We start from the raw sequence: 55231 nt of genomic DNA on the forward strand, positions 1-55231 counted from the left end.
CATCGCCCCACCCCACCCCCCCAGACACCCGAACCCTCCCACCCTCCTCCCCCCCCCCCTCCCCCCACCCCCCCCCCCCCCCCCCCCCCCCCCCCCCCCCCCCCCCCCCCCCCCCCCCCGGGCCGGTCGGCGCCGGGTTCTCGACCCGCCGGGGTGGGTCAGGCGTCCTTGAGGGCAGCGAGAACCTGCTTGGCGGTGGTGATGCTGGACTGCGGGTTCTGGCCGGTGATCAGGTTGCCGTCGACGATCACGGTGTCGGACCAGGGGGCGCCGGTCTTCAGATCCGCGCCGCGCCCGGCGAGGCGGTTCTCGACCAGCCACGGCGCCGCGTCGCCGAGCCCGCCCTGGCGCTCCTCGTCATCCGTGAAGCTGGTGAGGCTGCGGCCGGAAAAGACGAAGGTGCCGTCTGCGCGCTCGGCGCTGAGCAGGGCTGCGACGCCGTGGCACAGGGCGGCGATGGTCTTGCCGCGGTCTTCGGCGTCGGCGAGCAGGGCGCCGAGCTCAGGGTTGGCGGCCAGGTCGGTCATCGGGGCGTGGCCGCCGGGCAGGTAGAGGGCGTCGTAGTCGGCGGCGCGGACGGCGGCCAGGTTGAGCGGGGCGGCAAGGTCCGCCTCGATGGACTCCAGGTACGCCTTGAAGGTGGCGCCGTCGGCGGGCTCGACGCCGCCGCGCTCGTCCAGCGAGATCGCGTCGACGGTCGGGCGGACGCCGCCGGGGGTGGCGATGTCCACCTGGTGGCCGGCTTCGACCAGCACCTTGTGCGAGGCGGTGACCTCCTCGGCCCAGTAGCCGGTGCGGTGTGCGGTGCCGTCGGCCAGGGTCAGGGTGTCGGCGGCCGAGATGATCATCAGGATCTTCGCCATGGGAAAACGGTCCTCTTCTGGTGCGGGGGACGTGGCTCGGGGTGACGTCCCTCGGGTGGTGACACCATCCAGTTTTCATCAGATCCCCACTGCTGTCGTGTCCGATCCATAAGGATTCTTATGTAAGGTGGGTTGCGTGATGGACCTCGATCTGCTGGCGACCTTCCTGGAGATCTACCGCCGGGGCTCGCTGACCGCCGCCGCCACCGCACTGGGCATCTCCCAGCCCGCCGTCAGCGGACAACTCGCCCGACTGGAAGAGCAGCTCGACGACGTCCTGTTCACCCGATCACGCAACGGCGCCCACCCCACCACCCGAGCGCACGAGCTCGCCCGCCGGATCGGCCCGCACCTGGACCACCTGCGCCACGCGCTGGCCGAGGACGCCGACGAACAGGGTTGCCAGGGCACCGTGAGACTCGGCGCAGCAGGCGAGTTCACCGCGGCCCGCCTGTTGCCCGTCCTCGCCCCCCTCACCCGCCGCGGCCTGCACCTGCGCATCTCCCTCGACCTCGCCGAGCCGCTGCTCGCATCCCTCGCCGACGGGGAGCTGGACCTGGTGGTGTCCTCCATCCGGCCACCGGCGAAGCTGCGCGGCTTGGCCACGACGCCCTACGTGGACGAGGAGTTCGTGCTCGTGGGGACCCCGACCGCCGCCCGCTCGATCGACCCGCAGCACCTCGCCGAGGACCCAGTCGCGGCCCTCGCTCACCTGCCGCTGGTGGCGTATGCCGAGGAACTGCCCATCATCCGCCGGTACTGGCGAAGCGAGTTCGACCGCCGCCCGCCCAACCCCGTCTCCGTTTTGGTACCCGACCTGCGGGCCGTGCTCGCGGCCGTGATCGCCGACGCGGGCATCTCGGTCCTCCCCCGCTACCTGGCCGAACCCGCCCTGAACGCCGGCTCCCTGGAACAGCTGCACCGCAACCAGGTACCGCCGCTCAACACCCTCTACCTGGTCACCCGCTCCGGCCCCGCCCAGCCCGCCATCCAACTCGTCCACCGCCGGCTCCTCGACCACGCCACCACCTGGGGCCCCCTGTAAGCCCCAACCTCACAGGCCACGGCTGACACACGGACCGGAATCCCATCACAGCATCCACGCAGGTCGGCGACGGCGGGGCCGTTTGGCCAGACGGGCCGGCTACGGCGCTCAGTCACACGGACGCTGTGACCGAGCGCGCCCTGGCTTGACCAGGCCGAGCCTTTCGTGACCTGCGAGAATTGCGCTGCCGCCGCGCTCCTGGGCGACTGGACCGGTCCGTGGGCCATCCACGTCGCCAACCTCGCTGTGCGCTTCGACCATTGGCCGCCGCTCAGCGACGCCTTCATTCTCGAGCGGGCACGGCTGGAGGAGATCCGGGACAAACTGCGGGACCGCATGGCGGAGGCAGAACGGGAAGGCTGGCTCGGCGAGATCGAAGGCCTCCAGGTCAGCCTCGCCGGCGCCGAGCCGAAACTCGCACAGCTCGACGCCACGGTATCCCCCACGCCGTGCTGCGACCGGGGTGGCCGGGTCGGGGGATGCAGGGATCTCGCGGTGGGCGGCAGTGAGTCGGGTGCGGAGAGTCTCGGCGAAGTCCTCGGCACGTTCCAGCTGCCGCTATGAGGTAGCGTCCCGGCCCATGGCGGCCGAAGACGAGAAGCGAGAGAAGCACGGGGCGGCCGGGACGGGCGAGGCGGACGAGAAGGCTGCGGCCGGTGTACGGCTCGTGGAGGACCTGGTTGCTCAGGTGCCCGGGTTCGAGGACGCGTACGAGTGCCACGTCTTCAACGAGCACGGGGTGCTCTCGCACCTGTTCTTCTGGGACGTCGTGCAGGACACTGTCCGCTCCTACCTGGGAGAGGGTGACCCGGACGGTCCCGACTGGCGCCGGGTCCTCGCCTTCCTGGAGCAGGAGACGCGGCATCGCGTGCCCGGGGCGATCGATGTCATCGTGACGTCGTTCCTTCACGACCTCCCCTACAAGGGGGAACCCGGGTACGGGATCGAGGCGCATCTCGGACCGGCCATGAAGGAGAAGTACCTGCAGCTCCGGCCCTGGTACGGGGCAGAGGCCCCGCGCGGTGCGGGGACGCCGGAGGCGTAACAGGGGCGCTGGAGAGGGCTGGGGCGGGCCGGAAGGCATTGGCTTCTGGTGTGGCCGTTCTTACGTGCTGCGCAAAGGGGCGGACGGCGCACGGCTTCTGTCAGCCGAAGCGGCCGGAGATGTAGTCCTCGGTGCGCTGGTCGGACGGATTGCTGAAGAGGTTGCCCGTCTCGTCGTACTCGACCAGCCGGCCGTGCCGTACACCGCTCCGGTCGACATCTGCGGTGAAAAAGGCGGTTCGCTCTGACACCCGTGCTGCCTGCTGCATGTTGTGGGTGACCACGATGATCGTGAACTCCTGCGCCAGATGCTCCATGAGGTCCTCGATCTTGGCGGTGGCGATCGGGTCGAGGGATGAGCAGGGCTCGTCCATGAGGATCACCTCGGGCTCGACCGCGATGGTGCGGGCGATACAGAGACGCTGCTGCTGGCCGCCGGAGAGGGCGAGAGCGGAGGTCTTGAGCTTGTCCTTGACCTCGTCCCACAGTGCGGCGTGCGTCAGGGTCTTTTGGACCAGGTCGTCGAGGTTGCCCTTGAAGCCGCCCACGCGAGGGCCGTAGGCGATGTTGTCGTAGATCGACTTCGGGAAGGGGTTGGGCTTCTGGAAGACCATGCCGATGCGCCGGCGGACCTCGATGGGGTCGACCTCACGGCCGTAGAGATCTTCGTTGTGGTAGCGGACCTTCCCGACCACACGAGCACCCGGCAGGAGGTCGTTCATGCGGTTGAAGCAGCGCAGCACGGTGGACTTGCCGCAGCCCGAGGGACCGATCATCGCCGTGATCTGGCGGGGCCAGATGGTCATGTTGACATCGCGTACGGCCTCGTGGTCGCCATAGAAGACGGACAGGCTGCCGACTTCGAAGACCGGGCTGGCCAAAGGCGGCGGGGCGTCGCGGCGGACGACGTCCGGGGGCCTGGTGCCGCCTGAAGCGTCGGAGGGAGGGGGCATGGCGGTCTCCAGTGAGGAGTCAGCGGTCGGTTCGGCACGGTCGGGTATCGGGTGACACGGCACTCACCAATGGCGGGAGAAGTGGTTGCGCAGCCAGATCGCGAGGGAGTTCATGATGAGCAGGATCACCAGCAGGATGACGATCGCTGCTGAGGCGAGCGCGGTGAACTCGGCGCGGGACTGGCTGATCCAGTTGAAGATCTGGATCGGCAGGACGGTGAACGGGCTCTGCACTCCGGTCGGGTTGAACGTGATGAAGGTCAACCCGCCGAGCAGGAGCAGCGGCGCGGCCTCGCCGATGGCGCGGGACAGTGCGAGGATCGAGCCGGTGGCCATGCCGGGTACGGCGGCGGGCAGGACCTGGCGCCAGATGGTCTGCCACTGAGTGGCGCCCAGGGCGAGGGAGGCTTGGCGGATGGACTGCGGTACGGCGCGGATCGCCTCCCGGCAGGAGATGATCACAATGGGCAGGACCAGCAGCGACAGTGTCAGGGATGCGGTCAGTACGGTCTGGCCGAAGCCCAGTCCTCGGGAGATCACACCGAGGCCGAGGATGCCGTAGACGATCGAGGGGACAGCCGCCAGGTTCTGGATGTTCATCTCGACGGCTCGGTTCCACCAACGGTTGGGGTCGGCGTATTCCTCGAGGTAGATCGCGGTGAGGATGCCTGTGGGCAGGCAGTAGATCGCTGTGAAGGCGATGACCCAGATCGTGCCCATGATCGCCGACTGGGCGCCGGCGTTCGCGGGGTCGATGATGTCGGGGAAGTTGGTCAGGAGCTTCAGATTCAGCCGGGGCCAGCCCTCGATTAGGACGTAGATGAGCAGGGTGGCGAGGAAGACCACGCCGATGGTCAGGGACGCCCACAGGCTGAGTTGAAAGAACTTCTCCCGCAGGGGGGTGCCCCGCCCCTTGAGCCGCGGGACGTCAGGGTGATCCGCGATCGTGGTGCTGGAGTTCATTCGTACACCTCGCGGTACTTGCGCACCAGGCGGATGCTGACCAGGTTCATCACGAGCGTGATGACGAACAGCAGCAGGCCCACCGCGAAGATCGTCTGGTAGCCGGTGGAGCCGGTGGGCAGGTCGCCGATGCCGGCCGCTGCGATGAATGCGGTCATGGTCTGCATGCCTTCGAGTGGATTGAAGGACAGGTTCGGGCGTCCGCCGGCGGCGATGGCCACGATCAAAGTCTCGCCGATCGCCCGGGAGACCCCGAGCACGATCGCCGCGACGATGCCGGACAGCGCGGCGGGGAACACTACCCTGGTGGAGACCTGCATGCGGGAGGAGCCGAGCGCGTACGCACCTTCGCGCAGGGCGCGGGGCACGGCCTTCATGGAGTCCTCGGCGAGCGAGGCGATCGTCGGGATGATCATGATGCCCATCACGAAGCCCGCTGACAGGGCGTTGAACACCTGCGGGCCCTTGCCGCCGGGCCAGATGTCCTGGAGCAGCGGCGTGATGGCCTTGAGCGCGAAGAAGCCGTAGACCACCGTCGGGATACCGGCGAGGACTTCGAGCACCGGCTTGAAGATGCCCCGTACGCGCCGGCTGGCGTACTCGCTCAGGTACACCGCCGAGCCCAGGCCGAGCGGGACCGCCACGAACAGGGCGATGAACGTGACCAGCAGCGTGGCCGTCACCAGCGGGATGACACCGAAGTGCGGCGGCTGAAACAGCGGCGCCCAATCGGTACCGGTGATGAAGTCGCCGAAGTTCACCTTGCTGAAGAACTCGACGACCGGCGGGATCAGGGCGATGACGATACCGATGGTGGTCAGCAGCGAGATCAGGGAAGCGGCCACCAGAAGGACTCTGATGGCGCCTTCGCCGTAGCGCGGATGGGACTTCTTCAGGAAGCCGGGGCTTCCTGAAGCGGCCCGCCGCCTGACTCCCGGGGATGTCATGGCTGGTTTTGCTCCCGCAGTCTCTGGAGGTCCTTCTTCAGCTCGGCCTCCTGCTGGGAGTTGAGCGGCACGAACTGGGCTGCTTTGGCGATGTCGACGTTGTTCTCGACGTAGTACTCGACGAATGCCTCGACTTCCTTCTTGTCGAGCGCGGCGGCATTGGGGTAGATGAACAGCGGGCGCGACAGCGGCCGGTAGGTGCCGTCCTGGACCGTGGCGTGGGTGGGCTCGACGCAGCCGTCACCGCCGTCGATCTTGAGGGCCTTCAGCTTGTCCTTGTTCTCCTCGTAGTACGACAGGCCGAAGTAGCCCAGGCCACCCTTGGAGCCGGAAACGCCCTGGACGGTGACGTTGTCGTCCTCGCTGGGCGAGTAGTCGGTACGGGACTTGCCCTCTTCGCCGTTGATGGCTTGCGTGAAGTAGTCGAAGGTGCCGGAGTCGGTGCCGGCGCCGAACAGTTCCAGTTCGACGTCCGGGAACTTCGGATCGACCTGGTTCCAGTTGTCGACCTTGGAACCCGGCTCCCAGATCTTCCTCAGCTGCTCGACGGTCAGACACTCGGCGAAGTCGTTGTCCTTGCTCACCACCACGGACAGGCCGTCGTTGGCGACCTGGAACTCCTCGTACTTGATGCCGTTCCTGTCGCAGAGGGCCTTCTCCTCGGGCTTGATAGGCCGTGAAGCATCGGAGATGTCGGTCTCGCCGGCGCAGAACTTCTCAAAGCCGCCACCGGTACCGGATGTGCCGACCGTGACCCTGACGGCTGGATTCTGCTGCTGGAAGAGCTGGGCCGCCACTGTGGAGAGCGGGGCCACCGTGCTGGAGCCGTCCACCCTGATCGTGCCGCTGAGCTTGTCACCACCCTGGGAGCCCGCGTCGGCTCCACCGCACGCGCTCGCAGCAGCCAGCATGACAGCCGCCGTCAGAGCCACGGGAGCCCTGGCCGGGCGCAGCGGAAAGGGGATGGTCACGTCGACTCTCGATCCTCGTGTGAGCGTGGGACCGCCCGTATTGATGAAGCGCCCTGGACGCGCCGATTCGAATACGTGGGTCGAGGGCTGCCTATATGAATGCGAGGCGCGCGGTCGGGTGCGTCCGCGGTCCGTGCTTTGTTCGGTTGCGTTTCATACTTGAACCGCCTATTGATGGATAAATTACCCGGTGGCATTACGCAACGATACTTGCCTGCATCTACCTGGACGAAACCTTGTCCGGGAATGCGCGATTCAAGCGTCCCTCGCTACCTCAGCTGCGGGAAACACGTCTCCCGCCTTCTCACCCGCACCCTGAACGAGCTGCGCACCAGCATGCTCACCGAGCACTGATACCTGGCGGCTCCTCCGGCCGGCGAATGCGAGCCACGGGGGGTGTGAAGCGACGCAGAAGTTCCGGGGTGGTGGCGGATGTGGGTCATCAGCCGGGGTGAGATCCTTGCGGTTGAGTCACCCGGCATGGAGCCACCAATGATCAGCAGCCCTCGGTGGCTCCTGGGGAGCGGGCAGCAGCGGCCTGCACCGTGCCTCTGCTGCCCGCAGCTGACTGACGAGCCAATCACAGTGCTCACCGTGCCGCCGGTACCCGGCCTCCCGATGGCGGAGGCGGTACATGAGGCGGGGCTGACCGGCAGGCTCCGGCGCCTCGCCGCGGAACGGCCGGGGGCGCAGCTGCTCCCGATCGCCGTGGACGCGGCGACCGTCCGCCTCGCTGGGGAACTCGGCGTGGCCGTGGCACCGTATGGGGCGGGCGTTTCACAGGGCACGGTGGATGTGGTCTACCGGCTCAACGCGAAGGCGGGCTTCCGGGCCGTCGCCGCGGAGCTGGGCATATGCGCCGCTTGGGCAGATCTGTGCGGGCGCACAGCTCGGGCCGACGATCCACGCAACGGAGTGCAACATGCGCCGGACCGCCACGACCACTCCGCACGCGATGATCAGCCGCCTCACCCTCGCCGCGGGCGTCCGGGACCCAGCCTGGCTGCTTGCCACGGGCCGCTCGCGCGATGCGCTCACGTTCGATGACGCGGTGCGACTGCTGCTGGCGGAACGACTCGCCTGGGAACCTGGCCGGACGGAGGGAGCGGTGCTCTACGGCGACGTCCCCGCCGACGGCCGTTCATGGCGGCATGCCGTCATCGGGCCAGGGACAGCAAGGGTGTCGGCGCTGGAGGCAGCCCTGATCGAGGCGATGGCGCTCGACCGGTCCGATACGGGCCAGTGAGCGCCGAAGCCCCATCTCGACGAGGGAACGGACACGCACATGGAGCGCAGGTGGTTTCCACGTGGGACATTGCGTGTGCGCCTCGTGACCCGGCGTCCGCATGCGCGTCCTTCCTCCCCCAGTGCGCCGAGGCGCGAACTCGCGCAGCCGCTCCCCCACACGATCTGCGTACTCACCTCTCCGTGCATCCTCTGCCCTGGCCGACCCCCTGGTGTCGTAACGGCCGCGTTCGGGGAAGCCGCACCACACGAGGAATGGGCAGCCCGAAGAAGTCCCTGCGGGCCGGCGGGGCGGGGCAGGCTCGCGGAGAACGGGAGCAAGTAGCGGTGAATAGGTACGAGGACGGGATCGCCAAGCCGTGGGGCACACGTACCCCCTACCGCCGGGTGAGCCCTGGCCCGTACGCGTCGACTCGTGCCCCTCGGGCGTTCAGGCGGAGGACGTGGAGCGTTGGGTGCCGTCGGCTTCGGTCCTGCATTCGAACGGCGATGCCCTGGACATCGCAGTACACGCTGGGCGCATCGTTGCTCATGCTGCTCCGTGACCTGAGGCAGATCTGCGTGGATGCAACCGGCGTCAGACTCGACTGGGAGATGGTGGCGCAGGCTGCACAGGCGGCAGGGGACACGCAGTTGCGGGATCTCGCGCAACGCTGCCGAAGGACACCGAGCGTCTCATCCAGTGGGCCGACGGGAAGCTGAAGGAAGCGAGCCCGCAGATCCTGTCCACCTGACGCGGGCTCCCCCGACTCGGGGTCGCGCCGCGGGTCGCACAAACGCCTCGACCTGCGGCACCAGGGCCACGGCTTCGAATTCCCCAACGTCTGCGAGCGGCTTCGCTGCTCCACGTCGACGGCCTGACGCGACAGCGCGCAGAGCGCCCTGGAGGGCTCCGCCCGGCACGCGTGCCAAGGACCGTCGCCACCGTCCGGTGCACAAATCCCGCCGGTCGACACCCGTGAATGCAGGGATCATCGATGGGTCAGGGTCCGGGGGCCGGGTAGCCGCCCAGAGACAGCGGTGCACACGGCATTCAGGACAGGCCTTGGCGGACTGGGGGGCCACCACTTCGAGCACCTGGCCGTCACCCACCGCTGGGCCACCCAGGACACGTTCTCCACCGACCACGTGCCCTACGTTGGCCGACTCAGCCGCGAGCCGACCACGCCTACGTGGCGACGGGTTTCAGCGGTTGGCGTTTGAGCGGAGGCATGATGGCAGCGCGACTCCTCACCTCCCTCATCACACACAACCCGTCCCCCTGGGCGAACTTGTACGACCCGGCGCTCTGATGCTCAATGGGCTCGACGACCGGCGCCTCGCCCAGGGTGTGCTCGCCCGGGCCGAGGAACTGATGGCCGACGCAGTCCACGCGGAACATGCGTTCCTCTCCACCTGCGGCAGTTCACTGTCGATCAAGACAGCGATGATCACGGCTGCAAGGTCCCGCTGAGAGCCGCTGGTCTCCCGCAACACCCACAACTGTCGTCGCCGCTCTGATCACCAGCGGCATCCCCCGTCCGGGTCCATTCGCGTCGGGGACCCGGCCCTGCCAGATGCCGAAGACGGCCCGCCTCGGTCGGCGGCCGGCGCCGCCCGTCCGGTACCGGAACCGAGAGAGCCGACCGCGACGGTAGCCCTGCGCTCGCGGTCCCGGATGCGGTCGCATTCGCGTCATCGACGGCAAAAGTACGCCCGGATGCGATCTGTGCGAAGACGGGGTGCGATGGGAGCAGGTCGGGAGGTGAAGGCGATGACTCGCGCAGTGTGGTCCGGGGTGCTGACGTTCGGACTGGTCACCGTTCCGGTGCAGCTGTTCACGGCGACAGACAGCCACACGATCCACTTCCATCAGCTGCAGCGCGGCACCGCGGACCGAGTGCGTAACAAGCGGGTGAATGAGCGCACCGGGAAAGAAGTGCCGCTGGAGGAGATCGTCAAGGGCTACGAGACAGAGGAGGGCGAGTACCTCGTCGTCGAACCGGAAGAACTGGACGACATCGCGCCGGGACGCTCACGAGCGATCGACGGCTCCGGGTTCGTCGACCTGGAGGATGTCGAGCCGGTGTTCTTCGACAAGACCTACTACCTGGGACCCAAGGGCGAGGAGTACGGCAAGGTCTACGCGCTGCTGCACGATGCCCTGCACCGGTCGAACAAAGCCGCATCGCGACGTTCGTCATGCGCAACCACCAGTACCTCGTCGCCCTCAAAGCCGAGGCCGACATCCTCACCCTGCACACGCTGCACTGGGCCGACGAAGTCCGCGACCCACGCAAGGAAATCGACGCCCTCCCCGGCAAGCGCAAGGCCAACGACCGGGAACTGAGCATGGCGGAGCAGCGGATCGACACGCTCAGCATGGACTGGAAACCCGAAGAATGGCACGACACGTTCCAGGAGAAGGTCGCCGAGCTCTCAAGGCCAAACAGGCCGGTCAGGAGGTGGAGAAGGCCGCGACGCCGCCGAAGTCGACCAACGTTGTCGATCTGATGGAAGCCCTGCAGGCCAGCGTCCAGCGCGCCCAGAGCCCCAAGGCGCGCGGAGAGAAGGCAACCACCTCCGGCACGGCCCGCCGCAGACCCGCCGGGCCGAAGGCCGGTGGAGCGGGAAAGAAGCGCGCCCCGGCCGAGCAGCCTCCCAAGAAGTCGGACCTGAAGGACCTGACCAAGGCCGAGCTCTACCGGCGCGCGGCCGACGCCGACATCCCAGGCCGGTCGTCCATGAGCCGCGAGGAACTCATCAAGTCCCTCACCCGTGGCCGGGCACCCCGGAAGGCCCGCGCCGCTTGACCCACGTCGTATGCCCCGCCGCGGCTGGGGGTAGCCGATCGGTGCCGGGAGAAGATCTCTGGCGGAAGGCGGTTGACATGACCGGCAACACATCAAAGAACGTGGGGGAATCTGGCGGGCTCCGAGTCGTTGTCACCGGCGCGACCGGCAATGTCGGGACGAGCGTCGTCCAAGCTCTGGTCGACGATCCCCGTGTGACGTCGGTCCTCGGCGTCGCGCGCCGACTGCCCGGCTGGCGGCCCGACGGAACGGAGTGGGTGGCCGCGGACATCGACCCGGACGGCCCCGACCTCGTGCCCCACTTCACCGGAGCACACGCCGTCGTTCACCTGGCGTGGAAGTTCCAGCCCACGCACAACCCGATGACCACGTGGCGGACGAACGTGCTGGGCAGCATCCGCGTGTTCGATGCGGCCGCTGAGGCAGGCGTCCACGCACTCGTCCACGCGTCATCGGTCGGCGCCTACTCCCCGGGCCCGAAGAACCGTCTGGTGGACGAGAGCTGGCCCACCCATGGCTGGCCGCAGGCCGCCTACTGCCGTGAGAAGGCCTATCTCGAACGTTTCCTGGACGCTTACGAGCAGCGGCACGCCGCCGTGCGGGTGGTCCGCATGCGACCGGGCTTCCTCTTCAAGCGTGAGTCTGCGTCCCAGCAGCGCCGGATCTTCGCGGGACGGCTGCTGCCCGTCCATCTGGTCCGGCCGTCTCTGGTCCCTGCCGTCCCCGACCTGCCGGGCCTGACCTTCCAGGCCCTGCACACCGACGACGCCGCGACGGCCTACTGCGAGGCGGTCGCCCGCCCGGTTCGCGGTGCCTTCAACCTTGCGGCCGATCCGCCGCTGGACGCCGCCGCACTTGCACGGATCCTCGAAGCACGCCCCCTGCGGATGCCGCTGCCCCCGGTACGAGCCGCTCTCTCCGCGGCTTGGCGGCTACGGCTGGTGCCCGCTTCGCCGGACCTCTTCGACGCCGTGCTGCGCCTGCCACTGCTGGACAGCTCCCGCGCCCGCGCCGAACTGGACTGGGAACCGCGCCGGACAGCCGAGCAAGCGGTCCAGGAGTTTCTGGACGGACTCCACGCTCAGGCAGGCATGGACACCGCCCCGCTCGCGTCCCGCGCCGCCCGGGAAGCGGCCTGAGTTCCCCTGGCCCCACCGAGGAAAGCTCTCCGCATTGACAAATGCGGCATGTGTCAATTCGCCGTACCGGGGCAGGCGCTCGTGGCAGGGCAGAGCTGCAGCCCCAGGAGCCCACAAGGCCAGCGAAGGACATGAACATGCTCATCATCAGCCAGCCTCTTCTCCTGAACGCAGCGAGCAATCCGGTCCTGGGCGGTATCGGGCCACTGATCGTGGGCATCGTGATCGTGGCAGCACTCATCGGTGTGATTCCGTGGGCCATCAGACGCCGTAGGACGCAGCCACCGCGACCGCGGCCCGACGAGCAGCCGACCCCACCGGCACACCGTACGCACATCGAGCACAACCGCGAGCCGGACGGAGTGTCCTTTCCTGACGACGGCTCACGCCTCACCCCGCACGAGCTGAAGCCCCACAGCAGCCGAGCGGGGTCCGAGCATCGGCGCAAGCAAGATGAAGACGGCGGAGCCTTCGGCAGCGGATCACTTGGCGGCTGACGGCTCGCCGCTTGCGCTCGTTCGCCTGCCTCATCCGCTCTGCCGCATGCGGACCGACTGCCCCGCCACCACAGGACCGTTCAGGCCTCGACAACGACGCCACCCGGGGTCGACCTCGGAGCGACCAAGTTCACTGTTGATGGGGACTCCTTCCGGAGGGACCATGCGTGCACTGACATGGCACGGCAAGCGTGACGTCCGGGTCGAAACCGTGCCCGACCCGATCCTCAAGGAACCGTCGGATGTGATCGTCAGGATCACATCCACCGGCATCTGCGGCTCTGACCTGCACCTCTACGAGGTGATGGGCCCGTATCTCGATCCGGGTGACATCCTCGGCCACGAGCCGATGGGCGTAGTCGAAGAGGTGGGCGCAGATGTGTCCGCACTCGCCGCAGGCGACCGTGTCGTTGTTCCGTTCAACATCTCGTGCGGCCGTTGCTTCATGTGTAACCGGGGACTGCAGTCGCAGTGTGAGACGACGCAGGTCGAGGAGCGGGGTACGGGTGCCTCGTTGTTCGGCTACACCAAGCTGTACGGCCAGGTGCCCGGCGGTCAGGCCGAACTCCTGCGGGTTCCGTTCGGCGACACCCTGCCCATCAAAGTCCCCCACGGCCCGCCCGACGAGCGTTACGTCTTCCTCTCGGACGTGCTCCCCACAGCATGGCAAGCGGTCGAATACGCGGCTCTTCCCCCGAGTGGCACCCTCACCGTCCTCGGTCTCGGCCCGATCGGCGAGATGGCTGCACGCATCGCCCTACACCGCGGTGCTCGCCTGGTCATCGGTGTAGACCTCGTACCGGAACGGCTCGAACGGGCGAACGCCCGCGGAGTGACAACCCTCGACCTGCGCAGCCACGGCAAAGACCTGGCAGAGAGGGTCCGGGGACTGACAGAGGGGCGCGGCACGGACGCGGTGATCGACGCCGTGGGAATGGAAGCTCACGGAGCCCCGGTCGCCAAGGCTGCCCACTGGGCGATAGGGCTGCTGCCCGACCCGGTTGCGCAACGCCTGATGGAACACGCCGGCGTCGACCGGCTCAGCGCCCTCTACACCGCGATTGAACTCGTGCGCCGGGGCGGGACGGTCTCGGTGGTCGGCGTCTACGGCGGCACAGCCGACCCTCTGCCGCTGATGACCTTGTTCGACAAACAGATCCAACTGCGGATGGGCCAGGCCAATGTCAGGCACTGGGTGGACGAGATCCTTCCCCTCCTCAACGACCAGGACCCCCTCGGAGTCGAGAACTTCGACACCCACAAGCTTCCTCTGGAAGAGGGCCCGCAGGCCTACAAGGCCTTTCAGGCCAAGGAGAACGGGATGATCAAAACGCTGCTGAAGCCGTGATGACGCACAGCGCGGCACGGCTGAGGTGGCTGTCCACGTCCGCAATCGGAGGCCCGGCCGGTGCAGCCCGTGGGCTCTGGGACGGACGCGAGCTGGTGGCGAACGGGCACGACCGCAGTCTCTGAAACCGCACGAGTCATGGAGCTGTTCCAGCGGGTGGCCGTCTGTACCGACGCGCCCGCAGGACGGTGGTCGGCGGGCACTGTGCGGTGCTCGCGGCGATCATCTACGTGGCGACAAAGTCGCTATGGCAGTGCCGGCCAGACCAGCGCCTGGGCAACGATGACGTTCTCACCGTTGAAGGTGACGGCGGGGCCTTCGTGCAGTTCGTACCCAAGACCGATCGCTTCGCTCACACGTTGGCAGAAGGCGGCGTCGTCCGGGCCGGTCAGGACTCGGTAGACAGGCAATCCGTCTGGTGGGGTGCTCATGAGGGGAAGGATCTCAAACTCCCCCGCCAACCGAGCCGCCGGGCCGGCATGTCCGGAACTCAATGGCTCCCAAGGTCGTCAGGACAGCCGGTCAGTCGCGGGCTGCGACGGAGGGCCAAAGGTCCTGGAGCGTGCGTACAGTCTCGGTGATCGCCGGCCGCCGGGCCGCACCCGTACGCCACAGGGCGCACAGCCGCCGCTTGGGCACCGGAGTCAGCCGCACGGTCGCCACCTGCGACGGCAGCGGTCCGCGGCCGAGCCGGGGAACCAGGGCGATCCCGAGACCGGCGGCGACGAGGGCGACCTGGGTGTGGTTCTCCTCGGCCTGGTGGACGATGTCCGGCTCGCGGCCCGTCGCCCGCAGCGTGCGCACCAGCCAGTCGTGACATACCGTGCCGGGCGGCTGCGAGATCCAGCGTTCGTCCTTCAGGTCTTCACGCCGTACGGACTCCTCGGCCGCCAGCGGGTGATCGGCCGGTACCAGCACGTCGCAGAGGTCGTCCCCGATGACGGCCTGTTCGACACCGGGCGGGGCGGGCATCGGTGCGATGTCCCAGTCGTGCGCGACCGCCAGGTCGAACACGCCGCGGGCGACCAGATCGATGGAAATGTGCGGGTCGACCTCGGACAGCCGGGCGTCGAGGGAGGCGTGGCGGCGAGCGAGCTCGGCGAGGGCGCGGGGCATCAGCCCACGAGCGGCGCTGGCGAAGCAGCCGATGGCGAGGCGGCCGGACGGCAGCCCGCGCTGCTCCTCGAGACGTACCTCTGCCTTCTCGACAATCGAGAGCAACTGCTGGGCGGTATCGGCAAGTTGGTGCGCCTCGTCGGTGAGGCGTACGCCGCGTCCCTGTCGTTCGAGGAGCGTGGTGCGGGTCTCCCGCTCCAGCTTGGCGATCTGCTGGGAGACGGCGGACGGGGTGTAGCCGAGAGCGGCCGCGGCGGCGCCGACCGTGCCGTACACGGAGACGGCGTGCAGGGCGCGCAGCCGGGCGAGATCGAGCACGACAGCCTCCTCATTCGTTACGTCTGCTTCATCCAACCATGAAGATATCTGCGCTGGTGCTACATGGTTGGGTCCGGTGATGCTCAACCCATGCGCCCTGCACATGTAGCTCTCGCCGCCCTCGCCGCTGTCTGGGGAGTCAACTTCGTCGTCATCGAGATCGGCCTCGACCACTTCCCGCCGCTGCTCTTCTCCGCCCTGCGCTTTCTGGCGGCAGCGCTGCCCGCGGTCTTCCTCGTCGGCCGCCCCAAGGTCGCCTGGAAGTGGATCCTGGGCGTCGGACTGATCCTCGGCGTTGCCAAGTTCGGCCTGCTCTTCACGGGCATGGACCGGGGAGCGCCGGCCGGACTTGCCTCCCTGATTCTCCAGGTCCAAGCGGTTTTCACGGCCCTGTTCGCCTTCCTCTTCCTGGGTGAGCGCCCAGGCCGGATACGGGTCCTGGGCATGACCGTCGCCCTCGCGGGTATCGCGGTCGCGGCGATCGACGAAGGCACGTCAGGCCCGTTGCTCGGCTTCGCCCTGTGTGTGGCCGCGGCGGCCTGCTGGGGCATCTCGAACGTCCTGACCCGCAGGGCGTCCCCGCCGGACGCACTGAATTTCATGGTGTGGGTGAGCACCGTCCCGGTACTCCCGTTGATCGGCCTCTCCCTGCTCGTAGAGGGTCCGGAGCGCGACCTGGCTGCGCTGCGGTCATTGGACTGGACAGGCACCGGAGTCATCGTTTACGTCGCCTGGGTCACCACGATCTTCGGCTTCGGGGCATGGGGCTGGTTGCTGCGCCGCTACCCCGCATCGTTCGTGGCCCCCTTCTCGCTGCTGGTCCCGGTCTTCGGCATGTCCTCGGCGGCGCTGTTCCTCAACGAGTCGGTGACTCCGCTGAGGTGGTGCGCGGCGGCCCTGCTGGTGGGCGGGGTGGCGCTGACGTCCCTGGCGGGCGCCGGCGGCCGGACCGGATCGCCCGAGGCGGACAGGGCCGGGACGTCTGACTGCGAGCGTTCGGAGCCAGGGGTACTGGTACCGCAGGAGCCGGACGTACGAGTTCCGGAGCGGCCCTGACATCGCGCCGGAGCACGCCGAGGGCCATCCCCGCGTTTGAGGGGAACGGTCCAACCTTGGGCACGCCCCGGCACTCGCGATGATGGTCACGACGGTCTGGCTCATGACAGCCGGGGCGGGCGCATCCGGGACGCACCAGGACACTGGGGCACCCGTTCGGAGCGCCGGTGAACTGGTGAAATTCGGGGCGTCATCGCCAGTCGTACGGGCCGTCGGTGGTGGAAGGCGCCACCATCGAGTCACCTGGGCGGGATGGAGAACCGATGGCGCAGGACCTGCAGGAAGCCGCGTCGGCCGAGCCGGGGGCCAACAGGCGCATCAGTGCCGGTGTCAGGCTCATGGGTTGGCTGACGACCACGGATCACAAAGTCATCGGCAATCTCTACATGGTTACTGCGTTCGGGTTCTTTCTGTTGGCCGGGATGATGGCCATGATCATGCGGGCGGAGCTGGCCCGGCCCGGCATGCGGATCGTCAGCGCCGAACAGTACAACCAACTGTTCACCATCCACGGCACCGTCATGATGCTGCTGTTCGCCACCCCGATGTTCGCCGGCTTCGCGAACGCCGTCATGCCGCTCCAGATCGGCGCGCCCGATGTCGCCTTCCCCCGCCTCAACGCGCTCACCTACTGGCTCTTCCTGTTCGGCGGAATCATCGTGGTGTCCGGATTCGTCGTCCCGGGCGGCGCGGCCCACTTCGGCTGGTTCGCTTACGCCCCGCTGAACAACGCCGTCTTCTCACCCGGCGCCGGCGGAGACCTGTGGACCATGGGGCTCGTGCTGTCCGGGATCAGCACCACCCTCGGATCCGTCAACTTCATCGCCACGATCGTGTGTCTGCGCGCCCCAGGAATGACCATGTTCCGGATGCCGATCTTCACCTGGAACATTCTCTTCACTTCGATCCTCGCGCTGCTCGCGTTCCCCGTACTCGCCGCCACGCTGCTCGCCCTCGAAGCCGACCGGAAGTTCGGGGCCCATATCTACGACTCCGCCAACGGCGGCGCGCTGCTGTGGCAGCACTTGTTCTGGTTCTTCGGCCACCCCGAGGTCTATATCGTCGCGTTGCCGTTCTTCGGGGTGGTGAGCGAGATCATTCCCGCGTTCAGCCGAAAGCCGATGTTCGGGTACTTCGGCATGGTCATGGCCACGATCACCATCACCATGCTCTCGGCAGTCGTCTGGGCCCATCACATGTTCGCGACGGGAGCCGTGCTGCTGCCGTTCTTCGCGGCCATGTCGTTCATCATCGCCGTGCCCACCGGGGTCAAATTCTTCAACTGGATCGGCACCATGCGATACGGCAGCCTCTCCTTCGAAACACCCATGCTCTGGGCCGTGGGCTTCCTGGTCACATTTCTCCTCGGCGGCCTCAGCGGAGTGCTGATCGCCTCGCCCCCCATGGACTTCCACCTCACAGACTCGTACTTCATCGTCGCCCACCTCCACTACGTACTCTTCGGCACAGTGGTCTTCGCGATGTTCGGCGGATTCTACTTCTGGTGGCCCAAATGGACAGGGCGCATGCTCGACGAACGCATCGGGCGAATCCACTTCTGGACCTTGTTCATCGGCTTCCAGATCACCTTCCTGGTCCAACACTGGCTGGGTGAGTCCGGGATGCCCCGGCGCTACGCCGACTATCTCGCCGCAGACGGCTTCACCCTCCTCAACACGATCTCTTCCATCGGCTCATTTCTGCTGGGCCTGTCGACACTGCCGTTCCTGTACAACGTGTGGCGCACCAGCCGTCGCGCACCGAAGGTCGAGGTGGACGACCCTTGGGGGTTTGGCCGCTCCTTGGAATGGGCGACCTCCTGTCCACCCCCACGGCACAACTTCCTGGCTCTGCCCCGCGTACGTTCTGACTCGCCGGCCTTCGACCTGAACCACCCCGAGACCCTGGAGAGGGAGAAGCTACGCCTCGGCCGAGGTGCGTCCCCATCCACTCCGAGCACTACAGAGGAGATGGGCGAGTGAAGACCGAGGCCATTCTCTTCGCCGGAGTCGCGGGATTCTTTCTCGTGACCGACGTTCTCTACGCCGTGTGGTCACGCGATCCTGCCGGCACGGCGGCGCTCACCGTCTCGTTCCTGATGGCGTCGCTGGTCACCTTCTTCTTCGCCACCAACTACCGGAGGAAAGGACTGCGCCCTGAGGACCGCAGGGACGCGGACATCGTCGAGAGGTCCGGTCCGCTGGACTTCTTCTCTCCGGACAGCGTCTGGCCGCTGCTGACCGCCGCCGGCGTGGCTTTGGCCGCCCTCGGGGTGGTGTTCGGTCTGTGGCTCTTCCTGATCGGGCTTGGCGTGACGCTGGCGGGGGTGTTCGGATTGGTCTTCCAGTACGTGTTTCCAGAAGGCTGAGGAAAGGTCTCAGTCCTGGGGCTCGCGGAACCGCTCCGGCGGCGCCGCACGTTCCGCGATCTGGGACCGCTGCTCGTCCGTGGCGGGCAGCTCCACGAGGTCCCTGTAGTACCAGCCGCTCAGAACGGTTCTCAGCCGCCGTCGACGTGAGACCGTTCCTTCGGCGGGGAGCTCCAGAGGCGTCGGGACGTCACGCATCAGGATGCGGTACCGGGCGGTCGGCGCCAGCTCTCGGTGACTCTCGGAGAGTGCGCCATATGCCGACTGGGTCACCTGACCGGTCTCCTCACCTTCCGTCAGCCGACGGCGGTCGCGCATCTGAAGGGCGAGGCAGAGGCGCTTGGTCACCGCGAAGGCCACGAGCGGGCCGACGATCAGGGCGATCCTCAGGATCCAGGTCGTCGCCTCGATCGAAATCCGGAAGGAGAACGCGACGACGTCATTGCCGCCGGCGACCAGGAGAACGGCGTAGAAGACGATGGCCGCCACGCCGAGCCCCGTACGGGTCGGGCGGTTGCGCGGCCGGTCGCACAGATGGTGTTCCCTGCGGTCGCCCGTCACCCACTTCTCGAAGAAGGGATAGAGGAACAGCACCGTGAAGACGACGCCGGGCAGCACGATCGTCGGAATGAACACGTTCCACATGATGGTGTGGCCCGCGATATTGGTCTCCCACGGCGGCATCAGCCGGAGCGCGCCCTCCAGGAACCCGACGTACCAGTCCGGCTGTGCGTTTCCGGAGACCTGGTCGGCGCGGTAGGGGCCGTACTGCCATACCGGGTTGACCTGGGCCAGCGCGCCCATCAAGGTCAGTACGCCGAACACCATGAGGAAGAAGCCGGTGGTCTTCGCGGTGAACTGAGGGAACATCGGCGAGCCGACGGCGTTCTGGTTGGTCTTCCCCTGGGCCGCCCAGTGGGTGTGCTTCAGATAGACCACCAGGATGAGGTGAACGGTGATCAGCGCCACGATCAGGCCCGGGACGAGCAGGACATGAATGATGTAGAGACGGGGGAGGATGACGTTTCCGGGGAACTGCCCTCCGAAGACGAACAGCTCGAGATAGGTACCGACGACCGGGATCGATCCCACGATGGTGGCCGCTGTCCTCAGGCCCGTGCCGGACAACAGGTCGTCGGGCAGCGAGTAGCCTGCGAACCCTTCGAGGAGCGCGAGCACGAACAATGTCACACCCACGATCCAGTTTGCCTCCCGGGGCTTACGGAACGCGCCGGTGAAGAAGATCCGCAGCATGTGGACAGCAATCCCGGCGACGAAAACCAACGCCGCCCAGTGGTGGATCTGACGAACCAGCAGCCCTCCGCGCACCGCGAAGCTGATGTTGAGCGTGGTGGTGTAAGCCTGCGTCATCAGCTTGCCCTGAAGGGGCACATAGGGGCCGGTGTAAACACTCTCGATCATGCTCGGATCGAAGAACAGAGTGAGATACACGCCGGTGAGCAGCAGCACCAGAAAGGAGTAAAGCGCGATCTCGCCGAGGAGAAACGACCAGTGGTCGGGAAAGGCCTTGCGCAACAACTGCCTGGCCAGCTCGGTCACGGGCAGCCGCCCGTCCACCGCACCGTACCCACGGATCGCCGCCTGCCCGGCCCGGGCCTTCAGCTGCGCCTTCCGCTTCCGCAGGGGCATGCACCACTCTCCCGTCGATCCCCCTTCAGCCCATCCGCCCCCTCATTGTCCCGATTCGCTCTTTATAGGTAACGCATTGCTCGGAGAGATCACACAGAATCGCGGCATCGACCGCTGATCGGCCGATTCGGCCCTGGTGCACAGGTGAATGTCGTAGCGGGGGCAGCTCCAGCGGATTGCTGCCGTCGGCGCGCGTCGCCCGTGCGGGCGGCGGTGCAGTGCGTCCGGCGGTGAAGCGGCCGTGGGCTTGCGTGAGGCTGACGTGAGTGCCCGTCATTTGGCAGCACGACTGGCCACACCGGTGAAGTGCCGACACCCCGGGGCGCCACGAGGCCATCTCGCCTCGCCTCACTCCGTCGCACGGTACGACGTGGCCGCGCCCGTGATCGTTCACCCGCTGTCCCGTGACGGAGGCAGACGGGTGACGATCGCGGGGGGCGGCCTACGCAGCGGTGCGCCCCCGTCCCGTACGGCGCGTTGAACAGGGGCCCTGTGTCATTGCACCCCGACCGGCGGGTGAATGCACTTCGGCCCCTTCAGCCCCAGCTTGCAAACAGAGCCCCCGTCTCGCCGACGTGCGGAGACAGGGGCTCTTGGCTGCTCGCCTGCCCAGGACTGCCGTCCTGATGCGTACGGATCGGTCGTGATGCACGCTGGGAGCGTGGTCCCTCCGCTCGTGATCGTCTACCCGCCGGACGACCAGGGCACCCGGCGGGTGCGCATCGACGGCCTGATCATGGGTCGCGCATTCGGCCCGAAGGACGTCGTCGAGTTCATACGCCGGGCGGGGCTCGACCCGGACCGGATTGACCTCGCCGACCCCGCGTTCGTGGAGTGGCGCGGAGGCGGCCTGGACGTGTGGGGCGCTGCCGACTGACGCCCTGGTGGGCGCGTGGTGGCTGCCGCGTGAGTGGACCCCTGTCCCGCCGACGTGTGACGACAGCGGCCCATCGCTGCCGACCGCTGTTCGGGACCCGTACGGATGCGCTTCACGATTTCAGCGCGAGGCTGTGGTCATGGGTCCACCGCCGCGCATCATCACCTGCCGCAGCTGCCTGCCGAGCACACGGGCGTCTACGTGCCGCTGCGCCCTTCATCCCGCCGGGCCGGCCCTGCCGTCAGGGCGTGTAGTGCGCGGCGCGAACCCGGTGCAACCATGCCTCGACGGGCGCCTCGTCCGGCTGGGTCGGCAGGACGCTCTTCGTCCGGTCGAACCGCTCCTCGAATCGCTGCAGGAGAGGCAGCGCCGCCATTGCGTCCGCAGCAACCACCTCGCCGAACTCGTGGAAAGCCTCGGGGTTCTCGACGCGGACGTTCAGCCGGCCGGTGGCGTACAGCTCGAAGCCTTGATGGCACAGGCGCATGAGGTGACGGGCATGCTTCGCGGTCCGCTTGCGCGTGTCTGCGGAGGAAGATCCGTCGCCGCGGTCGTAGAGCCGCTTGAACTGCTGGGTGGCGTAGCCGAGGTAGGCGTCCCGGACTCGCTTGGCGGACAGGAGCGAGCTGCGGATCTCGATCAGTTCGTCGCCCAGCGGGGTGCGTACTTCGTACAGGTCGTCGGGGAGCCAGACCAGTTCGGCGGCCGTGGGATTGCCGCCGAGGGCGAGGCGGCACCATTTCGCTGCTTCGTGCAGGGTGCGGTCCGGGTGCGTGGTGACGTGCGATTCGGCGGGGCCGTGCAGGCCGTGCAATGCGATGGTGTCCGCGGCGAAGAGGCCAAGGCGATCGATGTCGGACCCGGGCTTGGCGAGCCCGTAGGCGGTGGAGCCGACTATCCCTGACAGCAGCACGTTCATGGATCGCGTCTCCTCCGCGGGTGTGGGTCGGATGAACGGTACGGCAGATGACCCACACATCGTCTGGATTTTCGGGCGGCGCAGGGTGGATGGGCGAACTTCCGCCCGCTGGCAACCTCCGTGCGTTCATCGGTAGCCCTGCGTCTCAATACGGCGCCGCCGTTACATCTGCACGCCTGCCCGAGCCAGTCACGTCATCTGCGGCCGTCGACCGGGCCGGGCGGCCGTCCGGCTGGTTCGGCGCATCAGCACGGTGGGCTCGTCCTGCCAAGGCACCGCGTCGTCGAGATACCGGGCCAGGGCTTTCGAGCCGGGAACGTAGCGGCAGTGGGTTTCGCTGATGTGCCGAGGTACGCCGAGCCGTTGCAGATGGGGGACCTGTCCGCGGCGCATGCTGTGCCCGCTGTCGCGGCGCATCGAGTGCCGCAGCAGCCGACGGGCCCGTCGCCGCTCGGCGGCGAACGCCTCCCGCTCGGCCTCGGCCAGGCCGGCGAGCTCCTCCTCCTCGGCCGGCGGAAACCAGCCCAAGGAGGTCCATCTCCAGATCGGCAGCATCTGGACCTTCGTATCGCTGACCAGGCGTCCCCGGCCGCTCTGGCCCCGATCATGATGCTCGCTGCGGCAGTTGGCGGCCGGCGCAATGGGAGATGATGCAGCGCCACCCGCCCAGGGCCCAACCATGCGCAGAAGCATGACCTTTGCAGCCTCGGGTACCCGCCAAGTCCACGATGTTTCGACGCTGGAGGAGCAATGGCGTTACGGAGGACACCACTTCTCGCGCTGGATTGCGCTGCGCCGGAGGCACTCGCGGAGTTCTACGCGGCGCTGCTGAATGCCGAGGTCCTGCCGACCGACGACCCAGATCTCATCGAGGTGACCAGTCAGGGCAGTTCTATGATGGCATTTCACCGTGATCGCGCCTCCACGCCGCCGAGCTGGCCGCGCCCGGAGAACTCGCAGCAGGCACACCTGGTGATTTCACTTGACCCGGGTGACCTGGACGCAGCCGAGCGTGAGGCTGTCGATCTCGGGGCCACCCCGATGGATGTGAAGCACCCTGGAACGCTTCGCGAAGCACGCCTCATGGCCGACCCAGCCGGGCACTCTTTCCTTCTGTGTGTGAGGAAGTGAGGGCGGATCACCGGCGGAGCAGCCGAGTACGGCTCTCTCCACGGCCTTGAGCGGCGCGGCTCCCCGACCGCCGTCGACGCCAAGGCCTCCATGGCCATCCTCTTCGTTTACCTTCGCCGGCCGGATCACCCGATTTCAACCCGGGCGCCGCCCACACCCCGGCCGGCGTCGAGAGACAGTCATTCAAGCGCGCGTCTGGGGGCGAACGGTGCGTTCGAGAACCAGGGGCGGGTAGCAAGTGCACTCCCTGAGAGATGCGATCCTCCAGGAACACCAGCCGGGTGCACGCCCTCGCGTCGTGAGGCGGTGCACGTGGAAGCAGGCGTTGGCACCGCTGAGCATCAGACGTTCCTGCAACTCACCTACATGGACAACTTCGAGGAGACACACGGCTACCCAGTGGATGACAACACGGTGACGCTGGCCGACGATGACATACGCGCTGCAGCTGCCGCTCTGGCGGGTCACCAACGGGAGCAGCATGACGAACTCACGCAGAACCTCCGACGACGGCTCCGGGGCGGACCGTCCGTCCAGCGCCGTCGAGGTCATCGTCGAACGCCTCCACATCCGCGGCGTGGTCGCCCTGCGCCTGCTCCACCAGTGCGACCGGCTGGCTCGGGGGCGGAAGCGGCGAATCAACGGCCACGACCAACCGTTCCCTGGGCGCATTCACCCGGGCCCACGGCACTCCCGGGTGCTGTTCCAGCGCCCGCTTCACTCGACGGGCAACGGCCACACCCCCGGCCCGCGCACACCGGACACCGTGATGCAACAGGGGCCCGGACGTCGACCCACATCGCGGCGACGCCCCTGAAGAAGACTCTCTGCCAGCCCCCAGGCATCCCGCGCACCTGCCGCCCCGTGAGAAGCAAAGCCCAGTTCATGCACCAAGCGGTCCTCGGGCAGCCGCCCATCGCGACGCGGCAGCCCGCTTCCTGCTCGCCTCCACCTCCGAGGTGTACGGCGACCCCGAGCAGCACCCGCAGAACGAGCGGTACTGGGGCAACGTCAACCCCGTCGGGCGCGCAAGGAAATCTCACTGAAGCACGGCCAGGGAGGCGCAACAGAGCACGCTGCTGCCACACGGTCGTGCGGCGCTGCCCGTCAGCGACCGCGCGCCCGGCGCAGCTCGTCCTTGTTCATCGAGGAGCGCCCCTCGATGTTCTTCTTCGCCTCCTCGCCGAGCTGGTCCTTCGTGGGCCCCTGCGATCCCTGGTGAGAATGCTCGCCGCCCCGATGGGAGGCCGACTTGCGGTCCTGAGGACGAATGGCTGTTTCTGATCCCTTGATCGTTCGCGGAATGATGCATGGATTGCTTCCGATGGTGTGTGCGAGCACTTTGCGGCCTTGCTGGGGGGCGGCTTTACTGGCTCCGGTCTGAGTCTGCGATCACGACTGTCTCGCCGTGCGCGAGCGCGGGAAAGAGCGGAAGTCGTGACCGGACGGACAGTGGTGGTCGGCAGGCGGTGATCCCCATGATCCTCGCGGTGGTGTCCGTCAGTGGCGTGTGACGTTTCCGGATGAGTGTCTACGAGCTGTTCGGGGAGCTGGTGGTGCGGTGCTGGCGCGCCGCGGCGGGCCAGCAGCCAGAGGCGCAGCGGGGTACACCTATGGACGGGCGGACCGGCGGCCCCAAAACCCGACGGCGGCCGCGCAGCCTGCGGCGCCGCTCACCAGGCTGCACCGTTCTCCCAGCGCTGCGGCCGCACATTTCCGCCGTGAACACCGTCCTGCAGGCGCAGAGCTCCAGCACTGCGCACCTCCAGGCAAAGGCTCAATTCCCCCTGGCTGAAGCCAGGGGGTCCCCAGCGAAGGTCAAGAGATGGTCGCGAGTGGGCTGTCGTCCAGGTGCGCCAACAGGTCGGCAGTGTCCTCGTACACGGCAGAGGCCCCCGCCTGCTCGAGATCCGCACGCGGAATTCCTCCCGAGAGCACGCCGACGCACCTGACCCCAGCCCGTTTACCGGCTTTCATGTCCCAGACCGTGTCCCCGACGAAGACCGCGTCGGACGGCGGACAGCCGCCGAGCTCCAGCGCCCGCTGGACCGGCTCCGGCGCCGGCTTGCCGGACGCCACGTCGTCGGCGCTGGTCGTCCCCGCAATGACCTCGTCAGCTCCGATCGCACGCCGCAAGGCACTGAGTTCCTCGCCGTCGGCCGATGTGGCGAGCAGGATCCGCCAGCCGCGCCCGGCCAGCGCGCGCAGCAGGTCACCCGCCCCGTCCACGGCAACGAGCCGCTCGAAGTAGGTCGCGTACAACGTCGAGTGCGCGGCGCTGAGTTGCGCGTCCTGGCCACGATCACGTCCCTCGCCGAGCAGATGTGCAATGAGGTCTTCCGATGCGAGACCGATCGCCTTGTGGATGTCCGTGCTCGCGATGCGGTGACCGGCCTGCCTGAAGGACTCCCACCACGTCATCACGTGAAGGTGATTCGTATCCACGAGTGTCCCGTCCACGTCGAAAACTGCCGCGAGCCCCATGTGCATCCTCGGTGTCGGAGAGAGGCTCGATCATGCCGAAGCCCCCGCCCGCCCCGTGCCGCGCCACGCGCGGTGTGGCGCCAGCTCCGCCATTCGGCATCACGCCAGACCCTGAATTCCAGCATGGTCACGAACTGCGACCATCCGCGTCGCGGACGGACTTGGCCAGGCGCGCGCGGGTGAGTCCCTTCACCGCCAGGTCCTCAACGGCAACAGGTCGGTCTTCGCGGATGATCTTCGTTGAGAGCTGGTGGTGGAACCCCGTCGTGCGTCGACCACCCGAGCGCGAGCACGGGCGACCTTCAGCCGGGCCTTGCCCCCGTTGTTGAAACGGCCACCACCCCTCACGACGAGGTTCCTCGAGAAGCTTCACCTCCGCCCCCCCGGGCTGCCCGCGCACCCGCTGCCACGTGAGAAGCAGCCCCGCGACGACCGACCGCAGAAGGGGCGGCATCCCCAATTGCGAGGCTGGCTCCCGTGACATGAACCGTGCCTCCTCGCGTCAGGGCGGTGCGCGAATGGCCTTCAAAGGCAGGCCGATCGAAACCCATGAAAGGGGCAATACGGGATAGACATACCGATACAGGCCGAAATTCGTATCGAACGGGCGGGTGATGACCATGACCTCCGCGCCCCGACCGCACTTCCCATCCGGCACCGGAACGGCCGCCCCCGGTGAGCGCCTGGCTGAGCCCCCTCCCAGGCCACCCCACAGCCGTAGGCAACCCAACGGCGTACTGCCACCATGACCATGCCCTCAGCCGAAAAGGTGGCGAACGGAGCGCTGAACGCAGTCATGCTCCCCGTCGCCGTCGCGCGGCAGGTTCTGCCCGCCAAGAAGGGCCTCCCGCTCTAACTCGGCCTCGGCATCCTCGGAGCCGCAGACGTCCTCGAGTGGCCCGTCGCCATCGGCATAGGGGTCGGCTACGCCGTACTGCGCCGCGGCGGCGTGCTCGCCGCCCCACCAACCACCACCTCGGGCGCACAGTCCATCACCAAGGCGCCCGCCCGGACCGAGGAGGAGAACTCCGCCATGACCACCGCACGCGACATCATGACCCCGGACGCCACCTGCGTCGGCGCCCAGGGCGAAGCGGTGACCATCGGCGCCGACGACGACGCCGGTGATCGACGGCCACACGCTGGTCGGCATCGTCGCCCAGGCCGACGTCGCCCGCGCCCTGCCCGACCCCAAGGTCGGCGACCTGCTCGAAGCCATCTCCACGTGATTGCCCGCATGCCACGGCCGACACCGCCAACGCCTCCGCGGTGAGCGCAACCCTTCCAGTTGCACATCGATGCCCGGGCGCAGCACATCTTCCAGCGAGCAAAGCCCCATGATCGACGGATCCAGACCCGGGCGGTCGCGGTCGGTGACATCGACTGGCTGATGCAGATCGACTCCACTGTCGTCCAGGCCACCAGCACGCTGCCGCCACCGGCCGACCGCGAGGCGATATGCACCGTCGCCGCGCGAGCCACCGGGTGCGGCGGGGGTCCACGTTTCGCTGATGTGCCAGGGTACGCCGAGCCGTTGCAGGTGGGGGACCTGTCCGCGACCCATGCTGTGCCCGCTGTCGCGGCGCATCCGATGCCGGGGACGAGCACTGTCGTTGGGGCCGGTCAGCCGAGCCAGACGATGTCGATGACGTACAAGCGTCCGGCCTGGCGGTTGATGAAGTAGACGCTGGTGAGCTGTCCGACCGAGGCGGCGCGCACGTCCTCGCCTTCGGGGTCCCGGTTGTTGAAGGCCGGGAAGCTCCACGGGTCGCGCGAGGCGATGTCCAGGACATCGCGGAGCATCTCGCGGGCATGCTCGGGCAGCGCGTCGAGCGCGGCCAGGGCGTGGCGCGACAGACGGGCCTGCCAGGCGGCGTCGCTCACCGGCGCGCCCCGAGCGCGTCTTCCAGGGCGATGCCGTCGGAGTCGTCGCAGCCGGAGGCGAGGAAGGCGTCGACGGCCGGGGCGGCGGCAAGGCGGGCCTGCCAGATGCGGACGACCTCGTGGAGCGGGGTGAGGCTGTAGCTGTGACGGGAGTCCTCCAGCGCCTTGGCCCAGTCCCCTTCGAAGGCCGGCACCCACTGCTGGGCGCGGCGGTCGGCGCGGATCCGAGCGAGCAGCTGCGCGGCCGCGGTCGGGGCGGGCGGGGGCGCGGGGCTGGTCGTGTGCTCAGGCTGGGCGGTCATGGGCTCCTCCAGGCGCAAGTCTCTTCGCCACGGTAAGGGGGTGAGGGGCGGCGGGCACTCCGCATGGGGTTATCCGTCCGTGAACAAGGAGTCTTTGTTCTGGGCGTAGTCGGCACAGCCGTGAACCCAGTCCGCCCGGACGATCTCCTTGCCCTCGTACTTGCCCACCAGGCCCCTGAAGAGGTCGTCGCAGTCGGCCTCGATGTCCTCGCGGCTGCGCCGATCTGTAGGGATGTACGCGCCACCGAAGGCATCCTCGTAGCCGGACAGGTAGCTGCGCTTGTCGACCCCCTTGGTGTCGCTCCCGCATCCGCTCAGGACTCCGAAGACGACCAACAGTCCTGCTGCCGCGCCCACTCGGCTGTGCTGGCGCATGAGCGCTTCCTCCCTCGAGAAGGTGACAAGGTGCTGTCTGCCCGTCGCGCGGGCAGCAGATGCGCTCGGGCTGAGAACTTGGAGCGCCGGCACTCCACCCGTAGGTCGTGATCTCCGCCGGAAGCGACCTGGGCAGAACGGCCGTGACAGCTGCGGGGGTTGTTCAAGCCTGCTTCGCTCCTACCCGAGTTCGGCGATGTCTTCCGTGCTCAACTTCAGCGCGCCGGCCGCGATGTTCTCTTCCAGATGATCCAGCGAGCCGGTGCCAGGGATGAGCAGGATGTTGGGCGACCGGGCCAGCAGCCAGGCCAGGGACACCTGCGGCACGGTCACACGGTGTCGGGTGGCGACGGCTTCCAGCCGCTCGGCTGTGATCGGCTGGAAACCGCCGACCGGGAAGAAGGGGACGTAGGCGATGCCGGCTTGCGCGCAGGCGTCGACGAGTGGGTCATCATCGCGTCGGGCCACGTTGTAAAGGTTCTGGACACAGGCGATCGGTGCGATCTTGCGGGCCTCGGCGAACTCGGCGGCGGTGACGTTGGAGATACCCAGATGGCGGATCAGGCCCTCTTCGCGCAGCGCGAGCAGCGTTTCCAGGGGCGCGCTCAAGGGTGTCTCCGTGCGGTCGAGATCACCCATCCGCAGGTTCACCACGTCCAGGCGGTCCAGGCCGAGCGAGAGCAAGTTTGCTTCGATGCCTCGACGCAGGTTGTCGGGGGTGAGGCCGGTCTTCTCCTTCGCAGGCAGGGCGAGATCAGAACCTTCGACCAGCGCGCCCACTTTGGTCACGATCACCAGGTCGTCCGGGTAGGGGTGAAGGGCCTCCCGGATCAGCTCGTTGGCCGCCACTCCGTCACGCGCGTAGTAGTGCGAAGTGTCGATGTGGTTCACCCCGAGTTCCACGGCCCGGCGCAGGATGGCCAGTGCCGTGTCCCGGCGGGGCTGGTCGCCCCTCGGCCAACCAGTCAGCTTCATCGCGCCGTAGCCGATCCTCGCGACGCTCAAGTCGCCGCCCAGCGCCCATCGTTCTGTCGTCACGATCACCACCCTAGTGCTCCGGGCACATGGCATGTCGTGATCTTGCCCGTGGTACCTGGTTCAGGGAAGGACGGCCGTCGTTGAGCCTCGTGACGTGTGTGGAATAGCGATGAGACGGTAGCCACAGGTCACAGCATCGATCCCGCTCGCAGGCGGGAGGCGTTCGACGTGGTTCGACCTGGGCGAGCCGTCCCGCGATACGGCCCATGGCCAGTACTTCCTGTGCCCGGCGAGGCGAGACCTCTCACCAGCCCCGCTGCAGGCGTGCCGCTCGCTCCCGCAGGGACGGCGGCCGCGGCTGCCCCTCACGTGCTTCTCGGCTGTCGCTGTGGGGCTTGCGCAGGTGAGGTGCGCCGTGGCCGAGGGGACGTCGGCGTGGCTTCGTTTCCTGGCCCATGCTCATCACAACGACCGGAACGCGATGGCGATGCGGGCCATGAGCCTTGCGAGACGTAGCGTCTTGCGACGCTGGACGGGAGGTGCTGGCCTCACAAATGCGAAACGGTACGTCTCGTCTCAGTATTGGCCTCATGCTGAAGGGAGTCGCCCCTGTCCCCAGTCGCCTCCGCCCCGGTCACCACCGGGGTGTCCGCTTCGGCCAGCGTCGAGACCGTGACCGGTCCCGGTCGACCGCCGTGCATCAGGGCGGCGACCTGCAGGCTCTTCGCCGTCTTCACATGCGGCCGCAGAGCCACCCCCAGCTCGTTCAGGCGGCCGGACAGGCGCTGGACGTTGCGGCGCGAGCGGGACACGTCGAGCACGGCGAACGGCGTGTCCGGGTCGGCCAGCGTGGCGAGATGTGCAGAAGCGGTCACAGTGACACTCCCATGCGTCCGAGTCGAGGAATGCGGCCCTGGCCGCCTTGAGGGCGAGACCGTCGCCGACGGCGGCGGTCTGTTCCTCGCGCAGGTGGAGCAGGCCCCGTCCGGTGACCTCCTCGGTAGGGGACTCAGTCGACGGCAGCAATGGCGTGCACCTCCGCAGCGGATCCGTGGTGCAGGGCGCCGGCGCCGGCTACGGCACACGACGGGCGATGCCCACCCGCCCACGCGCTGTAAAGCCGGTCGAACTCCGGCCAGTTGTCGATGTCGGTCCCGACACCGTGACCGGCACCGGTCGGCCGCGACTCGATCCAGCGGTGGCCAGGCCGGCATCGAGGTTCTGCAGCACCTGCTCGGCCGTTCTGCAGGATGATCCCCGCACCGGCTCCGGCAGTAGGCGCGCCGGTGGCGATCGTGCTGGTCACAGATTCCTCACTTCGCGTAGTTGTAGACGGTGGCGCGGGAAATGCCGAGCAGGTCCGCGATCACCTGTGCGGCGTCGCGGGACTCGAAGTAGCCGTCCTCGCGCAGTTGGCGGACAAGCTCTCGCTTGGCCTCCCGCGGCAGCGCGCGGGGGCTGACCGCCCGCTCGGCTGCGTGGCTCTCCACAATCTGGCGCAGCTCCCGGGCGTTGCGGTCACGCAACGTCTCCAGGGGCTCCCCGCGGTGCTCGGTCTCCGTCGCAACCAGGTTCGCCAGGGTCAGGGTCAGCGGGGAGAGCACCGATACGTCGAGGTTGAGGCAGAGGGCGGCGATGTAGTCGCCCGAGGCGTTCTAGATTCCGATCGAGGTGCTCTTGACCGGCCGGCCGTCCGGGAAGTGGTTTGCGTAGTTCTGGATGACGCTGGGGTACTCGGGGTCGCTGATCCTGGCCAGGCCCAACTCGGTGGCCGAGTCGCCCACCTGACGTCCCGACAGATTGTTCTCGATGACCCGGATGGCGTGGTCCGGATTGCGCAGGTCATGCAGGACGACCTCACACAGGCCGGGCAGCGTCCTGCCGAGGGCCACTGCGATCTTTTCCGCTTCGCGGACGAGGTGCTCGTCCGCATCCTCGGCGCCTGCGGGGACGGCAGGTCTCGGCTCGGGCTCCCGGCCCGGCGCGTCGTTCACGGCTCTCCCTCCCAGCTGATCCGACCGCTTCGTGCCGCGGAACCGGTCCGGGCGACCCGGAAGCGGACGGATCGGGGATCGGTATGTACGCCAATGCCGTGGATCACCCCGTGGCATCGACGAGAAATCCAATCTTAGACGGGAAGTCTAGGCACTCCAGCCCCGCCCGGAACACGTCGGCGCCACGATCGGCATCGCCGCCCCGGCCGACCAGCAGATCCAGGACGCCTCACCGGCGATGCCGACGGTCCCGAGCTCGCCGCGATCCTGCGCGAGCTGTGCGAGGACGCCACGAACCCGCCCGGGCGGGTTCGTGGCGTCCTCGCGCAGCTGTGCTGACCGGCGCGGGTCACGCAGCGCATGCCTACGGGACTGTCACGTTGCGTGATCAGGATGCGTCCGGACGCGTTCGGATGGACGCTGGTGACATGGCTGGAGAGGCGCCCGTGGTCGTGTATCCGCTGTCGCCGGAGGGCGGCAGGCGGGTGGCGATCCGCGGCGAGTCTGTCGGCGTGGCGTATCACTTGCTCGATCTGCTGGAGTTCCTGCGCGGTGCGAAGCTGCCCGAAGCCGACACCGCGATCGACGACCCGGAGCTGATCGAGTGGCGCGGCGGCGGCCCGGAGGTGTGGTCCGAGCCGCCCGGGCGACCTATGCGGCGATGACCCCGCGCTCGGTCCAGCGCTTCCCGCGAGTCCTGAACCTGGCGCAGCAAGTCCTGCGCCGGGCGCAGCGCCTCGCGCACGCCCGTGCGGCGGCAGAACCGACGGTTCGACAGCGCATGGCCAACCGTGCCGGCAACCGCGGCGCGCAGCTCCCTCTCCACCAGTAGCGGAGCGGGCGTGCACGACAGCGGTGCGTGAGCACGGACGCGGGGTTCCCCTGCGCGGCCGATACTGGACTGGAACCACGGCCGGGCCGACGCGTACCGCTCGGGCCCGGCTGTGCGGCCTCCACTCGGACGCGACGAGGGCGGTGGCGATGGACACGCGGGTGACCACGTTCAGCGAGGGCCCGGAAGACCCGTTCTCCGTGGATCGCGCGGCCTCGGCGGTGCTGGACGACCACGGCAGGGTCGTCGGCTGGAGCACGCTGGCCGAGTCACTGCTCGGCTATTCGACCGCGGACGTGCTGGGCCGACCGGCGCTCGACGCCCTGGTCAACCCCCGAGACGCAGCCGTCGTCATGGACGTGGTCGCGGCCTGTGTGAACAATCGGGGCTGGTTCGGGGTCGTGCCCGTCCGCGACCGCGACGGCAGCCGGGTGGAGCTGGGATGCCGGGCCCGGGCAGTTGTGAGGGCCGACGCCGGTCGCGAGTGGTTCCTGGTAGGGGCGCCGGCGGAGGAAGTGATCCAGTGGGAGACGGACCGGTCGATGCTGGACGGACTGTTCCGACGGTCCCCGATCGGTCTTTCCATCCACGCTCCGGACCTGGGCATCCTGCGGGTGAACCGCGCGATCGCCCGGTGGGGCGGGATCCCGGCCGAGCAGTACCGTGGGCTGCGTATCGGCGACTTCCTCATGGGCCCCGACGCGGAAGCGAACGAGGCCGAACTTCGTCGCGTCCTCGAAACCGGTGAGCCTCTGATCTTCACCGAGCTGCCATGCCGACTGCAGCGGGACCCCCACCGGGAACTCGTCGTATCCATCTCGGCGTTCCGGATGCAGGACGTCTCCGGCCGGGTCCTGGGGGTCACCCAGACGGTGGAGGACGTCACCGACCGCTTCCGGGCGCGCCGGAGACTGGCGCTGCTGAACGAGGCCAGCGCCCGTATCGGGACGACGCTGGACGTGACCAGGACTGCGCGCGAGCTGGCCGAGGTGGCGGTCCCCGACCTCGCGGACTGTGTCTCCGTGGACCTGATCGAGCCTGTGACCCGTGGCGAGGAGCCCGCGCAGGACCCGTCCGGGCCAGTGGTCCGGGCGGCTGTCCGAAGCATCTCGCCCGAGGCGTTGCAGGTGGTGTATCCGGAAGGCCACGTGATGCAGCTTCCTCCGTACTCCGTCCGGGCGAGGGTGCTGTCCGAGCTGCGCCCCGTCCTCGACCCGATGGTGGAGGTCCCCTCAGAGTGGGCTCTGGAGGAACCGGCCAGGGTGAAGGCATTCCATGACTTGGGCATCCACTCACTGATCGCGGTGCCGTTGGTCGCGCGCGGGCTCGTCCTGGGGTTGATGAGCCTGTGGCGGTGGCAGCGGCCCGAGCCGTTCGAGGAAGACGACCTGACACTGGCCGAGGAGTTCGCCTCCCGCGCCGCCGTGTGCATCGACAACGCCCGCCGCTACACCCAGCAGCACGAGGCGGCGCTCACCCTGCAGCGCAGCCTGCTGCCGCAGGAGGTGCCCGAGCACCCGGCGGCCGAGATCGCCCATCGGTACCTCCCGGCCGACCCCACCGCGGGGGTCGGCGGCGACTGGTTCGACGTCATCCCGCTCTCCGGGCTCCGTATCGCCCTCGTCGTCGGCGATGTCGTCGGGCATGGCCTCCATGCCACGGCCACCATGGGCCGTCTGCGCACCGCCGTGCACACCCTGGCCAGCCAGGACCTGCCTCCGGACGAGGTCCTCTCCCAGCTGGACGATCTCGTGGACCGCCTGGCGAGCGAGCAGGATCCGACCCCCAGCACCACTCCGCAGGTCATCGGCGCAACGTGCCTCTACGCGGTCTACGACCCGGTCTCCCGGCGCTGCACCCTCGCCCGCGCCGGCCACCTGCCGCCGGCAGTGGTCGAGCCGGACGGACGGGTCCGCTTCCCCGACCTGCCCGCCGGCCCGCCGCTCGGCCTGGGCGGGCTGCCGTTCGAGACCGCCGAACTGGACCTGGCCGAGGGCAGTCTTCTCACCCTGTACACCAATGGGCTCGTCCAGGCGCAGCGCCGCGATCTGAGCGAAGGGCTGGAGCTTCTGCGCCTGGCACTGGGCGATCCCAGCCGCTCGCTGGAGGACACGTGCAAAGCGGTCGAGGACACGTTGTTGCCCGCCTGTCCGGACGACGACGTCGCGCTGCTCATCGCCCGCGCCCGCGGCATGGCCCCCGACACGGTGGCCACCTGGACCCTGCCCGCAGAGGCGACGGCGGCCGGCCGGGCCCGTACTCTGACGGTCTCCCAACTCACCGAGTGGGGGCTGGAGGGCATGGCCTTCAGCACCGAACTGATCGTCAGCGAGCTGATCACCAACGCCTACCGGTACGGGGGCGGACCGGTGAGGCTCCGGCTCATCCGTGACCGCCACCTCATCTGCGAGGTCTCCGACACGAGCAGCACGTCACCACACCTGCGACAGGCTCGCAGCACCGACGAGGGCGGCCGCGGCCTGTTCCTGGTGGCCCAGATCGCAGAGCGGTGGGGCGCCCGCTATGTCCACGACGGCAAGACCATTTGGGCCGAACAACCACTGCCCTCCCCAGCGGTACCGGACCGCACGGACCGGCCCCGGCCGACGATGTGACGACAGCGACTCAGGCCGACTGCCCGTGTCGCGCAAAGCCAGCCGGCGGGCCTCTCAGTTCTCGGCGCCGCGTGCGCGCTTCATGACATGCGTGAGTTGTTCGTCGCCGGGGGCACCGATGGCACGCCCGTCGGCGTCGCGGTGGATCCGGCACGAGAGGCCAGCGGTGGTATCGGGCGCGGCGCAGGCCCGGCCGACGTCGACGGCCTCCAGGCAGTGGCGCCGCCTTCGAAGTGAGCGGCCTTGCACGCCGCGGAGCAGTACCCGGGCCCGGTGAACTCGGTGCCCCACAGGCCGGACCGGCGGCCGCGCCGGGGGTGCGGCAATCCGCCGGGGCGAACCGTCGTATCCCGTCCACGACCGCGCCGGCCGCCGCTCGACGACGCACCGGCACCGGAAGGGACGCTGTCCTAGGGTTGCCTCGTGGGAACCTTCGCCCGGCAGGAGCGTCGGCACGATCTCGCGGATGTCGTCTACGTGCCGACGGGGCAGGATCCTGACCGGCTCGGCGCGGCGATCGGCGCCGAGGAGGCGCTCGTGGCGCTGAAGGTGCGCTACGGCGGGTCGGATCCGTCCCGGGCGCCCTGGCTCGTGGCTTCCCGGCCCTTCCCGCTCGGTCCCGTGCTGACCCGGCGGCTGGAGCGGCTCGGAGCCGGGATCTTCGCGCTCTGCGACGCCGTCCAGGAGCTGTACGCGGAAGGCGACCCACGTGTCCGGGCCGTACTGGACATCGGTGTTCCCGAGGACCTGCGCGGCCACGACCTCGATCGCCGCATCGAGTTGTTCCGGCTCGACGTCGTGGTCAGCCAGGGGATCCCGCGTGTGACGGAGATGGAGGAGGCCTTCGGCAACGTCGGGAAGATGCACGCTCTGGAGCAGGCCTACGGCGTTCCGGCCGGGCCGCTGTTCCATGCCTTCCACGTGCGTGGCATCGACCGGATCTGGATGGACGACCAGTACCCGACCTATCGCCCCGAGAACGAGCTGGTGGCCCGCCGTATGCGCGAGGAATTCGGCCACCCCGTGGACGTGGAGTACTTTTCCGCGTTCCGTGACGACGGACGTACGGGCTGGCGGTTCGCCTATGTCAAGGAACTGCGCCAGTACGAGACCCCGCTTCGCCGGCGGATCGTCGCGGCCGCGGAGCGGCTGATCAACCCGTTGTTCCACGGCTACGGCACCAAGGCGCTGCTCTCGCTCGTATGGGATCCCGTGGTGGAAGCCCGGATCGCCGACCGGCTCGGCGAGGAGGTCCTGGCCGTACTGCGCACGGGCGTGCCGCAGTCGCGAGTGCTGCCGGCACGGCCCGACGAGGGGCTGCTGGAGGAGCTCGAAGCCCACGGCAGGGACAAGGTGCTGAAGGTCATCGACGCGAGCGCCTCGGAGTTCACCTGGGGCAGCCGCGGCGTGTTCTTCGGCGACCATTCGGCGCGCAGTTGGCGTCGTGCGCTCGACGCGGCCGCGGCCGGCCACGTCCCGGGCCGTCCCGAGGCGACGGCCGCCCGCTTTCTCGTCAGCGATCTCGTGGACAGCGACCGTTTCGATGTCGAGTTCCTCCACCCCGAGAGCAGAGCGCTGTGCGTCATGCCCCGAGCGCGGATCCGCCTGACCCCGATCTACGCCCGCGAGGCGGCCGGCTCCCGACTGCTGTGCGGCCACGCCACCTTTGTCAACACCAGCCGCAAGGTCCATCTGGGCCATCACGCCGTCTGCACGCCCTTCGTGCGCGCCTGACTCGTCCACGCATGGCCCGGACCCTCTCGCCGCTGTGCGCAGCAGCTCCGGGCGCTCGTGGCCGTATCGGCCGGGACGCGGCACAGCCCCCGGTCCCCCGCTGAAAGCAACCGTCGAGCCCACTGTCCAGGTCCAGCCGCCTTCGGGGGCAACCCCTGCCCGGCCGTGCTGCACCGCGGCCCCGGGGTCCGGGACCGCGGAGTCCGGGACCGCGGAGTCCGAGACCCCGGAGTCCGAGACCGCGGGAAGAACCGCAGGTCGCACGAACTGTCCCTGCGGCGCGGAATCCTGAGTGCCTGTAACTGATCAGGCACTACGACCCCCGACACCCAGTCAAGTTCAGGAGCGTCCTTTGCGTTCGTGCGTAGCCGCGCGAATCTCCTCCGTCGCCTCGCGGAAGGCGGGAGCCGCCCGCGCGAAGTAGTCGAAGAGCAGGTCCCGTTGCTCCGGCGTGTAGCCCGCGAGCACCTCGGCGATGCGCCGCCGGGCGGGACCCACGACCGCCTCGACGCCCGCCAGTGCGTCGGGCACGGCCTCCACCACGACCTTGCGCCGGTCGGCGGGGTCGGCGGCGCGGCGAACGTACCCCGCACGCTCCAGCCGGTCGATCAGCCGCGTCGTTGCGCCCGTCGTGAGCCCCGTCCCGGCCGCGAGTTCGCCCGAGGTGAGCCCGCCGGCCAGGGTGATGCGACTGAGCGCGTACCACTCGGACGCCTGAAGGCCCGCCGCCTCCGCGCCCGCCATGCCGTGCAGTCCCACGGCATCGATGTAGTCCCGAAAGACCGCCCGCTGGTCGTCCTGCTCCGCCGTCGCCACATCATTCCCCTTGCCTAATATCTGCGCGTGTGCAGATAATGCATGCACGCAGTTGCTGCACCAGTGTAGTCAATTCCGCAGCGGCCGCCACCTGCCCGAAACCGCCGAGCGGACCGTGCACGTCACGTCACCTTCGCTCGCCTCACCCATCGAGAGGCATCACCATGAACACCAAGGTCGTCAAGCGCGTCGCCCTCGCCACCACCGCTGTCCTCGCCCTCGGCGCCGGCGGCGCGTACATCTACCTCGACGCCACCTCCGAGGTACAGCGCACCGGCGTCGAAGCCTGCACCGACGTCATCCCGGCCGACGCCGACCGACGCGACGGTGAGGCCGTCTGCGCCACCCTCGACGCCCTCACCGCCGCCTGGGGAGACGGTGACGCGGACGCCTACGGCCGCCAGTTCACCGAGAACGGCACCTACACCACCTACGTCGGCAGCCACTACGAGGGCCGTGCCGACATCACCGAAGGTCACCGGGCGCTCTTCAAGGATTTCGTCAAGGGCAGCAAGCTCGCCGCCACGTACCTCGACATGCGGTTCCTCAGCAAGGACGTCGTCCTCCTCACGGGCCGCGGCGACGACTACACCGGTGACAAGCCCGGAATCGACGAGCTCTCCAAGGTCCAGACATACACCCTGGTCCGCGACACCGACCGCACCTGGCGGATCGCCGCCTTCCACAACACCCAGCGCCAGAACGTGATGGAACGGTTCTCCTTCCTCTACTCCCCCGCCACGGCCCCGAAGGCGGAGAAGTGACCCGCACCCGCATCACCGGCGCCACCAAGGGCATCAGCCGCGCCCTCGCCCTTGCCCCGGCCGCCGAAGGCCACACGAAGCCGGCACCGACCTCGATCAGGTCCAGGCGGCAATTCGCCTGAACCGCGAGGCAGTCGTCACCCTCGCCCATGCCCTCCTCGCCGCCGCCCGCCCCGGAGCATCTAGTTCTCCGGCGTGCGGTCGATACGATCACGGCACGACTGCCGACGAGCCGGAACACCGCCTCGCCCCGATCCTCACGACCTACTGCCGGCCGGCCGTACGCGCTGTGCAGTGGTCGTTCGGTGCTTGAGCGCCCTTTGTGGAGGCGGCGAAGGAGCGCCGCGGTGTAGGGTCGGGATCTTCGGGCGGCGGGAGCCGTACCGGAGTCCTTGAAGGCAGGGCCCATGCAGCTCGCCGATCATCCCACTGGCCGCCGTCTCGCCGCTGCGCTGGACGGCCTCGCCTGCACCTTCCGCGGTATGACCGCGCGGCCCGACGAGTCGAACTGCGAGTGTCACTGGGGCAGCGCCGACGAGCTCGCCCTGTTGAAGACACCCGACGTGGAGCTGGACCCGGACCTCCTGCGAAGGACCTGGCAGGCTGTCGACTGGACCGATCAGGGGGCCATGCTTCGCCGCATACTGCCGCAGTTTGCGAGGGCGCTGGTCAGTGGCGAGGCGGACGACACGTTCGGTCCGGAGGACTGGGCGCGCGCCTTCCGCGCGAGTGGCTGGCAGGAGTGGCCCGGCGACCACGCCAGCCCGGTGTGGGAGTTCCTGCACGCCTGGTGGGCCCTGGCCCTCACCGACCCGGACACCGCCGTGCCTGCTCATCAGGTCTTCGTCCTGTGTGCCGAGGCGTCGCACACGGTCACCCCATGGCTCACCGACTGGGCGGAGCTGACGGGTCATCTCAGCGACCGGCGTCTCGCCGAGGCCGTGGCGGAGTGGGAGTACGACCTGCTCGGCGACGACCTCCCCTGGCACGCCTGGGAGAATGAGAAGGAGATGCGCGATGAGCTGACCGGCTGGCTCCTTGGTCACGCCGCGCCACGCCTGCGCGCGAGCGGTGCATCCGTGCAACTACTGCACCGGATACGACTGCTCGGGCTGACCGGCGACGACCGATGGACGGATCCGCAGTGGCCGGGCCACCGCTACTGACAGGCGGCCTGACCGACCGGAATGCCCAAGACCGTCATCGGCTCCGACAGCACCCCGGCGGACACGGTCGACCGCATCATGCCCGGCACCGGCCTTGCCGGCCTTCCCGCCCTCGGGCGCTCGGGCGCTCGCAGCACGAACCTACGAGGCCGGGCTGGTCCCTCCGTACAGAAGGGAGCAGCCCGGCCTCGTACCACCGCTGCGGTGGATGATCATCGCCTGCGCAGGCCCGGAAGGGGCGAGTCGCAGCCGGCCAGCGGCGGGATGATGCGCGACCGCACGGTCGGTCAGCCTCCGAACGTGCCCGTGGTCTCCGCCTTCCACGCACCGCCCGTGACCTTGTAGACGGTGAGCTGCTTGTTGGTGGCGTCACCGAATTCGTCGAAGGAGACCTTGCCCGTGACTCCGTCGAAGGAGACCTTCTGCAGGGCCTCGGCGACCTTGGCGCGGGCGTCGGAGGGCAGCTTGCCGTCCTTGGCCACGGCCTTCACCGCCTGGATGATCGCCCAGGCCGAGTCGTAGGAGAAGCCGCCGTAGGCTCCGTACGCCTCCTTGTACCCGGCCGCCTTGTAGTCCTCGATGAACTGCTTGGCGGAGGGCAGGCTCTCGACGGGCGCGCCTACGGACGTGGCCAAGTCGCCGTCGCCGCGGGCACCCGTGAGCTTGAGGTACTCGTCGCTGTAGATCGCGTCGCCACCGATGAGCGGGATCGCGGCGCCCGACTTCTTGACCTGCGCGCTGAGCGGGCCGGCCGCCGGGTACTCACCGCCGTAGTAGACGACGTCCGCCCCCGAGTTCTTGATCTTGGTGGCCACGGAGGCGAAGTCCTTGGCATCCGGGTTGACGTGATCGGTGCCGACGACCGTGCCGCCGAGCTTCTTGAAGTGGGCGGAGAACGTCGCGGCCAGGCCTGCGCCGTAGGTCTTCTTGTCGTCGACGACGAAGACCTTCCTCTTCTTGGCCGTGCTGTACAGGTACTCCGCGGCGAACGGACCCTGGATGGCGTCCGTGGTCGCGGTCCGGAAGTACGTCTTGAACGGCCGAACCTTTTCGCCTGTGTCCCACTTGTCGCCCTGGGTGAGGGCGGGGTTGGTGTTGACCGAGACCTCGGACACCTGGGCGGCGTCGAAGACCTTCTGCATCGACTGGGCCACGGAGGAGTTCAGGGGGCCGACGACTCCGATGACGCTCTTGTCGGCGACGAGCTTGGTGGCGTTCTGCTGGCCGGAGGAGGGCTGTGCCTGGTCGTCGAGAGCCTCGATCTTGAAGGTGACGCCGGGCACCTCCTTGTTCTTGTTGGCCTGCTTGACGGCAAGGTCGACCGAGTTCTTCATGCCGAGGCCGAGAGCGGAGAGCTCCCCGGTCAACGGCGCGTCGAAACCGATGGTGACGACGGTGGAGCCGTCGCCGGAGGCATCGTCGGCCTTGCCTGCGTCACGGGAGCCGCACGCCGTGAGCGAAAGCGCTCCGGCGGCGAGCGCGGCGGTCACAGCTATGAGAGAACGGTTGCGCACGTTCGGTCCTTTCCCTTTCAAGACGCCGACCGCGTTGTCAGGGCCGAAGATCGGTCCTCTGGCACGGCGGCTGGCGTGACTCTATGTGACGTCCACCGAAACGAGCAGAGGGGGCGAACCGATGTGATTCTCTTGTTATGGCGCCGCTCAGGCGGAGGATTTCCCTCCACGAGGCCGGTCCCGAGGTCACCGTGCGGCGGTGAAGCGTGTCAGTGGACGCCGTCGCGCGAAGCGGCGGCTGTCCATTCGGGCCCTCGGCAGAAGTGCGGCCCCGGCCCGCACGCCGCCGCCCGCACAAGCGGGGGCAGCGGCTGCGGCCTCGTCGGCAACGTGCTGCATGCGAAGTCGGTACGTCGTGAAAGGGCCCACCGGCCTGGAGCCGGTCCCGGCGTGCGTCGACAATGCGCTCAGGAGCGCCGGTACCGGGACGATGCCCCGCCCCACATCGACCGGAACGATCCATCACCAGGTGGGTCACACGATCCATCGGAACTGCCTAGTACCCCGGATTCTTCGTGGCCCTGTCCCGCAGGGTGTAACCACCGTCGACGACCGCCATGTCGGCGGCGGGCGCCATGCACTTGGTCAGCAGGGGCGCGCCCTTGGCCGTCGCTCCGGACAGCCCGGCGCGTGCGTTGCCGTTCCTGGGGACGTAGAAGCTCACGCCCATGCGGGTGTGAGGGTCCAGGTGCGTCTGCCACGGGTGGCCGGCGCTGGTGCGGACGAGTCGGCCGGTCACAGTGGCGGTGGGGCCGCCGGTGGTGAGGCAGTCGACCTCGAAGTCGCCCCAGTAGTCACGGCCGTCGATGACGTGGGAGATACGGAAGGTGCCCCAGGAACGGGTGGGCATGCTGCCCACGGTGTAGGTGGAGTGGGCGTCGACGGTTACCCGCACCTCCTCCTCGGCGATGTCGTAGCCCAGTCGCGCCTCCCCCTCGAGGGAGGAGGCGAAGCTGGTCGGTGGGGCGTCGGGCGCGGCTTCGGGCGCAGGGGCGGCGGCCGCGGGGGCGGCAACAGCGGCGACGAGGGCGAGGACGGCGGCGGCCCGCAGGGTCTTCTTCAGCACGGTCAGGCTCCGATCTGGGCATGTGATGACGTTCGCGTCGATCGTCGCCAACACCGCTGCGCCCAGGCGTCGTTCGAGGGTCGCGACCGCATCCGCCGCACGGGCGAGGCGGCCCTCCCACCGGTCACCCTCAGGGACCGTCCGGCGGACCCTGCCGAATCATCGGCGTCGGCCGCGTCGCCGTACCGCGCTGCGACCGGTACCCGATCGATCCGTCGGCCTGAATGCCGCTCCTCATCGGGTGTGAGGCCCTGGCGTGCGGGTGGGCTTGGCCGATGGGGCAGGCAGCCTCCAAGGCCGACCGATGCAGGACGCATCGGCCGGCGTGGGTTCCGGGTGGGGTGGTTCTCCGGTGCCGGCTACGCGTGCCAGAGCGAGTTACGCCGATGACGCGCCGGCGGTACGTCCACCGTGTCCGCGTCATCGAGTGCGAGTTCGTCGGTGGTGGAGTTCACCAGCCTCAGGAGAGTCCCCACTTGGGTTCGTAGCCGCTGTCGCGCACGGCGCTCCTCCACTGCGGACCACTGAGCGATGGAGCGGTCCCGCTTGCGTCGAGCGAATGAGTAGACATCGACCGTGTGACGGATCATGCGAGGTTGGGGCCTTGTGGACGCTCGTGTCGCCTCGGTGAAGCTGCGGGCGCTGTACCTGAGGTCGTAGAGAACCACGGAACGCCAGAGGCTCTCTGGAGAGCAGCCGTGTGCCCTCCGGCTGTATGAAGGGGGAAGGTGGTGGGCGGTGCGTGACACGGGACTCCGTTCGCAGCAACCGCCAGGTATCTCCTGGCGGGCTACCTGAAGCCCGTCGGCCCTTTCGAACGTGCGTTTTCCATGCGCGTAACCCTATCTCGCTGTTCCGTGGGCCGGTTGGCCCCGTACGTGCCACGGCCCCGCACCCTTCTGAGTGCGGGGGCCGTGAGGTGGTCGGGGGCGGTCAGGCGGTGACGGAGTACCACCGCGAGCAGATGGGCTCGGACTTCACCACGCAGACCCGCATGTTGTAGGTGTGACCCTCGGGAAGGTTCTGGGTGCTGCAGTGGACTGCCGGGGCGGGGTCGCCCTTGGTGTTGGCGGAGACTCCGACGGCGAGTTCGGCGCGAATGTAGTAGCCGTCGCCCGTGCCGTCCTCGGCGCACACCGTGTCACCGGTCTGGGCACCGGACGGGTCTTGGTGCCACTTGCCGTCACCGGCGAACTGGCCGTTGATGTAGGCATAGATCGTCGTGCCGTTCCCGTTGGGAGACTCGCTGAAGGTGACCGAAGGTGCGGCACTTGCCGGCCCTGCCCCGAATCCAAGTACTGCGCCGGTGAGCAGGACGCCGCCTGCAGCCATGGAAGCGAGCCGCTTGGTTGTCTTCTGCATTGGATGTTCCCCTTGTCGTTGTGGTCCGCCTGGCCGCACCTCCGCGCGCAGCCGAAAGGCTCGGCGACAGGCAGCAACGTCGCGACCTGCCGGTCGGTGGCCACGATTGCCCAGGCGGCGGACGGCGTACGGCATGGTGTCCAGGGCCTGGTCATGGCCCTACGCCTCCGGAAAGGATCCTGGAATGGCGCCGCAGAGTCGTTAGCGCACGGTCCACAAGTCACTTAGCTGAGAGTCGACTTCGGGCCATTGGGCGCCTGACACCTGTAGTCCCTCGGCGGGAGGTGGTACGCAGCACGGAACGCGCGGCTGAAATCGGCTGCGCGGGGAAAGCCCCAGCGAGTTGCGATGACGTGGATGGGCGTGGAGTGCAGTGCCGGATCGGTGAGGTCGCGGCGGGCGGCCTCCAGGCGCCGCAGGCGGATCCACGCGGCGACCGTGGCCTCTTCGTCCTGGAAGAGGCGGTGCAGATAGCTGGTGGAGATGTGGTGCGCGGTAGCGACAGCAGCCGGGGTGAGCTGCGGGTCGTGCAGGTGCTCCTGGATGAAGCTTTTGATCCGCAGGACGAGGGTTCGCCTGTGGGTGTCCGGCGGCAGGGTGCGCTCGGCTTCGAAGACGTGAGCGAAGAGCGCCGTGACCAGATCGGTCAGGACCGTTCCCAGCCGGGCCCCGTCGGAGGGCTGGTAGGGGGTGGTGTCCGCGATCAGTTGGGTGAGGAACTGCGCCAGCAGCACGCCGATCCCTGTCCGGGCCGGTACTCGCCTGGGGACCGTGCGGCCGGCCGTACCGCGCGGCAGCGGTAACAGCGACTTGGGGATCTCGAGCCCGACAGCCGTCACGGGGTCCATGCCCGTGCGGATCTCCCACGGCACCGAGGAATCGTTGATATGCAGGTCGGACGGCCGGTAGACGGTCTCGTGGCCGTCCCAGTTGCCTATCCCCGTCCCGCCCACGACAAGTGAGAGGTGGTACAGCTCCGGGTCGGACTGACGGATCAGTTTCGGCGTGCGCCGGATGACCAGCTGCTGGAACGTGGCCGGCCACACAGACACGGCACCGAGGTCCAGCACACGTTGGGTAGCCCGGAAGTCGTGGGCGTGATCGCTGCTCATGCGCACAGGAGCATGAGTTTGCCCCACACGCTCCGCCCAGTAGGCCAACCGGTCCGCCGGCGGCACATCCTCACTCCGGAACACCATCTCGTTCAGCACGCGTTCTTCCCCCTGGATCGTGAGTCTCAGAAGATCACACAGGGTGCCGATAAGCGTCTGATCAACGGATGCGCGCAACGCACGCCGTCTCGAAGGGCAGGGCGCGCTGCTCAGCCGGCCCTCCGTCCAGGATCGGGATGCGCTGGACGTAGCCATGCGGACGAGGCCGCGGAGTGCCGGGGCGAGGTTCCGCCCGCGCCCGTCCCGACACCCCTGCTCCGGTCGATGGCCAGTGTGCGCTCCCCCCTCGGCATTCGGCCGTCCGCCCAGCCTCGCAGGGTCTGGTGTCGCTCAAACCCCGCAACCGCAGGGCCACTTGACGCGTGTTGGAGACCAAGTCCGCAACATCAGTCCTGCGACCACCTGAAGGTGGCCTTCGCTACGGAACATCGGGGGAGCCACACCATGCACCGGAACCACATGCACCGCTCTGCCACCCGGTTTGCCGCGACATCCATGGCCCTTGGAACACTGGTGCTCACCGGCCTCGGCTCCGCGACCGCCCACGCCGCGGAACCGTACGCGTACTCGACGACACTGACATCTCCTGGCGCGCTGGATCAGGACTCGGTGTCAAGAACGAGTGCACGAAAAACAAGGGTTGGCTGCCCAACGGCTACTACGACGTCACTCTGTACCCGGAGTACAACGGGAGTGCAATCAAGGGCGTCGTCTTCAAGCTGAGCGACAAGACCTGCGCGGCCGGCACCGCCACACGCACCGAGCTGTTCATCCACAGTGAGATGACGCGCAGTGGCGGCCAGGGCAGCGTCGAGTCCCAGCAATGGACCAACCGCAGCCCCAACGACTACCTCTCCCAAGGCTGCATCAAGCTCAACCCCACCGACATCAAGTCACTCGCCGCCTACTACAAGCAGTACCACCGGGCAGGCACGAAGGTCCGCGGCAAGCTGGCCGTCGTTTCCTGAGGCGGCCTTGACAGACGGGAGACCGGGCCGTCCGGTCCCCGCTTCCTCCACGTACGCGTCGACCGTCCCTCGACGTCGCGCGGGAGGCGGGAACGCAGGGTCGGGGCGGCGCCGGTCCCGCATGTACAGGCCGTTCCAGTGCGTGGTGGCTCCGGCCCATGCCGGAGACCGGCGCAGCTCACCCGTGCAGGCGGCGAAGTCAGGCTGGACCTGGCCCATTCACGACGTCTGGGACACTGCCGTGACCGGTTCGTGCGGCAATGGGGGGTGCCCGATGGAGGGGATAGCAGGGTGGGCGCAGCGGCTGACCTGGCAGGAGGCCGCCGGGATGGCGCTGGCTCAGAACGGCTTGGTACTTGTGCTCGCCGTGGCGCTCGGCGTTCTGCTGCGACGGTGGGCGGCCGGTGAAGGGGGACCGAGTGCCGAGGCCAGGCGGCTGTCGCCGTTGGAAGGCGCGCTTATCGCGACAGCCGTCCTGCTCAACGCCGCTGTCACAGTGGCCGGTTGGTCGCTGTGGCAGCAGGGCTGGCTGGTGCTGCGGCCCGGCGTGGACCTGTGGGCGGTCCTCGATCTGGTCGGATTCACCCTGATCATGGATATGGCCATGTACCTGGGGCACGCAGCCGCGCATCATCCTCGGCTGTACCCGCTCGTTCACCAGCTGCACCACCGCTGGGTCGATCCGCGTCCCTCGACACTGTTCGTCCTGCACCCTTTGGAGGTCGTCGGCTTCGGCAGCACATGGCTGGTGGTGCTGTGTCTGTATCCGCTTCATGCCTGGGCCCTGGTCGGCTATGCGGTGATCAACCTCGTCATGGGGACGCTCGGGCATCTGGGTGTGGAACCGTGGCCGCCACGGCTACGGCGGCTCGAGGTCTTCCGTTGGTTCCCCCTGTCGAGCTTCCACGGCGCCCACCACGCCGACCCCGCCGTCAACCTGGGTTTCTACACCACCGCATGGGACCGGATCTTCGGCACCCTGGACCCGGCATACGACCGGGAGCGGATGGGCCTCACGAACAGAGCCGACCACGGCGCCCCGGAGGTGGCCGACCCGCGGTAGCCGGCCGGCGCCCGCCGCGTCACTGCTGTCCGGGTGGCCGGCGACAAGACGGCGTTCATGCTCTTCATGGGCATCGCCATGTAGATCACCGCGTTCCCGGTGCCGGCCCGGATCCTCACCGACCGGGGCATGATCCGTACGCCACTGACCGTGGTAGCGGCCGCGATGGCGGGTCCGCTGCTGGCCCTGGTTCCTGGGGCGACCGACCGGAACGACGCCGCATCCACCCGAGCCTGCAACCCGGTCGGCAACTGTGACCGACACCAAGACGCTGCCGGCGGCGAAACAGCCCATGGACATTCGGACTCCCTCCGACTGCGGCCGAACGGGCGACGTGACTGCGCTGTGGGACCGGACGGGCGGGTGAATGTGCCCCGGCACGAGGAAAATGGCTGCACGCGCCGCGCCCTGAAGGGAACGTGTCCATGCTCGAGCCCGCGGAAGGCCAGAGCTTCGCCGTACCGCCCCTCGCGACGGAAGCAGCAGTGCCATGCAACACCGCGCCGCGACGGAGGCGGTTTTGAGCGGACGAACGTTTCGCACGCTCGTGCCGACGATGCTCGCGCTGGCCCTGGCAGGCGGATGCGGCACCGCGGGCGCGCGAGGCTCGGAGGCCGCTGCCGTGGCCGAGAGGTTCGAGAGGGCCGTCCGCAAGGGGGACACCGAAGCCGCCTGTACGCTCCTGGCTCCGGAGACACTCGCCGAGACAGAGCACTCCGGGCAGACGCAGTGCGCCTCGGCACTGAAGGAAGAGCAGCTCCCTGACGGGGGCGCCGTACGGGAGAGCACGGTGTACGGACAACAGGCGATGGTCACGCTCCAGGGCGACACGCTGTTCCTGTCACTGTTCGGGAGCGGCTGGCGGGTGGTCGCAGCGGGCTGTGTGCCTGAGGCCGGCAAGCCGTACGACTGCCAGGTCAAGGGAGGCTGAGACCGGTGCGGGTCTTGTTCACTCTCTGTCTGGTCACGGTGCTCGGAGGCCTGGCCTACTTCATCACTCTGGGACTTCTGCACCGGTGAGTATGGGGAGGGCCGCAGAAAATGCGCCGGTTCGTGCATGACAATTCGCTGACATTGGTGTTCGGTTCTGCCTTCCTGCTGGTTCTGTACGGCCAGGCGATCGCAGGTCATTCCGAGTTCAACCAGCAACTGGCCGTGGACGGGCTCGCCCAGATCGGCTTCGGCGACTACCTGATGTCGTCGGACTTCGCCGTGGACGTCACCGAGAACTGGCAGTCGGAGTACCTGCAGTTCTTCCTCTACGTATTCGGCACCGTCTATCTGCTGCAGCGTGGTTCACCGGAGTCGAAGGAAACACACAAGGCCGGCGTGGAGTCGGAGAAGGACCAGCTGATGGGCGAACACGCCCGCCTCGATTCACCGCGCTGGGCGAGCACCCTGGACTGGCGGCAGGCATTGTTCTCCCGCTCCTTGGGGCTCGTCATGGCGAGCCTGTTCCTCCTCTCCTGGCTTGCCCAGTCCATTGCCGGGGCCGCTGCGTACAACGGGCAACGCCTGCGCCAGCTCCAGGCGCCCGTCAGCTGGGGCGACTACCTGGTCTCAGCGGACTTCTGGAGCCGCTCCCTGCAGAACTGGCAGTCGGAACTGCTCGCCGTGGCCTCCATGGCCATCCTGTCCGTCTATCTCCGCCAGCGCGGCTCGCCCGAGTCCAAGCCCGTCGGTGCCGCCCACACCTCGACCGGTGTCGAGGGATAGCGGGTGGGGTCGACGGCTCACTCCCCTTCCTTCTTGACGGCGAAGGCGTAGTCCTGTTCCTTCTCGACGACGAAGGTGTAGTCCTGCTCGGCCGGCACCCGCCTTGCGCAGTGGACGACGACCGCTCTGATCATGAGCGAGGAAGACGCTGACGAGCCCGGCCGATGTGGCCGCCGGCAGGCGGCGCCATGGAAGACGTTCCGACTCGGGCCCCTAGAGCGGGAGCACCGACCCGTCACAACGGCGTCGGCGCACCTGAAGGTGATACACGGCGAAGGCGCGGCCGATCACGGGCTGGGCCACGTTGCGTACGAGGACACCGCCCGCCGTCATGCCGTGCTCGACACCCCGGTGCGCATGGCCGTGCACAGCCAGGTCCGCGCCCGACTCGTCCACCGCCTCGGCCAGCAGGTAGCTGCCGAGGAAGGGATAGATCTCGGGCGGCTCTCCGGCGAGGGTGTCCGGCACGGGCGAGAAGTGCATCAGGGCGATCCGTACCGCGCAGCCCTGCGCCGCGAGCATGTCGAGGGCTCGCCGCAGGCTTGTCGCGCAGCGGCGGGTGTGGCGGACGAACTCCTTCATCACGGGTTCGCCGAACTCGCCGGCGCTGCGGCCGGTGTAGCCTCCGCCGAAGCCCTTGGTGCCGGCGATGCCGACCTTCGTGCCGCGGATGTCCAGCATCGTGGCGTCGCCCTCGAGGACCGTCACACCGGCCTCGGTCAGCACGGCCGTCACTTCGGCCTCGCGGTCGCTGTGGTAGTCGTGATTGCCCAGGACGCCCACGACCGGGACCGGCAGCCCGGCCACCTCGGCGGCCACGACCTCTGCCTCCGCGACGGTGCCGTGGCGAGTGAGGTCGCCTGCGAGCAGCAGGACGTCCGCGCAGCCGTCGAGGGTGTCGAAGGCGGGCCTGAGCAGTCCCCGGCAGTCCTCTCCCAGATGGATGTCGCCGACGGCCGCGATCCGGATCATGGGAGTTCCTCGCTGCGGTCGGGGGCCTCCGCCGAGGCGATCATCAGGTCGGATCGGACGGGCATGCTGCCCAACTCCTCGGTGGCGATACGCAGAATGTCGTCCCTGCGTGCTGCGGTGGCGACGGTGCCGGACAGCAGGACCGCGCTGCCCCGCTCGTCGATGCGTATGCCCAGCTCGGCGATGTCGTCACCGGCGAGGCGCTCGCGCAGGCGCGCGATCCGGTAGGCGCTGTCGCCACGGTGGCCACCGGCGGCCACGCCGGTGCCGCTCCGGTCGGGCTTCACGGCCCCGCCTCCCTCCGGTCCCCGTGCTCGATGACCTCGAGTCGTTCGAGGAGGTAAAGGAACGCGTCCGCGAGCGGCTCCTGCCGGTGCTCCTCCCGCAGCGCCTCCCAGTCGATGCGCTCGCGCAGGGTGCGGGCGACGGTGAGCAGGGGGCCGAAGTCGCAGTGGTGCTCGGACAGGGCGGCTAGCCGGCTGCTCAGCAGGTCGTACGGCGTCAGGACCGGCATCCGCACCGAGTCGACGGACAGTACGGGCGCGTTCCTGAGCATGTCGCCGGTCACCGGCCGATGGGCCAGCTCGAAGATCAGGTCGATCTCCTCACCCCCCGCCCGCGCCTTGACCAGCCAGTCCTCGGGCGCGGGCACGATTTCGACACCGCCCTCGCGCAGATCCTGGACCACCCCGTCGACGTCCTCGCGTCGGATGCAGAAGTCCGTGTCGTGCTGCAGCACCGCAGGTACGCCGTGCGCGTGCGCCGCGACGCTGCCCGCGAGCGCGAAGGGGTACCCGGACGCCTTGAGCAGCGCCGCCACCTGCTTGGTCGTCTCCAGGATCGACTGGGTGTGGTCCGGGGGAAGGTCGCGGGACGCGTTGTGCTCCGGGTCGCCGGCGGCACGTGCGAGGTGCGGCCGACGGCCGTCGCCGTGGGTCTCGCTCATGCGGTTCATGACCACCACTCCGTCCTGCCGGCCCATCAGCCCTTGGCGCCACCGGTCTTGGCGCCACCGGCTTTGCCGCCACTGGCCTTGGCGCCTGCGCCGCCACCGGGGAGGAATTCCTGCATCTTCGCCTTGACGCCCTGACGGATCACCGAGCCCCTGTCGCTGTCACCGCGCCACACGGCGGTGGCCGTCGCCCGTATCTGGTCCCATGTCGCGTGCGGAGGGATGGGCGGGACGGCGGGGTCCGTGCGGAAGTCGATGACGAAGGGCCGGTCGGACGCGAGGGCCTGACGCCAGATCTGCTCCACGTCGCCGGGGTCGGTCACGCGCGCCCCGTCGAGGCCCAGCTCCCGCGCGAAGGCGGCGTACGGAACGTCGGGCAGGCGCTGGGACTCCTCGAACTGCGGCGCGCCTTCGAGGGCGCGCATCTCCCAGGTCGCCTGATTGAGGTCCTGGTTGTTGAGGACGGCGACGACGAGACGGGGATCCGGCCACTGCGGCCAGTACTTGGCGGCTGTGATCAGCTCGGAGAGGCCGTTCATCTGCATCGCACCGTCGCCGACGAGCGCGATCGCCGGCCGTCGGGGCAGGGCGAACTTGGCACCGATGGCGTACGGGACGCCCGAACCCATCGTGGCCAGGGTGCCCGACAGGGACCCGCGCATACTGCCGCGTATCCGCAGGTGGCGGGCGTACCAGTTGGCCGCCGATCCGGAGTCCGCGGCCAGGACCGCGTCATCGGGCAGCAAACGGTCGAGCGCGTGCACCACGAACTCCGGGTTGACCGGATCGGCGGACACGGCGGCACGCCGCTCCATCACCTCCCACCAGCGGTGCGTGTTCCGCTCGACAGCCCCCCGCCAGGACCGGTCGTGCTTGCGGACCAGCAGGGGGATCAGCCGCTTGAGGGTCTCCGCAGCATCGCCCAGCACATTGAGCTCGAACGGGTAGCGCAGCCCCGCCATGGACGGCTCGATCTCGACCTGCACGGCCCGCACCCGCCCGTACTCCGGCAGGAACTGGCTGTACGGGAAGCTGGAGCCGATCACCAGCAGCGTGTCGCAGTCGCGCATCAGCTCGTACGAGGGCCGGGTGCCCAGCGGCCCGATCGCGCCGGTGACGTACGGCAGCGTGTCGGGCAGAACGTCCTTGCCCAGCAGCGCCTTCGCGACACCGGCCCCCAGGACGTCGGCGAGCTCCTCCACCTCGGCGCGCGCGTTCCGGGCCCCCTGGCCGATGAGCACGGCGACGCGCTCCCCGGCGTTGAGGATCTCGGCGCAGCGGGCGAGGTCCTCGTCGGAGGGCACCGGTGCGCAGTGACCGGTCCCCAGGCTGGACGGCACCATCTTGAAGGCGTGCGCGGGCGCCTCGTACTCCAGGTCCTGCACGTCGGCGGGGACGATCACGGCCGTCGCGGTGCGGCGTGCGGCCGCGACGCGCATGGCCCGGTCCAGGACGTTGGGCAGCTGCTGCGGGACAGTGACCATGGCGCAGAACTCCGAGGCGACGTCCTTGTAGAGCGACACGAGGTCGACCTCCTGCTGGTACGAACCGCCCATCGCGCTGCGGTCGGTCTGCCCGACCACGGCCACGACGGGGACATGGTCGAGCTTGGCGTCGTAGAGGCCGTTGAGGAGGTGGATGGCCCCGGGGCCCGACGTCGCGGCGCAGACTCCGGTGCGGCCCGAGTACTTCGCGTAGCCGACGGCCTCGAAGGCGGACATCTCCTCATGGCGGGACTGGATGAACTGCGGGGTGTCGCCGGCGCGTCCCCATGCGGCGAGCAGTCCGTTGATGCCGTCGCCGGGGTAGGCGAAGACGTGCTCGACGCCCCATGCGCGAAGCCGTTCGAGGATGTGGTCGGAAACCTTCATCGTGGTGGACTCCGTTCGCGTCGGGTGGCCGGCCGGCCTTCGGGGACGGCCGGTCGAGGACTCGCTCACTGTCGGCCGGGCGGTTGTCAGGCGGCGCGGGCCGTGCGCCGGCCGCTTCCCTTCGTGAGGGCTCTGACGATTTCCTCGCGGTTCATGGAGGAGCGGCCCGGGACACCTGCGTCGGCGGCGCGCCGGTAGAGCTCGTCCTTGGTGAGGCCTTCCAGATCGGTTGCCTTCCCGGCTCCCCGCCCGGCGTCGTCGCATTTCGCGCGGGTACGCCCGCCACGCCCGCCCTTCGGCTCCCGGGCCCGGTCGAGGCTGGCCTGCAGGGCGTCCATCAGGTCGGTCACGTCGGTGGACTCCGGCGGCTGTTCCGCCTTCTCGACCGGCTCTCCGGCCTGCTTGGCCTTCAGGAGCAGGGCGACCTCCTCCTGGTAGGTGTCGTGGAACGCCTCGGGCTCCCAGTCCATGCTCAGCGTGTCGACCAGCTGCCGGGCCGTCTTCAGCTCGCGGTCGGTGACTTTGGCCGAGCGCGGCAGGTCGGGGATCTCCTTCTGCGGGTCGCGGATCTCGTCGGACCAGTGCAGCGTGTGGAGGGTCAGGATGCCCGCCTCGGCCTTGACCGCGACCAGGTACTCGCGATTGCGCATGACGAACGTCGCGATACCGGCTCTGTTCGAACGGGCCAGGGCATCCCGGAGCACGGCGTAGACCTTGCGGTACTCCTTGCCCTTCGGGCCCAGGTAGTAGGTCTTGTCGAAGAAGATCGGATCGACCTCGTCCAGGTCGACGAAGCCGCTGATCTCCAGGGACCGGGAGCGGCCCGGGGCGATGTCGTCCAGCTCGCCGGGCTCGACGATCACGTACGCGTCGCCGGTGTCGAAGCCCTTGACGATCTCCTCCGGCGGCACCTCCTCGTCGGTGCGTTCGTTCACGCGCTTGTTGCGTACGCGGTCCGACGTGCCGCGCTGCAGCCGGTGGAAGTGGATCGTGTGGCTCTCGGTCGCGCTGAACATCTGCACGGGCACCGTGACCAGCCCGAACGTCAGCGCGCCGCTCCACACCGCCCGCGCCATGGATTCTCACCTCCGGCCCCCTTCTGGGGGGTACCCGGCCGGTGGCCGGTGACACGCTGGAGGAAGGGGGCCGGCGTGTCGATTCGCCGCAGCACCACGAGTCGGCCGCCGGTGCCTGCCGGGGTATCTGCCCGACAGGCCGTGGTCCGGCAGGGGGAAGCTCCTACGAAAGGGGTGCGCCATGTCCGACCAAGGACGAGGCGACGATGTCTACCAGCCCCAGCACTCCGATGTGCAGAACCGTCCTGATGACGAGCTGGACCTGCAGAACGCGCTCGACGACGCCCAGACCGACGACAGCCTCGACGACGGGTACTCGCCTCCCGAGCGCCCGCTGGGTGTGGAGAAGTACGGCACGACGGGCGCGGAGCAGCAGGCGGGCGAATCCCTCGACGAGCGCCTGGCACAGGAGGTCCCGGATTCCGACGTGCCCGTGTACGAGGAGGAGACGCGACGGCACGCAGAGTGAGGCTCCGCAACGACCCGGGGGCAGGGCTGTGCGGTCGTCAGACCAGCAGGATCAGGGCGTACGCGAGGAAGAACGCGGCGATCAGCACGACGACGACCGCGACCACGGACATCGGGCCCTTGGCCCAGCCGCGTGTGCGGGTCTCGTGCGGGCCGGTGCCCGAGGCCGTGCCGGCCTCGGCGGGCGGGGTCTCGCCCGGAGGCACCGAACCACCGGGCTCCAGGCCGGGGGTCACGCGAGGATCAGGATCGGGATTGCTCGTGCTCATACCGGGTGGGTGCCCCATGCGCTCCGATGTAATGACGTCGGCTACGCATCACGTTGTTTCGGCTGGTCGGCGCCGCGCTCAGCTTTGGCAGTGCGGGCACCAGAGGGTACGTCGGCCGGAGATACGACGCGATCGCAGCGCTTCGCTGCAGCGCGGGCACTCCGGCTCGTTGTCGTCCCGGCGACCGGTGAGCCAGGTACGCCGCGGTGGGACGCGCTCGGCGTTCACCGAGGACTTGAGCACGCGGCCCATCGCGGCGTACGCGCGCCTGCCCTCCGCCTCGCTCAGGCCCCGCGCCGGGCGCCCCGGTGCCACGCGTGCCCTCCAGAGGATCTCGTCGCTGAGCAGGTTTCCCAGACCGGCGATCACGGACTGGTCCATGAGCACGCCCTTCACGGCCCCCCGCCGGCCGGCCAGAAGCTCCAGGAACGCCGCCCGGTCCACGGTGAGGGCGTCGGGACCGAGATCGGCCAGGATCCGCTCGACGGCGGCGTCGTCTCCGGCGAGCTGGACGCCCTGGAGCTTGCGCTGGTCGCGATAGCGCAGTTGCCGCTCGTCGTCGAGCGTCAGCACGACGCGGTCGTGGGGATCCAGGGGGTCCTCCACGGAGGCGCACAGCAGCGCTCCCGTCATTCCGAAGTGCCAGACGAGTGTGGGTCCGCCGTCGGTCGGCGCGATCAGCCACTTGCCGTGGCGCCACGGTGTCCCGAACCGAGCCCCTTCCATCTCCTTCCGCAGCCGCCTCGCGGTGACTCCGCGCAGCACCCCGGCATCTCGTATGTCGACGTTCGTGACACGCCGGCCGCGCCCGCAGGTGCTCAGTACCTTGCGGAAGCCCTCGACGTCCGGCAGCTCGGGCATATTCCTTCACAATCAATGGCCGAGCGACCGCTTCAGCTCGGACTTGTTCATCGAGGACCGGCCGTGGATGTTGCGGCGCTGGGCCTCGGCGTAGAGCTGGTCGTAGGTCGGGCCCTGTGAACCCTTGCCCGATCGCTCTCCGCCTCGCTGGGAGGACGACTTGTCCTGGGTCGAGCTCTTACTGGCGGTGCGGGACTCGCCCGAACGCGCCCGTTCCTTGTTCACCGTACGGGCCGCGATCTCCTTGGCCCGCTTCGTGCTCTCCCCGCGCTTCTCGGCACTTTCCTTGATGTGCTCGTACTGTCGCTCCCGCTTGGAACTCGATCCCCTGGGCATGACAGCTCCTTTACGCCTGTGTGCTCTTGGTGAACGCCCGTCGCCCTGCCTCCGACGTCCATCCGGTGACACCGTTCGGGTCACCGGGCTGTGTCGGGCTCGGCAACGCGCCGGCTGCGAAACGGTCCCGATGTCTTCCAGCACCACCTTGACGTCCCGTGCCGAGGGGCCTGCCTCCCGGCCCTCCGCGCCTCTCCGCGTCTCCTTACGCGCGCGTCAGTCCAGCTTCACCCGGACTTGCTGCTTTCGCGATCGGTTGCTGCCTGCGGGCCTCCGTATGGGCTGGATGGTTCGCACCCGGGGCATTGCGGCGGCTGCCCGGCTGCGCCGACGTCAAACCGTCGGGTTGTTCTTCATGGACCTGGTCTGCGGTGCCTCG

At 68.6% G+C, this 55231-nt stretch carries 55 protein-coding genes and 8 pseudogenes; 30 read left to right on the forward strand and 33 right to left on the reverse strand.

Annotated elements, in window-relative coordinates; genetic code table 11:
• Positions 1-158: 158 nt before the first annotated feature.
• On the reverse strand, positions 159-863 hold the full coding sequence (locus tag AC0699_RS24445) for a type 1 glutamine amidotransferase domain-containing protein (RefSeq protein ID WP_478663863.1): 705 nt from the start codon (positions 861-863) through the stop codon (positions 159-161).
• Between the two features lie 139 nt (positions 864-1002).
• On the opposite strand from AC0699_RS24445, the gene AC0699_RS24450 reads away from it, so the two are divergent.
• The 3 genes from AC0699_RS24450 to AC0699_RS24460 all read left to right on the forward strand — a co-directional run bounded on the left by AC0699_RS24450 (position 1003) and on the right by AC0699_RS24460 (position 2953).
• Positions 1003-1908, forward strand: coding sequence for a LysR family transcriptional regulator (locus tag AC0699_RS24450; RefSeq protein WP_478664136.1), 906 nt, complete (start codon positions 1003-1005; stop codon positions 1906-1908).
• A 165-nt stretch (positions 1909-2073) separates the two neighbouring features.
• Entirely contained in the window at positions 2074-2472 is a 399-nt protein-coding gene (locus AC0699_RS24455) for a hypothetical protein (protein ID WP_478663865.1), read from the forward strand.
• Positions 2473-2488: 16 nt separating this feature from the next.
• Complete coding sequence (locus AC0699_RS24460; protein WP_478663867.1) at positions 2489-2953, forward strand: hypothetical protein; 465 nt, start codon at positions 2489-2491, stop codon at positions 2951-2953.
• Positions 2954-3053: 100 nt separating this feature from the next.
• Here the strand turns inward: AC0699_RS24460 and pstB are convergent, their stop codons facing one another.
• The 4 genes from pstB to AC0699_RS24480 all read right to left on the reverse strand — a co-directional run bounded on the left by pstB (position 3054) and on the right by AC0699_RS24480 (position 6786).
• Positions 3054-3905 (reverse strand): phosphate ABC transporter ATP-binding protein PstB, encoded by an 852-nt coding sequence (gene pstB, locus AC0699_RS24465; protein ID WP_478663870.1) that lies wholly within the window; start codon positions 3903-3905, stop codon positions 3054-3056.
• Between the two features lie 63 nt (positions 3906-3968).
• Positions 3969-4868: a phosphate ABC transporter permease PstA gene (gene pstA, locus AC0699_RS24470; protein WP_478663872.1), complete on the reverse strand. Its 900-nt coding sequence runs from the start codon at positions 4866-4868 to the stop codon at positions 3969-3971.
• Positions 4865-5815, reverse strand: coding sequence for a phosphate ABC transporter permease subunit PstC (gene pstC / locus AC0699_RS24475; RefSeq protein WP_478663875.1), 951 nt, complete (start codon positions 5813-5815; stop codon positions 4865-4867). Before pstC ends, pstA begins: the two co-directional genes overlap by 4 nt.
• Entirely contained in the window at positions 5812-6786 is a 975-nt protein-coding gene (locus AC0699_RS24480; protein ID WP_478663878.1) for a PstS family phosphate ABC transporter substrate-binding protein, read from the reverse strand. Before AC0699_RS24480 ends, pstC begins: the two co-directional genes overlap by 4 nt.
• Positions 6787-7278: 492 nt before the next feature.
• Here AC0699_RS24480 and AC0699_RS24485 point away from each other — a divergent pair.
• From AC0699_RS24485 to AC0699_RS24525, 9 genes and pseudogenes are all read left to right on the forward strand, one after another.
• Positions 7279-7524, forward strand: a pseudogene (locus AC0699_RS24485) (preATP grasp domain-containing protein); the annotation flags it as partial.
• A gap of 184 nt (positions 7525-7708) precedes the next feature.
• Entirely contained in the window at positions 7709-8032 is a 324-nt protein-coding gene (locus tag AC0699_RS24490; protein ID WP_478664153.1) for a hypothetical protein, read from the forward strand.
• A 254-nt stretch (positions 8033-8286) separates the two neighbouring features.
• A pseudogene (locus tag AC0699_RS24495) lies at positions 8287-8558 on the forward strand (hypothetical protein); the annotation flags it as partial.
• Positions 8559-9322: 764 nt separating this feature from the next.
• A complete protein-coding gene (locus tag AC0699_RS24500) occupies positions 9323-9484 on the forward strand; it encodes a hypothetical protein (RefSeq protein WP_478663881.1) in 162 nt (53 codons plus the stop codon).
• A gap of 300 nt (positions 9485-9784) precedes the next feature.
• Positions 9785-10524 (forward strand): annotated as a pseudogene (gene ku, locus AC0699_RS24505) (non-homologous end joining protein Ku).
• On the forward strand, positions 10413-10823 hold the full coding sequence (locus AC0699_RS24510) for a hypothetical protein (protein WP_478664155.1): 411 nt from the start codon (positions 10413-10415) through the stop codon (positions 10821-10823). The pseudogene ku (AC0699_RS24505) and the gene AC0699_RS24510 overlap by 112 nt, the downstream one beginning before the upstream one ends.
• A 77-nt stretch (positions 10824-10900) precedes the next feature.
• Entirely contained in the window at positions 10901-11962 is a 1062-nt protein-coding gene (locus tag AC0699_RS24515) for an NAD-dependent epimerase/dehydratase family protein (protein ID WP_478663883.1), read from the forward strand.
• 137 nt (positions 11963-12099) lie between these two features.
• On the forward strand, positions 12100-12459 hold the full coding sequence (locus tag AC0699_RS24520) for a DUF6479 family protein (RefSeq protein WP_478663886.1): 360 nt from the start codon (positions 12100-12102) through the stop codon (positions 12457-12459).
• A 163-nt stretch (positions 12460-12622) separates the two neighbouring features.
• Entirely contained in the window at positions 12623-13807 is a 1185-nt protein-coding gene (locus tag AC0699_RS24525) for an alcohol dehydrogenase catalytic domain-containing protein (RefSeq protein ID WP_478663889.1), read from the forward strand.
• Positions 13808-14052: 245 nt separating this feature from the next.
• On the opposite strand, the gene AC0699_RS24530 is transcribed toward AC0699_RS24525, so the two are convergent.
• Positions 14053-14238, reverse strand: a complete 186-nt coding sequence (locus AC0699_RS24530) for a DUF1737 domain-containing protein (protein ID WP_030612363.1) — start codon at positions 14236-14238, stop codon at positions 14053-14055.
• A gap of 91 nt (positions 14239-14329) precedes the next feature.
• Positions 14330-15241, reverse strand: a complete 912-nt coding sequence (locus AC0699_RS24535; protein WP_478663892.1) for a LysR family transcriptional regulator — start codon at positions 15239-15241, stop codon at positions 14330-14332.
• A gap of 90 nt (positions 15242-15331) precedes the next feature.
• On the opposite strand from AC0699_RS24535, the gene AC0699_RS24540 reads away from it, so the two are divergent.
• From AC0699_RS24540 to ctaF, 3 genes are all read left to right on the forward strand, one after another.
• Positions 15332-16297, forward strand: a complete 966-nt coding sequence (locus AC0699_RS24540; protein ID WP_478663895.1) for an EamA family transporter — start codon at positions 15332-15334, stop codon at positions 16295-16297.
• 263 nt (positions 16298-16560) lie between these two features.
• Positions 16561-18279, forward strand: coding sequence for an aa3-type cytochrome oxidase subunit I (gene ctaD / locus AC0699_RS24545; protein ID WP_478663898.1), 1719 nt, complete (start codon positions 16561-16563; stop codon positions 18277-18279).
• Entirely contained in the window at positions 18276-18665 is a 390-nt protein-coding gene (gene ctaF / locus AC0699_RS24550) for an aa3-type cytochrome oxidase subunit IV (protein WP_478663901.1), read from the forward strand. The genes ctaD and ctaF overlap by 4 nt, the downstream gene beginning before the upstream one ends.
• A 9-nt stretch (positions 18666-18674) precedes the next feature.
• On the opposite strand, the gene qcrB is transcribed toward ctaF, so the two are convergent.
• A complete protein-coding gene (gene qcrB / locus AC0699_RS24555; RefSeq protein WP_478663904.1) occupies positions 18675-20315 on the reverse strand; it encodes a cytochrome bc1 complex cytochrome b subunit in 1641 nt (546 codons plus the stop codon).
• 661 nt (positions 20316-20976) lie between these two features.
• Between qcrB and AC0699_RS24560 the strand changes: the two genes are divergently transcribed.
• Complete coding sequence (locus tag AC0699_RS24560) at positions 20977-21192, forward strand: hypothetical protein (protein WP_478663907.1); 216 nt, start codon at positions 20977-20979, stop codon at positions 21190-21192.
• A 241-nt stretch (positions 21193-21433) separates the two neighbouring features.
• Here AC0699_RS24560 and AC0699_RS24565 read toward each other — a convergent pair whose 3' ends face one another.
• Together AC0699_RS24565 and AC0699_RS24570 are read right to left on the reverse strand one after the other, a co-directional pair.
• Complete coding sequence (locus tag AC0699_RS24565; RefSeq protein WP_478663909.1) at positions 21434-22111, reverse strand: DNA polymerase beta superfamily protein; 678 nt, start codon at positions 22109-22111, stop codon at positions 21434-21436.
• Positions 22112-22300: 189 nt separating this feature from the next.
• A complete protein-coding gene (locus AC0699_RS24570) occupies positions 22301-22666 on the reverse strand; it encodes a hypothetical protein (RefSeq protein ID WP_478663911.1) in 366 nt (121 codons plus the stop codon).
• A 195-nt stretch (positions 22667-22861) separates the two neighbouring features.
• On the opposite strand from AC0699_RS24570, the gene AC0699_RS24575 reads away from it, so the two are divergent.
• Positions 22862-23242 carry a VOC family protein gene (locus AC0699_RS24575; protein WP_478663913.1) on the forward strand — a complete coding sequence of 127 codons (381 nt, stop codon included), beginning with the start codon at positions 22862-22864 and terminating at the stop codon, positions 23240-23242.
• Positions 23243-23732: 490 nt separating this feature from the next.
• Here AC0699_RS24575 and AC0699_RS24580 read toward each other — a convergent pair whose 3' ends face one another.
• Positions 23733-23891 (reverse strand): hypothetical protein, encoded by a 159-nt coding sequence (locus tag AC0699_RS24580; RefSeq protein ID WP_478663916.1) that lies wholly within the window; start codon positions 23889-23891, stop codon positions 23733-23735.
• A gap of 268 nt (positions 23892-24159) precedes the next feature.
• On the opposite strand from AC0699_RS24580, the pseudogene AC0699_RS24585 reads away from it, so the two are divergent.
• Positions 24160-24267 (forward strand): annotated as a pseudogene (locus tag AC0699_RS24585) (SDR family NAD-dependent epimerase/dehydratase); the annotation flags it as partial.
• 82 nt (positions 24268-24349) lie between these two features.
• Here the strand turns inward: AC0699_RS24585 and AC0699_RS24590 are convergent.
• From AC0699_RS24590 to AC0699_RS24630, 9 genes and pseudogenes are all read right to left on the reverse strand, one after another.
• Positions 24350-24508, reverse strand: a pseudogene (locus AC0699_RS24590) (plasmid stabilization protein); the annotation flags it as partial.
• A gap of 552 nt (positions 24509-25060) precedes the next feature.
• Positions 25061-25726: an HAD family hydrolase gene (locus AC0699_RS24595; RefSeq protein ID WP_478663919.1), complete on the reverse strand. Its 666-nt coding sequence runs from the start codon at positions 25724-25726 to the stop codon at positions 25061-25063.
• Positions 25727-27349: 1623 nt separating this feature from the next.
• Positions 27350-27610, reverse strand: coding sequence for a hypothetical protein (locus tag AC0699_RS24600; protein WP_478663922.1), 261 nt, complete (start codon positions 27608-27610; stop codon positions 27350-27352).
• The gene (locus AC0699_RS24605) at positions 27607-27912 is read right to left on the reverse strand and encodes a DUF6247 family protein (RefSeq protein WP_478663925.1); all 306 of its coding nucleotides are present in this window, start codon (positions 27910-27912) and stop codon (positions 27607-27609) included. The genes AC0699_RS24600 and AC0699_RS24605 overlap by 4 nt, the downstream gene beginning before the upstream one ends.
• Before the next feature lie 69 nt (positions 27913-27981).
• Entirely contained in the window at positions 27982-28287 is a 306-nt protein-coding gene (locus tag AC0699_RS24610; protein ID WP_478663929.1) for a hypothetical protein, read from the reverse strand.
• Between the two features lie 180 nt (positions 28288-28467).
• Positions 28468-29358, reverse strand: a complete 891-nt coding sequence (locus AC0699_RS24615; protein WP_478663931.1) for an oxidoreductase — start codon at positions 29356-29358, stop codon at positions 28468-28470.
• Between the two features lie 554 nt (positions 29359-29912).
• Positions 29913-30140, reverse strand: a pseudogene (locus tag AC0699_RS24620) (DSD1 family PLP-dependent enzyme); the annotation flags it as partial.
• Positions 30141-30274: 134 nt separating this feature from the next.
• Positions 30275-30571 (reverse strand): hypothetical protein, encoded by a 297-nt coding sequence (locus AC0699_RS24625; RefSeq protein WP_478663933.1) that lies wholly within the window; start codon positions 30569-30571, stop codon positions 30275-30277.
• Positions 30572-30578: 7 nt separating this feature from the next.
• Positions 30579-31259, reverse strand: a pseudogene (locus tag AC0699_RS24630) (helix-turn-helix transcriptional regulator).
• Positions 31260-31687: 428 nt separating this feature from the next.
• Here AC0699_RS24630 and AC0699_RS24635 point away from each other — a divergent pair.
• The 4 genes from AC0699_RS24635 (at position 31688) to AC0699_RS24650 (ending at position 36440) form a co-directional block, all read left to right on the forward strand.
• Complete coding sequence (locus AC0699_RS24635; RefSeq protein ID WP_478663936.1) at positions 31688-31924, forward strand: hypothetical protein; 237 nt, start codon at positions 31688-31690, stop codon at positions 31922-31924.
• A gap of 316 nt (positions 31925-32240) precedes the next feature.
• Positions 32241-34706: a SpoIIE family protein phosphatase gene (locus AC0699_RS24640; RefSeq protein WP_478663939.1), complete on the forward strand. Its 2466-nt coding sequence runs from the start codon at positions 32241-32243 to the stop codon at positions 34704-34706.
• A gap of 87 nt (positions 34707-34793) precedes the next feature.
• Entirely contained in the window at positions 34794-34943 is a 150-nt protein-coding gene (locus AC0699_RS24645; protein WP_478663942.1) for a hypothetical protein, read from the forward strand.
• A 186-nt stretch (positions 34944-35129) separates the two neighbouring features.
• Positions 35130-36440, forward strand: coding sequence for a hypothetical protein (locus AC0699_RS24650; protein WP_478663944.1), 1311 nt, complete (start codon positions 35130-35132; stop codon positions 36438-36440).
• Positions 36441-36779: 339 nt separating this feature from the next.
• Here the strand turns inward: AC0699_RS24650 and AC0699_RS24655 are convergent, their stop codons facing one another.
• Positions 36780-37256, reverse strand: coding sequence for a MarR family winged helix-turn-helix transcriptional regulator (locus AC0699_RS24655; RefSeq protein WP_478663948.1), 477 nt, complete (start codon positions 37254-37256; stop codon positions 36780-36782).
• Between the two features lie 164 nt (positions 37257-37420).
• Here AC0699_RS24655 and AC0699_RS24660 point away from each other — a divergent pair, with 164 nt between their 5' ends.
• From AC0699_RS24660 to AC0699_RS24670, 3 genes are all read left to right on the forward strand, one after another.
• A complete protein-coding gene (locus AC0699_RS24660) occupies positions 37421-38020 on the forward strand; it encodes an SgcJ/EcaC family oxidoreductase (protein WP_478663950.1) in 600 nt (199 codons plus the stop codon).
• Positions 38017-38142 carry a hypothetical protein gene (locus AC0699_RS24665; protein ID WP_478663952.1) on the forward strand — a complete coding sequence of 42 codons (126 nt, stop codon included), beginning with the start codon at positions 38017-38019 and terminating at the stop codon, positions 38140-38142. The genes AC0699_RS24660 and AC0699_RS24665 overlap by 4 nt, the downstream gene beginning before the upstream one ends.
• A gap of 285 nt (positions 38143-38427) precedes the next feature.
• The gene (locus AC0699_RS24670) at positions 38428-39186 is read left to right on the forward strand and encodes a hypothetical protein (protein WP_478663955.1); all 759 of its coding nucleotides are present in this window, start codon (positions 38428-38430) and stop codon (positions 39184-39186) included.
• Between the two features lie 287 nt (positions 39187-39473).
• On the opposite strand, the gene AC0699_RS24675 is transcribed toward AC0699_RS24670, so the two are convergent.
• The 4 genes from AC0699_RS24675 to AC0699_RS24690 all read right to left on the reverse strand — a co-directional run bounded on the left by AC0699_RS24675 (position 39474) and on the right by AC0699_RS24690 (position 44339).
• The gene (locus tag AC0699_RS24675; RefSeq protein ID WP_478663958.1) at positions 39474-40700 is read right to left on the reverse strand and encodes a branched-chain amino acid ABC transporter substrate-binding protein; all 1227 of its coding nucleotides are present in this window, start codon (positions 40698-40700) and stop codon (positions 39474-39476) included.
• A 496-nt stretch (positions 40701-41196) separates the two neighbouring features.
• Positions 41197-41766, reverse strand: coding sequence for a hypothetical protein (locus AC0699_RS24680; RefSeq protein WP_478663961.1), 570 nt, complete (start codon positions 41764-41766; stop codon positions 41197-41199).
• A 933-nt stretch (positions 41767-42699) separates the two neighbouring features.
• Positions 42700-43128, reverse strand: a complete 429-nt coding sequence (locus tag AC0699_RS24685) for a hypothetical protein (RefSeq protein ID WP_478663963.1) — start codon at positions 43126-43128, stop codon at positions 42700-42702.
• A 224-nt stretch (positions 43129-43352) separates the two neighbouring features.
• Positions 43353-44339 (reverse strand): AraC-like ligand-binding domain-containing protein, encoded by a 987-nt coding sequence (locus AC0699_RS24690; RefSeq protein WP_478663966.1) that lies wholly within the window; start codon positions 44337-44339, stop codon positions 43353-43355.
• A 743-nt stretch (positions 44340-45082) separates the two neighbouring features.
• On the opposite strand from AC0699_RS24690, the gene AC0699_RS24695 reads away from it, so the two are divergent.
• The 4 genes from AC0699_RS24695 to AC0699_RS24710 all read left to right on the forward strand — a co-directional run bounded on the left by AC0699_RS24695 (position 45083) and on the right by AC0699_RS24710 (position 48047).
• Positions 45083-45268, forward strand: coding sequence for a hypothetical protein (locus tag AC0699_RS24695; RefSeq protein ID WP_478663968.1), 186 nt, complete (start codon positions 45083-45085; stop codon positions 45266-45268).
• Positions 45269-45542: 274 nt separating this feature from the next.
• Positions 45543-46331 (forward strand): sterol desaturase family protein, encoded by a 789-nt coding sequence (locus AC0699_RS24700; protein ID WP_478663969.1) that lies wholly within the window; start codon positions 45543-45545, stop codon positions 46329-46331.
• 520 nt (positions 46332-46851) lie between these two features.
• Positions 46852-47262: a hypothetical protein gene (locus AC0699_RS24705; protein WP_478663972.1), complete on the forward strand. Its 411-nt coding sequence runs from the start codon at positions 46852-46854 to the stop codon at positions 47260-47262.
• Positions 47263-47372: 110 nt separating this feature from the next.
• Entirely contained in the window at positions 47373-48047 is a 675-nt protein-coding gene (locus AC0699_RS24710) for a DUF6766 family protein (RefSeq protein ID WP_478663974.1), read from the forward strand.
• Positions 48048-48260: 213 nt separating this feature from the next.
• On the opposite strand, the gene AC0699_RS24715 is transcribed toward AC0699_RS24710, so the two are convergent.
• The 5 genes from AC0699_RS24715 to ku (AC0699_RS24735) all read right to left on the reverse strand — a co-directional run bounded on the left by AC0699_RS24715 (position 48261) and on the right by ku (AC0699_RS24735) (position 52918).
• Complete coding sequence (locus AC0699_RS24715) at positions 48261-49019, reverse strand: metallophosphoesterase family protein (protein WP_478663977.1); 759 nt, start codon at positions 49017-49019, stop codon at positions 48261-48263.
• The gene (locus AC0699_RS24720; protein ID WP_478663980.1) at positions 49016-49306 is read right to left on the reverse strand and encodes a hypothetical protein; all 291 of its coding nucleotides are present in this window, start codon (positions 49304-49306) and stop codon (positions 49016-49018) included. The genes AC0699_RS24715 and AC0699_RS24720 overlap by 4 nt, the downstream gene beginning before the upstream one ends.
• A complete protein-coding gene (locus AC0699_RS24725) occupies positions 49303-49974 on the reverse strand; it encodes a nucleotidyltransferase family protein (protein ID WP_478663982.1) in 672 nt (223 codons plus the stop codon). Before AC0699_RS24725 ends, AC0699_RS24720 begins: the two co-directional genes overlap by 4 nt.
• Positions 49975-50000: 26 nt before the next feature.
• Complete coding sequence (locus AC0699_RS24730) at positions 50001-51842, reverse strand: thiamine pyrophosphate-requiring protein (RefSeq protein ID WP_478663985.1); 1842 nt, start codon at positions 51840-51842, stop codon at positions 50001-50003.
• Positions 51843-51928: 86 nt separating this feature from the next.
• Positions 51929-52918 (reverse strand): non-homologous end joining protein Ku, encoded by a 990-nt coding sequence (gene ku, locus AC0699_RS24735; RefSeq protein ID WP_478663987.1) that lies wholly within the window; start codon positions 52916-52918, stop codon positions 51929-51931.
• Between the two features lie 181 nt (positions 52919-53099).
• Here ku (AC0699_RS24735) and AC0699_RS24740 point away from each other — a divergent pair.
• A pseudogene (locus AC0699_RS24740) lies at positions 53100-53351 on the forward strand (DUF5709 domain-containing protein); the annotation flags it as partial.
• Positions 53352-53424: 73 nt separating this feature from the next.
• Here AC0699_RS24740 and AC0699_RS24745 read toward each other — a convergent pair.
• From AC0699_RS24745 to AC0699_RS24755, 3 genes are all read right to left on the reverse strand, one after another.
• Positions 53425-53655 carry a DUF6480 family protein gene (locus tag AC0699_RS24745; protein WP_478663989.1) on the reverse strand — a complete coding sequence of 77 codons (231 nt, stop codon included), beginning with the start codon at positions 53653-53655 and terminating at the stop codon, positions 53425-53427.
• Between the two features lie 78 nt (positions 53656-53733).
• Positions 53734-54516, reverse strand: coding sequence for an Fpg/Nei family DNA glycosylase (locus AC0699_RS24750; RefSeq protein WP_478663991.1), 783 nt, complete (start codon positions 54514-54516; stop codon positions 53734-53736).
• Between the two features lie 12 nt (positions 54517-54528).
• Positions 54529-54852, reverse strand: a complete 324-nt coding sequence (locus AC0699_RS24755) for a plasmid stabilization protein (protein ID WP_478663992.1) — start codon at positions 54850-54852, stop codon at positions 54529-54531.
• Positions 54853-55231 lie beyond the last annotated feature (379 nt).

This window comes from Streptomyces sp. NPDC043870 (genome assembly GCF_056435785.1).

Excerpts from the sequence above, each read along its gene's own strand:
- AC0699_RS24660 (WP_478663950.1), top strand. The coding sequence starts at position 37,421 with ATGAACACCAAGGTCGTCAAGCGCGTCGCCCTCGCCACCACCGCTGTC.
- AC0699_RS24715 (WP_478663977.1), bottom strand. The coding sequence starts at position 49,019 with ATGATCCGGATCGCGGCCGTCGGCGACATCCATCTGGGAGAGGACTGC.
- AC0699_RS24670 (WP_478663955.1), top strand. The coding sequence starts at position 38,428 with ATGCAGCTCGCCGATCATCCCACTGGCCGCCGTCTCGCCGCTGCGCTG.
- AC0699_RS24730 (WP_478663985.1), bottom strand. The coding sequence starts at position 51,842 with ATGAAGGTTTCCGACCACATCCTCGAACGGCTTCGCGCATGGGGCGTC.
- pstA (WP_478663872.1), bottom strand. The coding sequence starts at position 4,868 with ATGAACTCCAGCACCACGATCGCGGATCACCCTGACGTCCCGCGGCTC.
- AC0699_RS24605 (WP_478663925.1), bottom strand. The coding sequence starts at position 27,912 with ATGACCGCCCAGCCTGAGCACACGACCAGCCCCGCGCCCCCGCCCGCC.
- AC0699_RS24695 (WP_478663968.1), top strand. The coding sequence starts at position 45,083 with ATGACGCGCAGTGGCGGCCAGGGCAGCGTCGAGTCCCAGCAATGGACC.
- AC0699_RS24710 (WP_478663974.1), top strand. The coding sequence starts at position 47,373 with ATGCGCCGGTTCGTGCATGACAATTCGCTGACATTGGTGTTCGGTTCT.
- AC0699_RS24615 (WP_478663931.1), bottom strand. The coding sequence starts at position 29,358 with ATGCCATGTGCCCGGAGCACTAGGGTGGTGATCGTGACGACAGAACGA.
- AC0699_RS24685 (WP_478663963.1), bottom strand. The coding sequence starts at position 43,128 with ATGCAGAAGACAACCAAGCGGCTCGCTTCCATGGCTGCAGGCGGCGTC.
- AC0699_RS24745 (WP_478663989.1), bottom strand. The coding sequence starts at position 53,655 with ATGAGCACGAGCAATCCCGATCCTGATCCTCGCGTGACCCCCGGCCTG.
- AC0699_RS24595 (WP_478663919.1), bottom strand. The coding sequence starts at position 25,726 with ATGGGGCTCGCGGCAGTTTTCGACGTGGACGGGACACTCGTGGATACG.
- ku (WP_478663987.1), bottom strand. The coding sequence starts at position 52,918 with ATGGCGCGGGCGGTGTGGAGCGGCGCGCTGACGTTCGGGCTGGTCACG.
- AC0699_RS24570 (WP_478663911.1), bottom strand. The coding sequence starts at position 22,666 with ATGCTGCCGATCTGGAGATGGACCTCCTTGGGCTGGTTTCCGCCGGCC.
- AC0699_RS24530 (WP_030612363.1), bottom strand. The coding sequence starts at position 14,238 with ATGAGCACCCCACCAGACGGATTGCCTGTCTACCGAGTCCTGACCGGC.
- AC0699_RS24565 (WP_478663909.1), bottom strand. The coding sequence starts at position 22,111 with ATGAACGTGCTGCTGTCAGGGATAGTCGGCTCCACCGCCTACGGGCTC.
- AC0699_RS24750 (WP_478663991.1), bottom strand. The coding sequence starts at position 54,516 with ATGCCCGAGCTGCCGGACGTCGAGGGCTTCCGCAAGGTACTGAGCACC.
- AC0699_RS24515 (WP_478663883.1), top strand. The coding sequence starts at position 10,901 with ATGACCGGCAACACATCAAAGAACGTGGGGGAATCTGGCGGGCTCCGA.
- AC0699_RS24525 (WP_478663889.1), top strand. The coding sequence starts at position 12,623 with ATGCGTGCACTGACATGGCACGGCAAGCGTGACGTCCGGGTCGAAACC.
- pstB (WP_478663870.1), bottom strand. The coding sequence starts at position 3,905 with ATGCCCCCTCCCTCCGACGCTTCAGGCGGCACCAGGCCCCCGGACGTC.
- AC0699_RS24635 (WP_478663936.1), top strand. The coding sequence starts at position 31,688 with ATGGCTGGAGAGGCGCCCGTGGTCGTGTATCCGCTGTCGCCGGAGGGC.
- ctaD (WP_478663898.1), top strand. The coding sequence starts at position 16,561 with ATGGCGCAGGACCTGCAGGAAGCCGCGTCGGCCGAGCCGGGGGCCAAC.
- AC0699_RS24610 (WP_478663929.1), bottom strand. The coding sequence starts at position 28,287 with ATGCGCCAGCACAGCCGAGTGGGCGCGGCAGCAGGACTGTTGGTCGTC.
- qcrB (WP_478663904.1), bottom strand. The coding sequence starts at position 20,315 with ATGCCCCTGCGGAAGCGGAAGGCGCAGCTGAAGGCCCGGGCCGGGCAG.
- AC0699_RS24500 (WP_478663881.1), top strand. The coding sequence starts at position 9,323 with ATGCTCAATGGGCTCGACGACCGGCGCCTCGCCCAGGGTGTGCTCGCC.
- AC0699_RS24540 (WP_478663895.1), top strand. The coding sequence starts at position 15,332 with ATGCGCCCTGCACATGTAGCTCTCGCCGCCCTCGCCGCTGTCTGGGGA.
- AC0699_RS24510 (WP_478664155.1), top strand. The coding sequence starts at position 10,413 with ATGGCACGACACGTTCCAGGAGAAGGTCGCCGAGCTCTCAAGGCCAAA.
- AC0699_RS24700 (WP_478663969.1), top strand. The coding sequence starts at position 45,543 with ATGGAGGGGATAGCAGGGTGGGCGCAGCGGCTGACCTGGCAGGAGGCC.
- AC0699_RS24645 (WP_478663942.1), top strand. The coding sequence starts at position 34,794 with ATGCGTGAGTTGTTCGTCGCCGGGGGCACCGATGGCACGCCCGTCGGC.
- AC0699_RS24520 (WP_478663886.1), top strand. The coding sequence starts at position 12,100 with ATGCTCATCATCAGCCAGCCTCTTCTCCTGAACGCAGCGAGCAATCCG.
- pstC (WP_478663875.1), bottom strand. The coding sequence starts at position 5,815 with ATGACATCCCCGGGAGTCAGGCGGCGGGCCGCTTCAGGAAGCCCCGGC.
- AC0699_RS24460 (WP_478663867.1), top strand. The coding sequence starts at position 2,489 with ATGGCGGCCGAAGACGAGAAGCGAGAGAAGCACGGGGCGGCCGGGACG.
- AC0699_RS24725 (WP_478663982.1), bottom strand. The coding sequence starts at position 49,974 with ATGAACCGCATGAGCGAGACCCACGGCGACGGCCGTCGGCCGCACCTC.
- AC0699_RS24490 (WP_478664153.1), top strand. The coding sequence starts at position 7,709 with ATGCGCCGGACCGCCACGACCACTCCGCACGCGATGATCAGCCGCCTC.
- AC0699_RS24755 (WP_478663992.1), bottom strand. The coding sequence starts at position 54,852 with ATGCCCAGGGGATCGAGTTCCAAGCGGGAGCGACAGTACGAGCACATC.
- AC0699_RS24450 (WP_478664136.1), top strand. The coding sequence starts at position 1,003 with ATGGACCTCGATCTGCTGGCGACCTTCCTGGAGATCTACCGCCGGGGC.
- AC0699_RS24640 (WP_478663939.1), top strand. The coding sequence starts at position 32,241 with ATGGACACGCGGGTGACCACGTTCAGCGAGGGCCCGGAAGACCCGTTC.
- AC0699_RS24575 (WP_478663913.1), top strand. The coding sequence starts at position 22,862 with ATGGCGTTACGGAGGACACCACTTCTCGCGCTGGATTGCGCTGCGCCG.
- AC0699_RS24445 (WP_478663863.1), bottom strand. The coding sequence starts at position 863 with ATGGCGAAGATCCTGATGATCATCTCGGCCGCCGACACCCTGACCCTG.